The organism is Micromonospora sp. CNZ299 (assembly GCF_002754415.1).
Window position 1 is genome coordinate 4,969,126 of sequence record NZ_PEFG01000001.1, and the last position, 56,025, is coordinate 5,025,150.

Annotated in this window: 53 protein-coding genes, 1 pseudogene and 1 riboswitch (2 of these 55 cut by a window edge); of the genes and pseudogenes, 17 read left to right on the forward strand and 37 right to left on the reverse strand. The window is 72.5% G+C overall.

The genetic code is table 11. The annotated features are described in order from the left end of the window. From CLT68_RS22660 to CLT68_RS22670, 3 genes are all read right to left on the reverse strand, one after another. On the reverse strand, nt 1-458 hold the 5' end (the start) of the coding sequence (locus CLT68_RS22660; protein WP_099853823.1) for a hypothetical protein. The gene continues 790 nt to the left of window position 1, outside the view; 458 of the gene's 1,248 nt are visible here — the first part of the coding sequence; it begins with the start codon at nt 456-458; the stop codon falls past the left edge of the window. 294 nt (nt 459-752) lie between these two features. Beyond that, nucleotides 753-1,634, reverse strand: a complete 882-nt coding sequence (locus CLT68_RS22665; RefSeq protein ID WP_099853825.1) for a DUF2726 domain-containing protein — start codon at nt 1,632-1,634, stop codon at nt 753-755. A 103-nt stretch (nt 1,635-1,737) separates the two neighbouring features. Next, a complete protein-coding gene (locus tag CLT68_RS22670; protein ID WP_199177122.1) occupies nt 1,738-2,610 on the reverse strand; it encodes a phytanoyl-CoA dioxygenase family protein in 873 nt (290 codons plus the stop codon). A 180-nt stretch (nt 2,611-2,790) separates the two neighbouring features. Here CLT68_RS22670 and CLT68_RS22675 point away from each other — a divergent pair, with 180 nt between their 5' ends. From CLT68_RS22675 to CLT68_RS22685, 3 genes are read left to right on the forward strand one after another with little or no spacing between them, the layout of a single operon-like run. Beyond that, nucleotides 2,791-3,927: an Asp23/Gls24 family envelope stress response protein gene (locus tag CLT68_RS22675; RefSeq protein WP_099853827.1), complete on the forward strand. Its 1,137-nt coding sequence runs from the start codon at nt 2,791-2,793 to the stop codon at nt 3,925-3,927. Then, the gene (locus CLT68_RS22680; protein ID WP_099853829.1) at nt 3,924-4,508 is read left to right on the forward strand and encodes a hypothetical protein; all 585 of its coding nucleotides are present in this window, start codon (nt 3,924-3,926) and stop codon (nt 4,506-4,508) included. The genes CLT68_RS22675 and CLT68_RS22680 overlap by 4 nt, the downstream gene beginning before the upstream one ends. Before the next feature lie 36 nt (nt 4,509-4,544). Beyond that, entirely contained in the window at nt 4,545-5,270 is a 726-nt protein-coding gene (locus tag CLT68_RS22685) for a helical backbone metal receptor (RefSeq protein ID WP_099857492.1), read from the forward strand. 48 nt (nt 5,271-5,318) lie between these two features. Here the strand turns inward: CLT68_RS22685 and CLT68_RS22690 are convergent, their stop codons facing one another. Beyond that, nucleotides 5,319-6,278, reverse strand: a complete 960-nt coding sequence (locus CLT68_RS22690) for a TerC family protein (protein WP_099853831.1) — start codon at nt 6,276-6,278, stop codon at nt 5,319-5,321. 263 nt (nt 6,279-6,541) lie between these two features. On the opposite strand from CLT68_RS22690, the gene CLT68_RS22695 reads away from it, so the two are divergent. Next, the gene (locus CLT68_RS22695; RefSeq protein WP_088948315.1) at nt 6,542-6,934 is read left to right on the forward strand and encodes an FKBP-type peptidyl-prolyl cis-trans isomerase; all 393 of its coding nucleotides are present in this window, start codon (nt 6,542-6,544) and stop codon (nt 6,932-6,934) included. Between the two features lie 55 nt (nt 6,935-6,989). Here the strand turns inward: CLT68_RS22695 and CLT68_RS22700 are convergent, their stop codons facing one another. Then, nucleotides 6,990-7,376, reverse strand: coding sequence for an STAS domain-containing protein (locus CLT68_RS22700; RefSeq protein WP_099853833.1), 387 nt, complete (start codon nt 7,374-7,376; stop codon nt 6,990-6,992). 184 nt (nt 7,377-7,560) lie between these two features. On the opposite strand from CLT68_RS22700, the gene CLT68_RS22705 reads away from it, so the two are divergent. After that, nucleotides 7,561-8,577: an SMP-30/gluconolactonase/LRE family protein gene (locus CLT68_RS22705; RefSeq protein ID WP_099853835.1), complete on the forward strand. Its 1,017-nt coding sequence runs from the start codon at nt 7,561-7,563 to the stop codon at nt 8,575-8,577. 109 nt (nt 8,578-8,686) lie between these two features. Here the strand turns inward: CLT68_RS22705 and CLT68_RS22710 are convergent, their stop codons facing one another. Then, nucleotides 8,687-9,955, reverse strand: a complete 1,269-nt coding sequence (locus CLT68_RS22710; protein ID WP_099853837.1) for an Ig-like domain-containing protein — start codon at nt 9,953-9,955, stop codon at nt 8,687-8,689. 753 nt (nt 9,956-10,708) lie between these two features. Between CLT68_RS22710 and CLT68_RS22715 the strand changes: the two genes are divergently transcribed. Next, on the forward strand, nt 10,709-11,665 hold the full coding sequence (locus CLT68_RS22715; protein WP_088948319.1) for a sugar phosphate isomerase/epimerase family protein: 957 nt from the start codon (nt 10,709-10,711) through the stop codon (nt 11,663-11,665). A gap of 22 nt (nt 11,666-11,687) precedes the next feature. After that, a complete protein-coding gene (locus CLT68_RS22720) occupies nt 11,688-13,787 on the forward strand; it encodes a PQQ-dependent sugar dehydrogenase (protein WP_099853839.1) in 2,100 nt (699 codons plus the stop codon). Between the two features lie 118 nt (nt 13,788-13,905). Here CLT68_RS22720 and CLT68_RS22725 read toward each other — a convergent pair whose 3' ends face one another. The 4 genes from CLT68_RS22725 to pdhA all read right to left on the reverse strand — a co-directional run bounded on the left by CLT68_RS22725 (nt 13,906) and on the right by pdhA (nt 19,291). Next, on the reverse strand, nt 13,906-15,585 hold the full coding sequence (locus CLT68_RS22725) for a right-handed parallel beta-helix repeat-containing protein (RefSeq protein WP_099857494.1): 1,680 nt from the start codon (nt 15,583-15,585) through the stop codon (nt 13,906-13,908). 165 nt (nt 15,586-15,750) lie between these two features. Continuing rightward, entirely contained in the window at nt 15,751-17,115 is a 1,365-nt protein-coding gene (locus CLT68_RS22730) for a dihydrolipoamide acetyltransferase family protein (protein ID WP_099857495.1), read from the reverse strand. Further along, nucleotides 17,112-18,128, reverse strand: coding sequence for an alpha-ketoacid dehydrogenase subunit beta (locus CLT68_RS22735; protein WP_199177261.1), 1,017 nt, complete (start codon nt 18,126-18,128; stop codon nt 17,112-17,114). The genes CLT68_RS22730 and CLT68_RS22735 overlap by 4 nt, the downstream gene beginning before the upstream one ends. Next, on the reverse strand, nt 18,125-19,291 hold the full coding sequence (gene pdhA, locus CLT68_RS22740; protein WP_099853843.1) for a pyruvate dehydrogenase (acetyl-transferring) E1 component subunit alpha: 1,167 nt from the start codon (nt 19,289-19,291) through the stop codon (nt 18,125-18,127). The genes CLT68_RS22735 and pdhA overlap by 4 nt, the downstream gene beginning before the upstream one ends. A gap of 106 nt (nt 19,292-19,397) precedes the next feature. Between pdhA and CLT68_RS22745 the strand changes: the two genes are divergently transcribed. After that, nucleotides 19,398-19,904, forward strand: coding sequence for an Lrp/AsnC family transcriptional regulator (locus CLT68_RS22745; RefSeq protein WP_099853845.1), 507 nt, complete (start codon nt 19,398-19,400; stop codon nt 19,902-19,904). 7 nt (nt 19,905-19,911) lie between these two features. Here the strand turns inward: CLT68_RS22745 and CLT68_RS22750 are convergent. Continuing rightward, a pseudogene (locus tag CLT68_RS22750) lies at nt 19,912-20,931 on the reverse strand (DNA polymerase domain-containing protein); the annotation flags it as partial. Nucleotides 20,932-20,989: 58 nt separating this feature from the next. Between CLT68_RS22750 and CLT68_RS22755 the strand changes: the two are divergent. From CLT68_RS22755 to CLT68_RS22765, 3 genes are all read left to right on the forward strand, one after another. Continuing rightward, complete coding sequence (locus tag CLT68_RS22755) at nt 20,990-21,718, forward strand: histidine phosphatase family protein (RefSeq protein WP_099853847.1); 729 nt, start codon at nt 20,990-20,992, stop codon at nt 21,716-21,718. Then, nucleotides 21,702-22,571, forward strand: coding sequence for an NAD(P)H-hydrate dehydratase (locus CLT68_RS22760; protein ID WP_088948327.1), 870 nt, complete (start codon nt 21,702-21,704; stop codon nt 22,569-22,571). Before CLT68_RS22755 ends, CLT68_RS22760 begins: the two co-directional genes overlap by 17 nt. 80 nt (nt 22,572-22,651) lie before the next feature. Further along, nucleotides 22,652-23,152, forward strand: coding sequence for a hemerythrin domain-containing protein (locus tag CLT68_RS22765; RefSeq protein WP_099853849.1), 501 nt, complete (start codon nt 22,652-22,654; stop codon nt 23,150-23,152). A 58-nt stretch (nt 23,153-23,210) separates the two neighbouring features. On the opposite strand, the gene CLT68_RS22770 is transcribed toward CLT68_RS22765, so the two are convergent. Then, nucleotides 23,211-24,017, reverse strand: coding sequence for an SDR family NAD(P)-dependent oxidoreductase (locus CLT68_RS22770; protein WP_099853851.1), 807 nt, complete (start codon nt 24,015-24,017; stop codon nt 23,211-23,213). A gap of 146 nt (nt 24,018-24,163) precedes the next feature. Continuing rightward, nucleotides 24,164-24,253, forward strand: a riboswitch (ZMP/ZTP riboswitch). A 19-nt stretch (nt 24,254-24,272) separates the two neighbouring features. Between CLT68_RS22770 and CLT68_RS22775 the strand changes: the two genes are divergently transcribed. Beyond that, a complete protein-coding gene (locus CLT68_RS22775) occupies nt 24,273-25,709 on the forward strand; it encodes a glycine hydroxymethyltransferase (protein WP_099853853.1) in 1,437 nt (478 codons plus the stop codon). 129 nt (nt 25,710-25,838) lie between these two features. Here the strand turns inward: CLT68_RS22775 and CLT68_RS22780 are convergent, their stop codons facing one another. From CLT68_RS22780 to CLT68_RS22805, 6 genes are all read right to left on the reverse strand, one after another. Then, the gene (locus CLT68_RS22780; RefSeq protein WP_099853855.1) at nt 25,839-26,099 is read right to left on the reverse strand and encodes a hypothetical protein; all 261 of its coding nucleotides are present in this window, start codon (nt 26,097-26,099) and stop codon (nt 25,839-25,841) included. Nucleotides 26,100-26,166: 67 nt separating this feature from the next. Next, the gene (locus CLT68_RS22785; RefSeq protein WP_099853857.1) at nt 26,167-27,495 is read right to left on the reverse strand and encodes an aminotransferase-like domain-containing protein; all 1,329 of its coding nucleotides are present in this window, start codon (nt 27,493-27,495) and stop codon (nt 26,167-26,169) included. A 3-nt stretch (nt 27,496-27,498) separates the two neighbouring features. Beyond that, nucleotides 27,499-28,602: an alpha-hydroxy acid oxidase gene (locus CLT68_RS22790; protein ID WP_099853859.1), complete on the reverse strand. Its 1,104-nt coding sequence runs from the start codon at nt 28,600-28,602 to the stop codon at nt 27,499-27,501. Continuing rightward, a complete protein-coding gene (locus CLT68_RS22795) occupies nt 28,595-29,581 on the reverse strand; it encodes an alpha/beta hydrolase (protein WP_099853861.1) in 987 nt (328 codons plus the stop codon). The genes CLT68_RS22790 and CLT68_RS22795 overlap by 8 nt, the downstream gene beginning before the upstream one ends. Before the next feature lie 7 nt (nt 29,582-29,588). After that, complete coding sequence (locus CLT68_RS22800; protein ID WP_099853863.1) at nt 29,589-30,800, reverse strand: cytochrome P450; 1,212 nt, start codon at nt 30,798-30,800, stop codon at nt 29,589-29,591. Between the two features lie 65 nt (nt 30,801-30,865). After that, nucleotides 30,866-32,143, reverse strand: coding sequence for an SGNH/GDSL hydrolase family protein (locus CLT68_RS22805; protein ID WP_199177263.1), 1,278 nt, complete (start codon nt 32,141-32,143; stop codon nt 30,866-30,868). Between the two features lie 304 nt (nt 32,144-32,447). Here CLT68_RS22805 and CLT68_RS22810 point away from each other — a divergent pair, with 304 nt between their 5' ends. From CLT68_RS22810 to CLT68_RS22825, 4 genes are all read left to right on the forward strand, one after another. Further along, nucleotides 32,448-34,001 (forward strand): AMP-binding protein, encoded by a 1,554-nt coding sequence (locus tag CLT68_RS22810; RefSeq protein ID WP_099853867.1) that lies wholly within the window; start codon nt 32,448-32,450, stop codon nt 33,999-34,001. Continuing rightward, nucleotides 33,998-35,221 carry an MFS transporter gene (locus CLT68_RS22815; RefSeq protein WP_099853869.1) on the forward strand — a complete coding sequence of 408 codons (1,224 nt, stop codon included), beginning with the start codon at nt 33,998-34,000 and terminating at the stop codon, nt 35,219-35,221. Before CLT68_RS22810 ends, CLT68_RS22815 begins: the two co-directional genes overlap by 4 nt. A gap of 53 nt (nt 35,222-35,274) precedes the next feature. Continuing rightward, entirely contained in the window at nt 35,275-35,679 is a 405-nt protein-coding gene (locus tag CLT68_RS22820) for an MmcQ/YjbR family DNA-binding protein (RefSeq protein WP_099857499.1), read from the forward strand. A gap of 191 nt (nt 35,680-35,870) precedes the next feature. Next, nucleotides 35,871-36,545, forward strand: coding sequence for an SGNH/GDSL hydrolase family protein (locus CLT68_RS22825; protein WP_099853871.1), 675 nt, complete (start codon nt 35,871-35,873; stop codon nt 36,543-36,545). Nucleotides 36,546-36,649: 104 nt separating this feature from the next. Here the strand turns inward: CLT68_RS22825 and CLT68_RS22830 are convergent, their stop codons facing one another. The 12 genes from CLT68_RS22830 to CLT68_RS22885 form a co-directional block, all read right to left on the reverse strand. Beyond that, the gene (locus CLT68_RS22830) at nt 36,650-38,008 is read right to left on the reverse strand and encodes a hypothetical protein (RefSeq protein ID WP_199177124.1); all 1,359 of its coding nucleotides are present in this window, start codon (nt 38,006-38,008) and stop codon (nt 36,650-36,652) included. Next, on the reverse strand, nt 38,005-38,973 hold the full coding sequence (locus CLT68_RS22835) for an alpha-ketoacid dehydrogenase subunit beta (protein WP_099857501.1): 969 nt from the start codon (nt 38,971-38,973) through the stop codon (nt 38,005-38,007). Before CLT68_RS22835 ends, CLT68_RS22830 begins: the two co-directional genes overlap by 4 nt. Nucleotides 38,974-39,028: 55 nt before the next feature. After that, entirely contained in the window at nt 39,029-40,000 is a 972-nt protein-coding gene (locus tag CLT68_RS22840) for a thiamine pyrophosphate-dependent dehydrogenase E1 component subunit alpha (RefSeq protein WP_099853873.1), read from the reverse strand. Then, nucleotides 39,997-40,788: a DUF3050 domain-containing protein gene (locus CLT68_RS22845; protein ID WP_088948342.1), complete on the reverse strand. Its 792-nt coding sequence runs from the start codon at nt 40,786-40,788 to the stop codon at nt 39,997-39,999. Before CLT68_RS22845 ends, CLT68_RS22840 begins: the two co-directional genes overlap by 4 nt. Nucleotide 40,789: 1 nt before the next feature. Then, entirely contained in the window at nt 40,790-41,719 is a 930-nt protein-coding gene (locus CLT68_RS22850) for a phytanoyl-CoA dioxygenase family protein (RefSeq protein WP_099853875.1), read from the reverse strand. 53 nt (nt 41,720-41,772) lie between these two features. Beyond that, entirely contained in the window at nt 41,773-42,864 is a 1,092-nt protein-coding gene (hppD, locus tag CLT68_RS22855) for a 4-hydroxyphenylpyruvate dioxygenase (protein WP_099853877.1), read from the reverse strand. A 74-nt stretch (nt 42,865-42,938) separates the two neighbouring features. Next, the gene (locus CLT68_RS22860; RefSeq protein WP_099853879.1) at nt 42,939-44,177 is read right to left on the reverse strand and encodes a beta-ketoacyl-[acyl-carrier-protein] synthase family protein; all 1,239 of its coding nucleotides are present in this window, start codon (nt 44,175-44,177) and stop codon (nt 42,939-42,941) included. Further along, the gene (locus tag CLT68_RS22865) at nt 44,174-45,790 is read right to left on the reverse strand and encodes a class I adenylate-forming enzyme family protein (protein ID WP_099853881.1); all 1,617 of its coding nucleotides are present in this window, start codon (nt 45,788-45,790) and stop codon (nt 44,174-44,176) included. Before CLT68_RS22865 ends, CLT68_RS22860 begins: the two co-directional genes overlap by 4 nt. Next, entirely contained in the window at nt 45,787-46,278 is a 492-nt protein-coding gene (locus CLT68_RS22870; protein WP_099853883.1) for a beta-ketoacyl synthase chain length factor, read from the reverse strand. The genes CLT68_RS22865 and CLT68_RS22870 overlap by 4 nt, the downstream gene beginning before the upstream one ends. 80 nt (nt 46,279-46,358) lie before the next feature. Continuing rightward, nucleotides 46,359-47,468, reverse strand: coding sequence for a beta-ketoacyl synthase N-terminal-like domain-containing protein (locus tag CLT68_RS22875; protein ID WP_099853884.1), 1,110 nt, complete (start codon nt 47,466-47,468; stop codon nt 46,359-46,361). After that, nucleotides 47,461-47,706 (reverse strand): hypothetical protein, encoded by a 246-nt coding sequence (locus CLT68_RS22880; protein WP_088948349.1) that lies wholly within the window; start codon nt 47,704-47,706, stop codon nt 47,461-47,463. Before CLT68_RS22880 ends, CLT68_RS22875 begins: the two co-directional genes overlap by 8 nt. Next, nucleotides 47,706-47,972 carry an acyl carrier protein gene (locus CLT68_RS22885; RefSeq protein WP_088948350.1) on the reverse strand — a complete coding sequence of 89 codons (267 nt, stop codon included), beginning with the start codon at nt 47,970-47,972 and terminating at the stop codon, nt 47,706-47,708. Before CLT68_RS22885 ends, CLT68_RS22880 begins: the two co-directional genes overlap by 1 nt. 15 nt (nt 47,973-47,987) lie before the next feature. Here CLT68_RS22885 and CLT68_RS22890 point away from each other — a divergent pair, with 15 nt between their 5' ends. Continuing rightward, nucleotides 47,988-48,809: a 4'-phosphopantetheinyl transferase superfamily protein gene (locus tag CLT68_RS22890; RefSeq protein ID WP_099853885.1), complete on the forward strand. Its 822-nt coding sequence runs from the start codon at nt 47,988-47,990 to the stop codon at nt 48,807-48,809. Here CLT68_RS22890 and CLT68_RS22895 read toward each other — a convergent pair. From CLT68_RS22895 to CLT68_RS22925, 7 genes are all read right to left on the reverse strand, one after another. Continuing rightward, nucleotides 48,704-50,053, reverse strand: coding sequence for a class I adenylate-forming enzyme family protein (locus tag CLT68_RS22895; protein WP_099853887.1), 1,350 nt, complete (start codon nt 50,051-50,053; stop codon nt 48,704-48,706). The genes CLT68_RS22890 and CLT68_RS22895 overlap by 106 nt on opposite strands. Nucleotides 50,054-50,913: 860 nt before the next feature. Then, nucleotides 50,914-51,231 carry an antibiotic biosynthesis monooxygenase family protein gene (locus CLT68_RS22900; protein WP_099853889.1) on the reverse strand — a complete coding sequence of 106 codons (318 nt, stop codon included), beginning with the start codon at nt 51,229-51,231 and terminating at the stop codon, nt 50,914-50,916. Then, the gene (locus CLT68_RS22905; RefSeq protein WP_099857505.1) at nt 51,228-52,478 is read right to left on the reverse strand and encodes a beta-ketoacyl synthase N-terminal-like domain-containing protein; all 1,251 of its coding nucleotides are present in this window, start codon (nt 52,476-52,478) and stop codon (nt 51,228-51,230) included. Before CLT68_RS22905 ends, CLT68_RS22900 begins: the two co-directional genes overlap by 4 nt. A 38-nt stretch (nt 52,479-52,516) precedes the next feature. Next, nucleotides 52,517-53,791, reverse strand: a complete 1,275-nt coding sequence (locus CLT68_RS22910) for a beta-ketoacyl-[acyl-carrier-protein] synthase family protein (protein ID WP_088948354.1) — start codon at nt 53,789-53,791, stop codon at nt 52,517-52,519. Beyond that, nucleotides 53,788-54,192, reverse strand: a complete 405-nt coding sequence (locus CLT68_RS22915; RefSeq protein WP_088948355.1) for a cupin domain-containing protein — start codon at nt 54,190-54,192, stop codon at nt 53,788-53,790. The genes CLT68_RS22910 and CLT68_RS22915 overlap by 4 nt, the downstream gene beginning before the upstream one ends. Further along, nucleotides 54,185-54,940 (reverse strand): SRPBCC family protein, encoded by a 756-nt coding sequence (locus CLT68_RS22920; RefSeq protein WP_099853890.1) that lies wholly within the window; start codon nt 54,938-54,940, stop codon nt 54,185-54,187. The genes CLT68_RS22915 and CLT68_RS22920 overlap by 8 nt, the downstream gene beginning before the upstream one ends. Next, nucleotides 54,937-56,025, reverse strand: partial view of an acetyl-CoA carboxylase biotin carboxylase subunit gene (locus CLT68_RS22925; protein WP_099853892.1) — the 3' portion only. Its footprint extends 354 nt past the window's final position; only the last 1,089 of its 1,443 coding nucleotides appear in the window; the start codon falls outside the window, past its right edge — the gene reads right to left on this strand; the stop codon is at nt 54,937-54,939. Before CLT68_RS22925 ends, CLT68_RS22920 begins: the two co-directional genes overlap by 4 nt.

Here is a 56,025-nt window from a genome sequence, read left to right on the forward strand (position 1 = left end):
TTGCCCTCGGCGGCCAACCGGCGGTCCGCCTCGGCGATCTGGGCCTGCAACTGGGCGAGGTTGCGGTCCACCTCGGCCCGCGCCCGGTCCGGCACCTGCGGCAGTTTGGCCGTCACGTCCGGGCAGGCAATGGCCGTGCCGGTGCCGACCGTGCCGTCCTTACCGTCCTCACACTCGGGGACCGACTGCTGTCCGTCACCCCAGTGATTACGCACCCACCGACCGTTCTGCCAGGTGCGGCTGGTCGAACCGCCGCCCGTCGGCGCGGTCGCGCCTGGGCTCGGTTCCACGCACTGCCCAGCAGCCGGGCGCGGCTTATTTGTCCGCCGGTCCTGGGCCGACGAAATCTGGGTCACGGCGACGACTCCGCCGAAGACCACGAGCGTGCCGACAACGGCCAGCAGACGCTTGCTCCGCGCGTTGCCGGATGACCGGCTCGCCCGTGTGGACCTGCGCATCGAATTGTTCTCCTTCTCGATCCGGTAGTGGATTCCTGGCCTCGGCGGACCGACGGATGTCAGATGGCACGCCACGGCGGCGAGCACCGTGACCTACCCGGTGGTGCGTCGATGGCCGACGATGCCCTTTCCACACCGTCCCCCGGGTCCCGACGACGCGGATGGGAGATCCTGTTCATTCGCGCAGGAGTACGGGTGGGCCACGGGGAAGGTTCAACCGGCGCACAGGAAATTGCCGCGACCCGGCATCGAGCCGGCGCGGAGCGGAAAATCAGCAGGTGGAACGGGTGCCGATCAGTCGGCGCAGAGGTGGTCGAAGGCGAATCCGCCCACCAGTTCGTGGCGGCGCCCGCTCAGCGCGACGATCTGCGCGGTCAACTCGGCGCGCGGCACCAGGTCCGAGGCGACGTTCTCCCGCAGCCGTTCCCCGACGGCGACCGTGGCGAGGTCCTCGGCCAACCGGGCCGCGTCGATGCCGCAGGAGAAGCGGTGCTCGGTCACCGAGACCCGCTCGACGAGGCACGCGTCGGGGCGGACCTGCACCCAACTCCACCCCTGCGCCGGCCCGTCCACCCAGCGCACGTGCAGCCCCCGCACGATCGGGTCGGCCACCCGCCCGGCCACGTACGCCTCCACCGCCGCCGCGCGGGTCAGCGCGCCGAGGTCGTTGACCGGTCCGGTACGGCCGTCGGGCAGCCGACCGAGGATGTCCCGGAAACCCACCGGGGCCGGGTCGTCCCCGGCTGCGGTCACGCCGGCGCCTCCCGCGGCGTAGGCGCGCGCGTCGATCACGTACTCCACCAGGCGGCGGCCATGCTCGGCCGCCCGCAACGTCGGCGACCCGATCCGCAGCACCGGCAGGCCGACGGCAGCGCTCACCGCGTCCTTCAGCCGCTCGACGCGCTGCTCGGCAGAGCCGGCGGGCGCGACGGGGCCGATCTCCACGGCGGAGATCGGCCGGCCGGTGTCGGCCGCGTAGACCACGAAGTCGAAGCTGGCGCGGCTGGCCGAACTCCACTGGCTGCCGGTGACACCGGGCGGGCGGCCCTGGACCAGGTCACTGAGCCGACGCGCCGGGTAGACCTGGTGGCCGGCGCGGGTGAGCAGCGGGTCGCGCCCATCCCCGGCGGGCACCGCCCGCAGCCAGCCGCGGTCGTCGCTGCCGATGCTCGTCATCTGCCTGATCCATCCGCCGGTCGGTCGAGCCGGGCCGAGTCTAGGTGGTCGATCATGACCTGCACCTCGGCGGTGCGGCCGGTCCGGCGTACCCGGCCGATCGTTACTCGGCGGCGCCCATCACCAGGCCCTCGATGGTGTGCTTCTGCCGGATCGGCTCCAGCCGGTCCACGACCGGGCAGGGCAGGTGCTCCCGGACCATCGGCGGCAGGCTCTCCCAGTAGCCGTGGGTGACGGCCATGTCGTGGTGGGCGGCGTTTCCCGCTCCCGGGGCGTCGACGCCGAGCACCAGCACCGGGCGGGCCGACCGGGAGACGTTCGGGGTGCCGCGGTGGATGGTCAGCGCCGAGCGGGCCGAGATGTCCCCGCGCTGCGGGTACTTGCGCACCGCCCGCTGCTGGTAGCGCGGGTAGCGCTCCCGTGGCGGGAACATCTCGTGGTCGAAGTCGGCGCCGTGGTCCCACTGGGTGCCCGGGGCGATCTCGAACGGACCCATCTCCTCCACCGTGTCGACGGTGGTCAGATTGAACGCCAACGAGGTGAGGCGCCGCTGCCTGCGGGTCTCCTCCGGCATCGGGAAGTCCCGGTGCCACGGTTGCATGGCGGCGCCGGGGAAGGGAATGTCGAAGCCCAGCTCGACGATCTCGTACTCCGGGCCCAGGACCGCCTGGCAGACCGCCACCACCCAGGGCTGGGTGACCAGGTCGACGAAGCCCCGCAGCTGCTCCGGATGGATCTCCACGTACCAGCGCTGCGGGCCTCGTCCGACGGCACCGTCGGGCCGGGAGCGCGCCTCGTCGAACGCGGCGGCGACATCCTCGCCGACCTGGTCCACCCACGCCACGTCGAAGGCGCCCCGGCAGGCCGTGATGCCGTCGCGGTAGAGGTCGCCGAGCGCCTCGACCGGCACCTCGTCCGGGGCGACGGACGTGGGGTGGGCGGGCGACGTCGCTGGTTGGGCCGGGGAGACGCGCATAGGGGGCTCCTGGGGGTCGAAGCGTGCATTACAACGTTGTAGAAGCGTGTCAAGAACCAACAACCGGTGCCAGCACTCGAGGCGAACGTGTGACGCAGCTCACGTCGAAGTCGTGTTCCACGGGTGCGCGGCGGGTGTATTCAGCCGGGTCGCCGGTAGCGGACCGGCCGGGAGGTCAGCATGTCGCGACAACAGCTCGGCACCCCCGCCGGTAGCGGTCTGGCCGCTGGCCAGCGGCAGGATGACCCGCGTCGCGTCCGTCGGCCCCGACTGGCCGGTGACCCGACCATCCGCCGGCGCCCTCGCGCTGATCGCGCGGGCCGACACCACCGGCTTCCTTCGCGGCCCGTCGCCATCCGCCCGACCGTCGGCACCACACGGACCACGCGCGTCATCCGGGCCAGCAGCCCCACCACGCCTGCCGACGCGGGCCGGTATCCGACCAGTCGACGTCGTGCCGCGCCGGACCGCCGTGAGCCGAGCACCGTCACGGCGGCGGACGTCGCACGGATCGCGGCCGAAGCAGCCCGCCGGGTGCCCGGCGTGACCGGCGCCCACCCGACCGCCGTGCGTCTGGGCGGCGGGTCCGTGGGACTCGACCTGCACCTGGTCACCTCGTACGGGCACAGCGTGCCCGTCGTGGCCGAGGCGGTCCGGGTGGCGGTCTCCGAGCGGGTGGCCGCCGACACCGGCGTCGGCGTCGCCGCAGTGACCATCACGGTGGACGACCTGCTCGTCCCCGGGGTGGACAGCGCTGGGGCAGGACGGCCCGTCCGGCGGCCGGAGGCCGACATGCCGACGATCAACCGGGCCGCCACGGTGCTGCTGGCCGTCGCCCTGCTCGCCGGTGGCGTGCTGCTGGCCGTGCAGGCGCTGCTGGTCACGCTGGGTCGCCCGGCGTCGCTGCTCGCGCGCACCGGCTGGTACGACGCGCTGACCAGGACCCGTTGGCACGACCCGGAGGTTCGCGCCGTGGCCGGCGGGGCCGTACTGCTGGGCCTGGTGATCCTGGCCGCCCAGCTGCGCCGCTGGACACCGGCCCGGCTGCGGATCGACGAGCGGGACGGCTGGCACCTGCGGCGGCGGTGCCTGGAACGCCGGTTGACCGAGGCGGCGGCGACCGTGCCGGGTGTACGCCAGGCACGGGTGCGCATCCGGCGGCACGGTGACCAGTGGCGCCCCCGGGTGCGGGCCACCGGCGACCCGACCGCCCGCGCGGAGGTCGAGTTCGCGGTGCGTCAGGAGCTGCGGCAGCTCGCCTCGCATCGTGTCGGCCGGATCGAGATCCGGCTGCTGCCCCGCCGGCGGCCGGCATGACGGACGCCGCGCACCGGCTGCTGTGGACCGTCGTCGCGCTGCTGCTTGTGGTGCTCGGAGCGACAGCGCTGGGGGCCAGCCTCGGCTCGCTGCCCGGCAGCGACCCGGGTGCGCCGCTGCTCGGGGCGGGGTTGCTGGACGCGTGGCGAGTGGCCGCGCCGTGGAGCACAGTGGCCGCAGCGGTCGTCGGAGTGCTGACGGCCCTCACCGGGCAGCGCCTGTTGGACCGTGAGCTGCGTCGGCGCCGCCAGGCACTGCACGGCATGCTGAGCCACCCCGGACGCCACCCGGGACGCACCCGCCTGGCTACCGACGTGCTCGTCGACGCACTGGAGCGCGACCTGACCGGCGACCCCGGGGTGCGCCGCGCCCGGGTGGTGCTCACGGGCACACCGGGACGTCCCGACGTGTGGATCCGGGTGGATCTGGCGACCGACGCCCGGGCCGACGCCGTACGCGAGCACGTCGACGCCGCGATCCGCCGGTTCGCGACGACCGCCGGCTGCACACCTGCGCACCTCGACGTGACCGCCCGCATCGACCCCGGCCGGCGCGGACCGGGGTTGCCACGACGGGCATGATCGGTGCCGGGACCGGTGGCGGACGGAGGTGCGCGGGTGCGGGTGGTGTCGTTGGTGCCGTCACTGACCGAGGCGGTGGCGGTGACAGTGCCGGGAGTTCTGGTCGGGGCCACGGACTGGTGCAGCCGCCCGGCCGGGCTCGACGTCGCGCGGGTCGGCGGCAGCAAGTACCCGGACCTGGACCGGGTGCGCGCCCTGCGGCCGGATCTGGTGCTGCTGAACGTGGAGGAGAACCGCCGCGAGGACGCGGAAGCGCTGCGGGCGGCCGGCGTGCCGGTGCGGGTCACCTATCCGCGTACGGTCGCGGGCGCTCTGACCGAGCTGGGCGAGCTGCTCGCCGAGCTGGGGGCGCCGACGGAGCCGGCCTGGCTGCGCGACGCCCGGCGGGCGTGGGCCGAGCCGCCCCGGCTGGCCCCGCCCCGCCGGGCGGTGGTGCCGGTGTGGCGTCGGCCATGGGTGGTGCTCGGCGGCGACACGTTCGCCGGTGACGTGCTGCGTCGGCTCGGCGTGGTCAACACCTACGACGAGCATCCCGAGCGCTATCCCCGTCCCACGCTTGCCGAGCTGCGCGAGCGGGAGCCCGAGCTGGTGGTGCTGCCCGACGAGCCGTACCGGTTCACGGCCGACGACGGGCCCGAGGCGTTCCCCGGCGTACCGTGCGCACTGCTCTCCGGTCGGCACCTCACCTGGTACGGCCCCTCGCTGGCCGAGGCGCCCGCCCTGCTGGCCGAGCAGCTGACCCGCCCGGTCGTGGCCGGCTGACCCGACGCGGCCGGCGGCTCAACCGCCGGTTCCGGGCGACCGGGCGGCTCAGCGGCCGTTTCCGGGACGCCGCGCGGCCGGGATGCTGGCGCCGATGGAGACCGCCAGGGTCAGCACCACCACCGCGAGGGTCAACCAGACCGGCAGTTTGCCCACCGGCGTCTCGGCGAGGATGAGCTTCAGCCCCGCGAAGGCCAGCAGCAGCGCGAGCCCGTACCGCAGGTAGCCGAAGTGTCGCAGCAGACCGGCGAGGCAGAAGTAGAGGCTGCGCAGACCCAGGACGGCGAACGCGGTGGCCGTCCAGACCAGGAACGTGTTGGTGGTGATGGCGAGGATCGCCGCCACCGAGTCGATGGCGAACACCACGTCGGTGGCCTCGATGGCGACGAGGGCCACCAGCAGCAGCGTCGCCACCCGCCGGCCGGCGACCCGGGCGGTGAACCGGTCGCCGTGGTAGCGGGCGTCGGTGGGCACCAGGCGACGGAACAACCGGATTACGACGTTGCGGTCCGGGTCGACGTCCGGCTTTCCGCGTACGGCCAGCCGCCAACCGGTCCAGATCAGGAAGGCGCCCAGCACGAACCCGGCCCAGGCGAGCCGGTCCAGCAGCTCGGCGCCGGCGAAGATGAACAGCAGGCGGAAGACGAGCGCCCCCACGACGCCCCAGAACAGCACCTTGTGCTGGTAGCCGGGTGGCACCTGGAAGTAGCCGAAGAGCAGGGCGAAGACGAAGACGTTGTCCACCGAGAGCGCCTTCTCCAACAGGTAACCGGAGAAGTAGGCGATGGCCGGTTCGCCGCCGAGGCCCCACCACACGACCAACCCGAACAGCAGGCCCGCGCCGATCCAGACGGCGCTCCACAGGATTGCCTCGCGCAGCTCGATGACGTGGTTGTCCCGGTGCAGGAGCACGTCCACGGCGAGCATCACGGCGATCACCGCGCTGACCGCCGCCCAGGCCCACAGCGGGACCGTGACCGTCGCCTCAGCCACCGACGCCCTCCGCATCGACCACGGTGCACCGCCCGCACCCCGCCGGCCGGCCGCTCCCGAGCCTAGGCGAACGGCCGGCCCGACGTCGGCGGTCGGGCGAAGTCCGGGGCCTCTGGTCGTACCGTCGAGGGGTTCGTCGTGGCCGTCGGCCCTGCCACCGGCGGCGCGGCGCGGCGGGCGATCGAGCAGGTGGCGGGTCCGCCGCACATCGGTGAGGGGCGATCCGGCAGGATCGACGGTGACCGGACACATCACCCAACACGGCAGGAGATCCCCGCATGAACCAGGCAGCAGGCGCCCGATCGGGCAAGCCCGAGGTGGGTCCGATCGAGGGTGCACCGCCGGCCGACCTCGTGATCGAGGACATCACCGTGGGCGACGGCCCGCAGGCCGAGGCAGGCCAGCTGGTCAGCGTGCACTACGTCGGGGTGTCGCACTCCACCGGCGGCGAGTTCGACTCGTCGTGGAACCGGGGTGAGGCGTTCGAGTTCCCGCTCGGCGGCGGTCAGGTCATCGCAGGTTGGGACCGGGGCGTCGTGGGCATGCGTGTCGGCGGCCGCCGCCGCCTGACCATCCCGCCGCACCTCGGGTACGGCGACCGGGGCGCGGCCGGCGTCATCGCGCCGGGCGAGACGCTGATCTTCATCGTCGACCTGCTCGGCGTGCGCTGACCGATTGTCCGGGGGTCGCCGGCGCACGCCGGCGGCCCCCGCGCCGCGCCTCGGGTCAGGCGACCAGCTGCAGGTGCGCGGTCGCGGGAAGCGGACGGCGCGCCGCCTCGACCACCCGGGCCGGCTCCAGGATCGGCATCACGCGGTGCAGACCGGTTGCGCGCAGCACCCGCGCCACCACCGGGCTCGGGTCGACCAGGACCAGCTCGCCGCCGCGAGCCCGCACGCGCAGATGCGCGGCGAGCAGGGTGCGGATGCCGGCGGCGGAGAGCAGCCGCAGCTCGGACAGGTCCAACTGGAGCACCGGACGAGGCGGCGCGGACCACAGCGCGGAACGGAACGCGGCGACCGTGGCGATGTCGACCTCGCCGGCCACCCGCATGAGGACCATCCGGTCACCCACGCTGACCTGCACGTCGAGCCGGTCGCTGTGCTCTTCCATGCCCTGAAATCTAGCCCCCACCCCCGACAGTTTCGCCCCTCCGCGGAGTGATTCCGGGTACGCCCAGGGTCATACCCCGAGGTGCTGCCCCTCCCCCTCAGGGTGGAGCCCGGGGCCCGACCGTCGGCACGCCGCGCGAGCGGCACAACGGGGACGGCCGACACCGGCGGTGGAGAATAGGCGGATGCTGATCCCCCGGCCCCGGCCGCCCCGGCTGATCCGTCCCGTCCGCGAGCCGGCAACCGTCCCTCCGGCACTGACCGGGGCGTGGGCTCCCACCGACCGCCGGCTCGACCAGGCCGAGGTGCTGCCCCTCCCCGACGGCGCCGTCGGGCCGGAGGACGTGCTCATCGACCGCACCGGGCGGGTGATCAGCGGCGACGAGGAGGGTCGACTCTGGTGGTGGCCGGTCGACGCGCCGGCCGGCACCCGACCCCGGCTGCTGGCCGAGACCGGTGGCCGACCGCTCGGCATCGAGCTGGACCCGTCCGGTGAGGCCCTGGTGGTCTGCGACGCGTACCGGGGGTTGCTGCGGGTCACGCCCGACGGCACGGTACGCGAACTGACCGGGGCGACACCTCCGGTGCACCTGGCCAACAACGCGACGGTGGGCCGCGACGGCACCATCTACTTCACCGACAGCTCCGACCGGTTTCCGGTGTCGCACTGGAAACGGGACCTGCTGGAGCACCGCCCCAACGGCCGGGTGCTGGCCTACCACCCGGGCAGCGGTCGCACCGAAGTGGTGGCCGACGGGTTGTACTTCCCCAACGGGATCGCGCTGACCCCGGACGAGTCGGCCCTGATGCTGGTGGAGACCAGCACCCACCGTCTGCTGCGCGTGGAGTTGGGCGGCGGTGTCCGGGTCCTGGCCGACCTGCCCGCGTACCCGGACAATCTCGCCGCGGTGGGCGACGGGACGTACTGGATCGCGCTGCCCAGCCCACGGGTGCCGATCGCCGAACGGTTGCTGCCGCATCCGCGACTGCGCCAGATCGCCGCGCTGCTGCCCGACGCGATGCAGCCACAGCCGCGCCGCTACGGGCTGGTCGCGCTGGTCGACGGCGACGGCGGGGTCCGCCGGACGCTGCACGGCCCGAACGGGCACTACCGGATGATCACCGGGGTACGCCAGCACGGCGACCACCTGTGGCTGGGCAGCCTGATCGGGACCGGGGTGGCCCGCGTACCCCTGGGGTGATCGCTCCCACGCCCCTTGTCGGTGCGGCCCTTGCCTCGACGACGTCAAGGCGACGAGGGGGCCGGCCCGCCGCGGTGGCGGGCCGGCCCCGAAGGCTGGCGGCGGTGGCTCAGCGACCGCTGACCGAGGGTGCCGGGGCGGGCGACCCGCCGGCCACCGCTCCCGGGTGCGCCGGGGCGACCGGCGCGGGCTTGAGCCCGGGCGGCACCGGCAGGGCGCTGCCCCGGACGAACTCGTCCCAGCTCACGTTCCACGCGGTCCAGCCGTTGCCGGGCTGCAACTCCACCTCGGTGCCCTTGACGGTCACCAGGTCACCGACCTGGGTCACCCCCATCAACCAGTCGGCCGCGGCGGCGGAGACGTTGGCGCAGCCGTGCGAGACGTTGGTGTTGCCCTGGTCCCCCTCCGACCACGGGGCGGAGTGGAGGAACTCGCCACCCCAGGTGTAGCGCTGCGCGTCGTCGACGTCGACCACGTACCCGCCGTTGGGCTCACCCCGGGTGTCGAAGGTGGTCCGTTCGTGCTTCTCCATGATCACCATCTTGCCGCTGGAACTCGGGGTGCTCGGCTTACCCAGGCTGACCGGGATCCGGCGGACCTGCTTGCCGTCGCGCATCACCGTCATCTGCTTCGTGGCGTTGTCGATCTCCAGTGAGACCTGGCGTCCGATCTTGGAGGTCGCGGTTCGTTCGGAGTCGCCGACCCGGTCCTTCCCGATCGGCAGACCCTCCAGGCCGGCCCGGACGCTGATCGTGGTCCCCGGCTTCCAGAAATCGGGTGCCCGGTAATAGACCTGACTTCCGTCCTCGAGCCACGACCAGGTGCCCGGCTGCGGGGGATTGGTCTTCACGAACAACCGCCGCTGAACATCCGCTCTGGCCTCTTTCGGAATTCCCGGGTCGAACGCGACGGTTACCGGCATCGCCGTGCCGTACGTCCGATTGCCGACGAAATAGAGGGTGCTGGTGATCTGCGGTTTGCTGGATTTCGCCATCGTGGTGAACGTGGTGGTGCGAGTGGTGGTGGCACCGGAGTCGCCAGCGGCTGTCACCTCGGCGGTGTAGGTCCGTCGCGGTTGCAGCGGCGCGCTCGGCACCCAGCCCGAGCCATCCTCGCGCGGCTCGGCGTTGACCTGCTTGCCCTTGTCGTCGGTGAGGCGTACGCCAGTGACCCGGCCGCCCTTGACCACGGTGCCCACCTCGGCGCTGACCGGCACGTCGCGGGTCTTGTCCCCCGGTGTCACGGCGAGCTCGGGCGGGGCGGCGTGCCCCTTGGCCGAACCGGTCGCCGACTCCCGGTTGGCGGTGCACCCACCCAGGACGAGTGGTGCGGCTGCGATGGTTACCGCCAACATCGTCAATCGCCGCCTAGACGTCATGTTCAGTCCCCCCGTATTTGACTTCCCTCTGTCACATTCTCGCTTCTTCGACAGGGGCGTCCACGGCATTCGCAAATAATTGGAGGTGCATTTATCGACGCAATTTCCGCCAATGTTCCGCTTGGCGGATGAGGCGTTCAAGCGACCCGTGTCACGCTGTTTGCTCTGCTTGAGCGACCGCCACACCGGCTGTCCGGATGAGGGCGTCTGACCCGGCCCGGTCCCGCCTGGGCCCGCCTGGGCGGAAGCGGCGCGAACGAGGCATGCGAGGGTCGCACCGGGATGATCGACTCGGTTTCATGGAAGTCGGGGTATCGGGGCGTCACGGACACCGCGACTTCCATGAACGCGAGTGGATCACGGACCCGGGGGCGCGACCCAGCGCGACCCGCGCGACCCGGCGCGGCCGGCGCGACCCGGCGCGGAAGTAGGAGGTCGCGGCAGGCGGCGCACCTCGGGGGCGGACTTTTGTCAGTTGGAGCGAAACTTCTGCCGATCACGACGAAGCTTTGCCTTCGTCCGGAGGCAAGGGTAGGGTCACGATCCAGATAGAGGGTTGCCCATTCGTCGATCAGCTCGCCGCCGCCCTGCCGGGTCGCCGCGTTCCGCCCCCGAGGGGTCCGGGCCGCACCCGAGCACCGTCCCTCACCGTCCAGCCGGAGCCAGCCTCCGGCCGGTTCGGCGCGTCCGGGCGACGGCAGCCAGGTCGACTGCCGTAGACGGCATGCCAGCCGTCAGGAAGGGACCACCACCATGGATCAACAGATCAACCAACCGGAGCCGACAGCGGTGTCCGAGCCGGTCAGCCGCCGTGCGGTTCTGCGCGCCGCGACCGTTTCCGCCGCTGCCGTCGGCGCTGCCGGTATGTTCGCCGCTCCGGCCGCCGCCGCGCCCGCCGCACAGTCCCACGGACGGCGCCGGGTGCCGGTGGACCGGATCAGCATCCAGCTCTACACGCTGCGCGATCAACTCGCCGCCGACCTGCCCGGCACCCTGGACGCGCTGCGCCGGATCGGCTACCGGCGGGTGGAGCACGCCGGTTTCGTCGGACGCACCGCCGCGCAGTTCCGGGCGGCGCTCGACGAGGCCGGGCTGCGCGCCACCTCCGGGCACACCGGCATCCCGCAGCCGTTCGACGCCGCCACCTGGGAACAAGCCCTCGCCGACGCGAACGTCGTGGGGTGCAAGAAGATCGTCCACCCGTACTTCGGTCGGGACGCGAGCGGCCAGGCGATCCGGGACCCCAACGTCTACCGGGCCCTGGCGCGCGACCTGAACAAGGCCGGCCGGATGGCCGAACGTGCCGGGCTCGACTTCGGCTACCACAACCACCAACTGGAGTTCGTGCCGTTGACCGACGGCTCGACCGGGTTCGACATCCTCACCGGGCAGACCGATCCCCGACTGGTCCACTTCGAGCTCGACCTCTACTGGACCTGGCGGGGCGCGCACGACCCGGTCGACGTGATCCGGGCCAACCGCGGCCGGATCCGTCAGGTGCACGTCAAGGACCTCGACGTCGAGGGCGGTTTCGCCGACCTCGGCGACGGCCTCATCGACTTCGGTCGGATCTTCGCCCACGAGCGCGAGGCCGGCATCGAGGAGTACATCGTGGAGCGCGACGACGCAGGCACCCCGCCACGCTCCCCCGCCGACGCCCTGGACACCGCCCGGGTCGGCTTCGACTATCTCGCTTCACTCCGGTACTGAAAGCACCTCGGGGGACCACTTGATGAACAGGACCGCATTCGCGTCCGCCCTGCTGCTGGTGACGGCCGGCCTGGTCGTACCACCGTCAGCCGCGGCCGCCGCGCCGGCCGCACCGCCGGACAGCAGCTTCCAGAAAGTGACACTGAACGACTTCCCGGGCGAGCCGATGAGCCTCGCCGTCCTGCCCGACCTGCGGGTGCTGCACACCTCCCGCACCGGCGAGGTCCGCATCCACGACCCGCGCACCGGGCTGAACACCCTCGCCGCCGACATCCCCGTGTACGAGCACGACGAGGAGGGGCTGCAGGGGGTCGCCATCGACCCGAACTTCGCCCAGAACAAGTGGGTCTACCTCTACTACTCGCCGCCGATGAACACACCGGTTGACGACCCGGCGACGCCCGACGTCAACGAGGGGGACGCGCCGGAGGTCGGCACGGAAGCGGACTGGCAGCGGTTCAAGGGCGCACTGCGGCTGTCCCGGTTCAAGCTGGACGGAATGAAGCTGAACCTCACCAGCGAGCAGCAGATCATCGACGTGCCCACCGACCGGGGCATCTGCTGCCACGTCGGCGGCCAGATCGACTTCGACAGCCTGGGCAACCTGTACCTGTCGACCGGTGACGACACCAACCCGTTCGCCTCCGACGGCTACATCCCGATCGACGAGCGGGCCGACCGTAACCCGGCGTACGACGCCCAGCGCACCTCGGCCAACACCAACGACCTACGCGGCAAGCTGCTGCGTATCAAGGTGAAGGCCGGTGGTGGTTACACGGTGCCGGCCGGCAACCTGTTCAAGCCGGGCACGGCGAAGACCCGCCCGGAGATCTACGCGATGGGGCTTCGCAACGCGTTCCGGTTCGCCGTCGACCGGCGTACCAACGACGTGTACCTGGGCGACTACTCCCCCGACGCCTCCAACCCGAACCCGGAGCGCGGGCCGGCCGGGCACGGCCGCTGGATGCGGATCGACAAGCCGGCGAACTACGGCTGGCCGTACTGCGTCACGCCGACGATCGCCTACCGCGACTACGACTTCGCCACCGGTCAGTCCGGCGCCAAGTTCAACTGCAAGCGCCCGGTCAACGACTCACCCCACAACACGGGCAAGCGGATCCTGCCGCCGGTGGAGCAGCCGGAGGTCTGGTATCCCTCCGCCGCCTCCGGGGAGTTCCCGCAGTTGGGTTCCGGCGGCATCGGCCCGATGGGCGGCCCGGCGTACGACTACGACGGGACCAGCACGTCGCGTACCCGCTGGCCGGCCTACTACGACGGGGTGCCGCTGTTCTACGAGTGGACCCGCGACTACATCAAGGAGTTCCGCCTCGACGAGGACGGTGACGTCACCGACATCCGGCCGGTGGTGCCATCGCTGGTCGTGGACAACCCGATGGACATGGAGTTCGGCCCGGACGGCGCGCTCTACGTGCTGGAGTACGGCGACGGCTACTTCGCCGAGAACCCGGACGCCCAGCTGTCCCGGATCGACTTCGTCCGGGGCAACCGGACGCCGATCCCGAAGATCAGTGGCACCCCGACGGTGGGGCAGGCCCCGCTGACCGTCGCGTTCTCCAGCGCCGGCACCACCGACCCGGACGGTGACAGGCTCAGCTACGCGTGGGACTTCAACGCGGACGGCTCGGTGGACAGCACCGACCCCAACCCGACGTGGACGTTCCAGGAGAACGGCTCGTACACCCCGACGGTGAAGGTGACCGACCGCACCGGACGCTCCGCCTCGGCGACCCTGCCGCTGGTGGTCGGGCCGACCGCGCCGATCATCGAGTTCGTCACCCCGGTGGCCGGGCAGCCGTTCCAGTTCGGACAGACCGTCGCGTACGAGGTGAAGGTCACCGATGACCTGCCGGTGGACTGCTCCCGGGTGAAGGTCACCTACGTGCTCGGGCACGACGAGCACGGGCACCCGCTCTCCACGGCGACCGGGTGCTCCGGGACGATTCCCACCTTCGTGGACGGTGGGCACAGTGGTGCGGACAACCTGACCGCGGTGTTCGTCGCCGAGTACACCGACGCGCCGACTGAGCCGGGTGTGCCGCCGCAGTCGGCCTCGGCCACTGTCGTGCTGGACCCGGACCCGGTGGCGGGTCTGGCCGGCTGATCACCTCACGATGACAGCGGCGGCGACCGGAGTGATCCGGTCGCCGCCGCTCCTCGTTCCACCACCGACCGCCGGTCGAGGGCCGTTGCCCGGCTGACCGCCGCCGCCGGGTGGTCGCTCAGGTCCAGTCGCTGTCGACGTGGTTGTCCCGCCAGCGTCCGCCCACCGGCGGGGTGTCGAGCTGCATCCCCTCGTCGGCGTTGCCGGCGAGGTCATTGTCCTCGACCCGGCTGCCCACGCAACTGCCCCGATCGGTGATCCACAGCCCGTGCGTCTGGGTCTGGTGGTCGTGGTTGTCCCAGATCCGGTTGCCGCGGATGGTGGCCGAGTCGAACGGCGCGTCGATGGTGATGCCGGCCCGCCGCTTCGGCGCGGCAGCCAGTTCGTATCCACATCCCGGCGGCGGGATGTCCCCGCTCCACGCGCTGAACGCGTCCGGGCGGACCGGAGCGAGGGTGAGTTCGTCGCCGGTGTTGCCGGCGACCATGGCGACGGACCGTCCGACCCGCAGCATCTTGCCCCGGTGCCCGTCGTGCGGCCAGTTGGCCGACCGGTCCACCACGGACCGCTCGCCGTAGCGCACGGCATCACCCGTCCCGCCGGTGCCTTCGGCGTACTGTCGCCCGTTGTTGCGGATCCGGTTGTTGAGCACCACCGCGTCGGTCATCTGGTGGTCGACCCGGACCGCGTCCAACCCGTTGCCCCAGATCTCGTTGCTCTCGATCACCACGTCCCGGATCGCGCCCTGGTAGCCGCGCCTGAGGTTGCGCGTGTGATAGCCGTGCTGGCCGTTGCCGCTGATCCGGTTGCCCCGGACGGTGTACGGGCCGGGGGTGTTGCCGATGCTGACCCCGTCGCGCAGGTTGCCGTCGATGACGCAGTCGGTGAGCAGCCCGCCCCGGCCGGCCACCGACGAGGTGCCCTGCGACGATACGTCGAAGCCGGTCTCCAGGTTGCCGGTCATCGTGCAGGCCGAGACGATCAGACCGTCGGCGCCCCAGTCGGAGATGCCGAACCGGTTGCCCTGACTGTGGCAGCCGATGATGCGGTAGCCGCGTGGCGGCTCCCAGTAGTCCTTCTGCAGCTCCAGGAAGATCCCGTTGGTGCCGTTGGCCAGGGCGGTGCAGTTGGCGATGGTCAGCCGCTCCACCGGGCCCCACCCGCCGATGCCGATCCCGATGCCGGCGCCGCCGATCTGCTCGCCGTTGTCGAGGCGACCACAGCCGACCACCACCACGCCGTCGATCAGGGAGTCCTGGAGGAAGTCGCAGCCCAACCCGGTGGCGGCGGTGTGGTGGATGTAGAGGTTGCGGAACACGCCCCGCACCATGTACTGGATACCGAGGCCCTTGGCCAGGTAGTTGTACTCGGCCATCGCGACCCCGGAGCCGTCGATCTGGAAGTCGGAGAAGGTGCAGTCGGCGATGTGCCGGTCCCGGTCGGCGCCGTGCTGCACTGTGGTCCAGAAGGCCAGCGGCGTCGGATCGGCCCGGTTGCCCTCGTTGCTGAGCATGAACCGGGTCGCCGCCGGGCCGGCCCCGATCAAGGAGACACCGCTGCGCCACACCGTCCCCGCGTCCCGGATCGAGTAGATGCCCGGCGGGCAGTAGATGACGCGGGCCCGCCCGTCCGAGGCGTAACCGGCGCCGAGACGTTCCACGAGGGCGGCCAGCGCAGGCTGGTCATTGGTCGCGCCGTCACCGGTCAGCCCGTATTCCAGCGCGTCGCAGTAGAGGGGCGCGCCCGCCGAGGCGGGTCGTCGTACCCGGACCGAGTTCAGTAGCAGCTCGTTCGCCACGGCCACAGGTGGCTCCCTTCGACGCGTACGGTGCGTTCCGGCGGGGCCGACTTCCCGGTGAAACGGCCGGGAAACCCCCGGCCCGACGACGCACGCCGGGCAACCCCGGACATGGGCCGGCCCCGGCGCCGCACGGGCGGCGCCGGGGCCGGGAGGTGTACGCCGTCAGACGGCGGCGATCAGCAACGCCGGGCGCTCCACGCAGTCGGCGACGTGGCGCAGGAAGCCACCGGCCACCCCGCCGTCGCAGACCCGGTGGTCGAAGGTGAGGCTGAGCTGGGTCACCTTGCGCACGGCGAGTTGCCCGTCGACCACCCATGGCTTGTCCACGATCCGCCCGACGCCGAGCAGTGCGGCCTCGGGGTGGTTGATGATCGGCGTGGAGCCGTCGACGCCGAACACCCCGTAGTTGTTCAGCGTGAACGTGCCTCCGGTCAGCCGGGCCGGCGGCAGGCTGCCGGCTCGCGCGGCGGCGGTGGTCGCCGCCAGTTCGGCGGCCAACTCGGCGGTGGTGAGCCGCTGGGCGTCGCGCAGCACCGGCACCAGCAGACCCCGGTCGGTCTGCGCGGCGATGCCGAGATGCACGCCTGCGGACTGGACGATCCGCTGCGCCTCGGTGTCGACCCGGGCGTTGAGCTGCGGGAACCGGCGTAGTCCGCTGAGGCAGATCCGGGCCAGCAGGGCCAGGATGCTCACCGGCGCGTCGGGAGTCGCCGCGTTGATCGCCGCGCGGGTCTCCAGCAACCCGGTGGCGTCCACGTCCACCCAGATGGTCACCTCGGGGATCTCCCGCCGGCTGCGGGAGAGCTTGTCGGCGATGACCTTGCGTACGCCGGTGAGCGGGATGATGACGTCGCCGTCCCCGGCCGGGGCCAGCGCGACGTGCGGGTCGGGCACGGCGGCGAGCCGGGCTGCGGGCACGGCCAGCGCCGCCTCCACGTCGGCGCGGCGGATCACCCCGCCCGGTCCGGTGCCCCGCACAGTGGCGAGGTCGAGGCCCTGCTCGCGGGCCAGCCGCCGCACGATCGGTGAGATGACCAGGGCAGTCGCCGCGGCTGCGGCGGGATGACCGCCCGCGGTCGGACCGGTGTCGCCAGCCACGTCGGACCCGCGAGCGGGACCGGCAGTGACCGGTTCGGGAGCCAGCGACAGGCGGGGTCGACGCCGACGCCGGGTGGCACCGCCGTGCCCGGTGCCGTAGCCGATCAGCACGTTGCCGGAGCCGGCCCGCTCCTCCTCGCGGTAGGTGGCGTGCCCGGCCGGCTCGTCGCCGCCGTCCAGGGGCGCGATGGTGATCAGCGGCTGGCCGACCGGGCGTACCTCACCGGCCGCGCCGTGCAGGGTGACGACCCGGCCGGCGTACGGGCAGGGCACGTCCACGACCGCCTTGGCGGTCTCCACCTCGACCACGCTCTGGTCGACGGTGACGATGTCGCCCACGGCGACCCGCCACTCGACGATCTCGGCCTCGCTCAGCCCCTCGCCCAGGTCGGGCAGGAGGAAGACCTGCGTGCGCTCGACGGTGGTCATGCCGCGCTGCCCTGCGCCGCCCAGCGCGGGTCCGGCTGGTCGTCCCACTGCAACCGGGCCACCGCGTCGAGCACCCGGTCCACGCCGGGCAGGTGGGTGTGCTCCAGCATCGGCGCCGGGTACGGGATGTCCAGCCCGGCGACCCGCAGCACCGGGGCGTGCAGCGCGTGGAAGCACCGCTCCTGCACCCGGGCCGCGATCTCCGCGCCGACACCCGCGAAGCCCTGCGCCTCCTGGATCACCACGCACCGGCCGGTCCGTCGGACCGAGGCGGCGATGGTCTCGTCGTCGAACGGCACGATGGTGCGGACGTCGACGACCTCCAGGTCCCAGCCCTCCTCGCGGGCAGCCTCGGCGGCCTCCAGCGCGACCGGCACCGCCGGCCCGTACGCCACCAGGGTCGCGTCGCGTCCCGGCCGGCGCACGACGGCCCGCCCGAACGGCTCGGTCCGGGTCGGCAGGGCCGCCTCAGCGCTGCCGAAGTAGAGCTTCTTGGGCTCCATGAAGACCACCGGGTCGGGGTCGTCGATCGCCTCGCGCAGCAGCGAGTATGCGTCCTCGACGGTGGCCGGGGTGACCACCTTCAGCCCGGGGGTGTGCGCGTAGTACGCCTCGGACGAGTCGCAGTGGTGCTCGACCCCGCCGATGCCGCCGGCGTACGGCACCCGGATGACGATGGGCACGCTGAGCTTGCCCCGGGTGCGGTTGCGCAGCTTCGCCACGTGCGAGGCGATCTGCTCGAACGCCGGGTACGCGAACGCGTCGAACTGCATCTCGACGACCGGCCGCAGCCCGGACATGGCCAGGCCCACCGCGAAACCGACGATGCCGGCCTCGGCGAGCGGGGTGTCGAAGCACCGTTTCTCGCCGAAGCGGGCCTGGAGGCCGTCGGTGATCCGGAAGACGCCACCGAGTTGACCGACGTCCTCACCGAAGACGACGACCCGGTCGTCGGCGGCGAGGGCGTCGGCGAGCGCCGTGTTGAGCGCCTTCGCCATGGTGGTGGCCATCAGGCGTCACCCTCCTCGTCGCGAGCGGCGGCCAGCTCGGCGCGGAGCTGCTCGCGCTGTTCGATCAGCTGCGGGGTGGGTTCGGCGTAGACGTGGTCGAAGAGGCTCATCGGGTCCACGGTGGGCTGCTCGTTCATCCGGGTCCGCAGGTCCGCCGCGTACGCCTCGGCCTGTTCGGCGACCTCGGCAACCACCGCGTCGTCGAGCACACCGCGGGCGCGCAGGTAGGTCTCCAGGCGGGCGACCGGGTCCCGGTCACGCCAGGCGTCGACCTCGGCGCCGTCGCGGTAGCGGCTGGCGTCGTCGGCGTTGGTGTGCGCCTCCATCCGGTAGGTGTGCGCCTCGACGAGGAACGGCCCGTTGCCGGCGCGGGCGTGCGCGACCGCGCGGGTGAGCACAGCGAGCACGGCGACCGGGTCGTTGCCGTCGACCTGCTCGCTGGGTACGCCGTAGCCGACGCCCTTGTAGGCCAGCGACGGCGCGGCGGTCTGCCGGGACAGCGGGACGCTGATCGCGTACCGGTTGTTCTGCACGAAGAAGACCACCGGCGCCTTGAACACGGCCGCGAAGTTGATCCCCTCGTGGAAGTCACCCTCGCTGGTCGCGCCGTCACCGATGAACGCCAGCGCCACCGTGTCGCGCCCCTGGTACGCCTCGCCGTGCGCGAGGCCGGCGGCGTGCACGCACTGGGTGGCGAGTGGGGTGCACTGCGGTGCGGTGTGCACCTCGGTCGGGTCGTAGCCGCAGTGCCAGTCGCCGCGCAGCAGGGTGAGCACCTCGACCGGGTCGATGCCCCGGGCAACCAGCGCCATCGACTCGCGGTAGGTGGGGAAGACCCAGTCGGTGTCGCGGACCGCGAGAACCGCGCCGACCTGGCACGCCTCCTGGCCCCGCGAGGACGGGTAGACGGCCAACCGGCCCTGCTTGGTCAGGGCGGTCGCCTGGGTGTCGAAGCGGCGGCCGAGCACCATCCGGCGGTACAGCTCGCGCAGCACCTCGACGGGCGGCTCCGGATAGTCGGTGCGGGCCGGCAGCGGCGTGCCGGTCGGGTCGAGCAGGCGGACGGGTTCGGTGTTCGGCAGCAGCGGGCGCGCCGGGTCGGGCGGGGTGGCCGCCCGACGGGTGCGCGGGGATGCCCTGCGGACCGCCTGGGGAGTGGTCGTCACGGCGGAACCTCCTGGGACGTGTGGTGAGCCTATGCTTCCGCCTGTTGGATGATTGACTCAAGATCCACGCAGAAGGCGGGACGGTTGGCATGGGGAGGGACCGACAGTGAGCCAGGAGACCGCAGACGGCGCGGGCCCGGCGGCGGGATCGGGACGATCGGCCCGAGCCCTGGACGACGTGGACCGGCGGATCCTCGACGAGCTGGTCCGGGACGGTCGGACGTCGGTGCGCACCCTCGCCGAGCGGATCCACATCTCCCGCACCAACGCGTACGCGCGGGTGGAGCGGCTGCTGCGCGACGGGGTGATCACCGGCTTCCGGGCCCAGGTGGCACCCGAGGCTGCCGGGCTGGGCACCTCGGCGTACGTCGCGTTGACGATCGAGCAGAACACCTGGCGGGAGGTGTCGGCCGAGCTGGCCCGGGTCCGCTACATCGAGCACGCCGCGCTGCTCGGTGGCGACCACGACGTGCTCGCGCTGGTCCGCGCGCCGGACAACGCCGCACTGCGGGATGTGGTGCTGGGCCGGGTGCAGAGCATCCCGGGGGTGTTGTCCACCCGCACCTGGTTGGTGTTCGAGGAGTTCGACGGGGCCGGCAGCCCTTGGGCCTGAGCGCTCAGCGCTCCGGTGGGGCCTCCAGCCCGTCCCGGTCGGCCAGCTCCAGCAACGGCTCCAGCGAGTGCCGGTCGCCGTCCAGGCCGGCGTGCGGGTCGCCACGCTCGGCGAAGCGGGCCGGCATGCTGAGCACGTCGAAGTCCTCCGGGCGGGCGTCGTCCAGCTCCGCCCACTCCAGCGGCGCCGACACCAGGGCCTGCGGTGTCGGCCGGATCGAGTACGCCGACGTCACCGTGTGGTCGCGGGCCATCTGGTTGTAGTCGATGAAGACCGGCCGGTCGCGTTGGTCGCGCCACCAGGTGGTGGTGACCAGCTCCGGCAACCGGCGTTGCATCTCCCGACCCAGGGCGAGCACCGCCCGGCGACACTCACCGAAGCTCCACCGCGGCTCGATCGACAGGTAGACGTGCAGGCCCCGCCCACCGGTGGTCTTCGGGTAGCCGGTCATCCCCAGCTCGGCGAGGAACGCGTTGACCTCGCGGGCCACCGGCACCACCTGCTCGAAGCCGACGCCGGGCATCGGGTCGAGGTCGATGCGCAGCTGGTCGGGGCGTTCCACGTCCGAGGCGCTGACCGGCCACGGGTGGAAGCGCAACGTGCCCAGGTTGGCCGCCCAGATCACCACGGCCAGCTCGCTCGGGGCGATCTCGTCGGCGGTACGGCCACTGGGGAAGGTGATGTGCGCGGTGCGTACCCACTCGGGCGCGCCCGCCGGCAGTCGTTTCTGGTAGAACGCGTCGCCCCGGTTGGTCTGCCGGGTGGCGATCGTCGCGCCCTCGAAGACGCCACGCGGCCAGCGCTCCAGCATCGTCGGCCGGTCCCGCAGGGCACGCAGGATGCCGTCACCGACCGCCAGGAAGTAGTGGACCACGTCCAGCTTGGTCAGGCCCCGCTCCGGGAAGTAGGGCTTGTCGGGGCTGGAGACGCGGACCAGCCGCGCCCCCACCTGGATCTCCTCGGCCGCCGTCGCCACGCCACCGAGGGTACGACCTGCCCACACTCCGGACGCCCACCGAGCGGACATCGGCATGGCGGATCACCGGACACGGTTACCGTCGGTGGCGCCCGGGTAGGGGTGCCGCATGGCGGAACTGGCAACCCTCTGGATCGTCCGACACGGCGAGAGCACCGCGAACGTCGCGGCGACGCACGCCGAGGCGTCGGGCGCGGAGCTGATCGACCTGACCCACCGCGACGCCGACGTGCCGCTCTCCGCGACCGGCGAGGACCAGGCCCGGGCGACCGGCCGTTGGCTGGCCGAGCTGCCGGACGCGAAGCGCCCGGACGTGGCGGTGGTGTCGCCGTACCTGCGCGCCGTGCAGACCTCCCGACTGGCGCTGGCCGGCACCGACATTCCCGTCCACCGCGACGAGCGGCTGCGCGACCGGGAGCTGGGCATCCTCGACGGGCTGACCGGGCACGGGGTGCGGCGGCGGCACCCGGACGAGGCCGACCGTCGGGAGCGGTTGGGCAAGTTCTACTACCGGCCGCCGGGCGGCGAGTCCTGGACGGACGTGGCGTTGCGGCTGCGGACGCTGCTGGGCGACCTGCGCCGTGACCACGAGGGTAGCCGGGTGCTGCTCTTCGGCCACGACGCGCTGGTCTTCCTGCTTCGCTATCTGGTGGAGGGGTTGACCGAGGATGAGCTGATGGCGCTCACCCGCCAGGAGGTGATCGCCAACTGTTCGATCACCGAGTGGTCGGCCGACGAGGGCCGACTGGCGCTCACCGCCTTCAACCGTGTCGAGCACCTGCGGCAGCAGGGCGCCCGGCCAACCAGGGAGGACGAGATCCATGCCGAGCCGGTCTGAGGTGAAGGTGATCACGCCGGGGCTGCTGCGGGACTGGGCACTGCCGGTGCCGGCCGGGGGCAAGGAGAGCCGCGGCACCGTGCTGGTCGTCGGCGGCTCCCGTTTCACCCCCGGAGCGGTGCTCCTCGCCGGGGTGGCCGCGTTGCGCGCCGGGGCCGGGGTGCTCCAGCTCGCCGCCGCCGAGTCCACCGCCGCCACGCTGAGCATCGAGGTGCCCGAGGCGCTGGTGGTCGGCTTGCCCGAGACCGCCGACGGCGCGGTCGCCGCCGACCGGGACGGCCAGCTCGGCGAGCTGGTCGCGCAGGCCGACGTCGTGGCCCTCGGCCCCGGGCTGAAGGCGATCGACGAGACCAACCGCCTGCTGAGCCTGGTCCTGGACGCGGCCCGGCCGCAGACGTCACTGGTGCTCGACGCGTACGCGCTCGGTGCCCTCAGCCACGCACCGGACCTGCTGGTCGGCTCGGGCCGGCCCGTGGTGCTCACGCCCAACGTCACCGAGGCCGGGCACCTGCTCGGGCGGGACCCGGGTGACGACCTGGACGCCGAGGCGGCCGAGCTGGCCGTCCGCTACGAGGCGGTCGTCTCGTTGTACGGGCACGTGGCCGCCCCCGACGGGCGGGGCTGGCGGGAGGAGAGCGGCGACGCCGGGCTGGGCACCTCCGGCAGCGGGGACGTGCTCGCCGGGTTGCTGGCGGGGCTGCTGTCCCGGGGAGCCGACCCGGCTCAGGCCGCCTGCTGGGGCTCGTTCGCGCACGCGGTGAGCGGTCAGCGGCTGATCCCCCGGTACGGCCGGATCGGCTTTCTGGCTCGGGAGTTGCTCGACGAGATCCCCCGCACCCTGGCGATGGTCTGAGGCGGTTTCACCTGTTTTCCGCGTTCGGCGTGGGGGTACCGGAACCCCACCAGCCGAGACTTTTCAGGGAGGTCATACCGGTGTCGACCGATGCCATCGTCCTGCTCAAAGAGGACCACAAGGAGATGCGCCGCCTGTTCAAGGCCTTCCAGGATGCCGAGGAGGGGCCTGCGAGCAAGCGGCAGAAGCTGGTCGGGCAGATCATCGAGGCCCTGACCGTGCACACCTACCTCGAGAACGAGGTGATGTACCCGGAGGTCCGCCGGCTGCTGCCCGACCTGGAGGACGACATCCTCGAGTCGTACGAGGAGCACCACGTGGCCGACGTGCTCTGCGCCGAGCTGGCCGCCATGGACGCGGACCACGAGCACTTCAACGCCAAGACGACGGTGCTGATCGAGAACGTGACGCACCACGTCGAGGAGGAGGAAGAAGAGTGGTTCCCCAAGGTCCGCGAGGCCCTGGGTCGTAAGCAGTTGCAGGAGATCGGCGAGAAGATGATCGCGCTGCGGGCGGACGCCCCTCGTACGCCCAGTGACCCGAAGGCGATCAAGAAGGCGATCGACGCGGTGACCGCCTGAAGCGCCTGCTCACACCGAAGGGCCCGGCACGATGCCGGGCCCTTCGTCGTGCACCGGGTCAGTCGCCCGAACCCGGCTCGGCCATCCGGCGGTGCTGCTCGGACTTGAGCTTGTCCGGGATGATCTTGCCGGCAGCGGTCTGCACCTTGTTCATCAGCGAACCCGCGGTGACCGTCTGATCGCCCTTCATCAGCGCCTCGAAGCCCTGCGCGGCGACCTTCGCCGGGTCGTCCTTGGAGCCCGAGCCGACCCGGGTGTCCTCCATGTCGGCCCGATCGAAGAACTGGGTGTCGGTCGGCCCGGGCATCAGCGAGGTCACCGTGACACCGGTGTCCTTCAACTCGTTGCGCAGCGCCTCGGCGAAGGACTGCACGAACGACTTCGAGGCGTTGTACACCGCCTGGAAGGGCCCCGGCATGGTCGAGGCGATCGACGAGGTGAAGAGCACCCGGCCGGCGCCCCGCTCGACCATGCCGGGCAGCAACCGCTTCGCCAGGTGCACCGTCGAGCGGACGTTGAGGTCGACGATCTCCAACTCGTCGCGCAGGTCGGTACCGCCGACGAAGGCGCCGCCAGCGCCCCGGCCGGCGTTGAGCGCCAGGGCGTCCACCGGGCGGCCGGTGGCGGCGATCGTGGACGCCAACTCCTCCACGCCCTGCTCACGGGCCAGGTCGACACGGACGGGCTGGACCTCCGGGCCTCCGTCGCGGCGCAGCTTCTCGGCCGCCGACGAGATGCCGTCGTCTTCGGCGACCACGATGAGGTCGAAACCGTGCTCGGCGAACTGCACCGCCAGTTCGTACCCGATTCCGCTGGACGCCCCGGTCACCACGGCGAGCGGCCGGTCGGTGGACGGTGTGGTCATGATGGGTGACTCCTCTCGTGCGGGTGGCGGTCGTACCGGCAGGGGTGACCGCTCCCTACCGTGTGCCCCGACGTCGGCCGCCCAACCCTTCCGACGCGCGGCGTGCGGAGGTCGCCCGGGACGGCCCCGGCCGGCCCGGTAGGATCGGACCGGGCCGTTACTGGCGCGTGGGGATGGACAACCATCGGGGAGCGGCCCCGTCATGAGGACGTTTGCCGAGCGCCTGGGCCTTCCCGCACGTCTGTTGGAGGTCGCATGTCGCGCAACGCCGAGTCCACCGCATTCCGTAGTGCCCTTGAGGTGATCCGGGCTGTCGAGCCGCGGGTGGCCGACGCCATCGGCGCCGAACTGACCGACCAGCGGGAGTCGCTCAAGCTCATCGCCAGCGAGAACTACGCCTCCCCGGCGACCCTGCTGGCCATGGGCAACTGGTTCAGCGACAAGTACGCCGAGGGCACCGTCGGCCGCCGCTTCTACGCCGGCTGCCAGAACGTCGACACGGTCGAGGCGCTCGCCGCCGAGCACGCCCGGGAGCTGTTCGGCGCCGCGCACGCGTACGTGCAGCCGCACTCGGGCATCGACGCCAACCTGGTGGCTTTCTGGGCCGTGCTGGCCGACCGGGTGGAGTCCCCCGCCCTGAAGAAGGCGCAGGTCCGCCACGTCAACGACCTCACCGAGGCCGACTGGTTCACGCTTCGCCGTGAGCTGGGCAACCAGCGGATGCTCGGCATGTCGCTGGACGCGGGCGGCCACCTCACCCACGGGTTCCGGCCGAACATCTCCGGCAAGATGTTCGACCAGCGCAGCTACGGCACCGACCCGGCGACCGGTCTGATCGACTACGACCGGGTGGCCGAGGCGGCCCGCGAGTTCAAGCCGCTGATCCTGGTCGGCGGCTACTCGGCGTACCCGCGGAAGGTGAACTTCCGGATCCTGCGGGAGATCGCCGACTCGGTCGGCGCGACCTTCATGGTCGACATGGCGCACTTCGCCGGTCTGGTCGCCGGCAAGGTCTTCACCGGCGACTTCGACCCGGTGCCGCACGCCCACATCGTCACGACCACCACCCACAAGTCGCTGCGCGGCCCGCGCGGCGGCATGGTGCTCTGCCAGCCGGAGCTGGCCGACCAGGTGGACCGGGGCTGCCCGATGGTGCTCGGCGGCCCGCTGCCGCACGTGATGGCAGCCAAGGCGGTCGCCCTCGCGGAGGCCCGCCGGCCCGACTTCGCCGACTACGCCCAGCGGATCGTGGACAACGCGCAGGCGCTCGCCGAGGGGCTGCTGCGGCGGGGCGCGAAGCTGGTCACCGGCGGCACCGACAACCACCTGGTGCTGATCGACGTGTCCGGCTACGGGCTCACCGGCCGGCAGGCCGAGCAGGCTCTCCTGGACTCGGGCATCGTCACCAACCGCAACTCGGTCCCGCAGGACCCGAACGGCGCCTGGTACACGTCCGGCATCCGGGTCGGCACGCCCGCCCTGACCACCCGGGGGCTCGGCACCGCCGAGATGGACCAGACCGCGGAGCTGATGCACACCGTGCTGACGCAGACCACCGCTGGCGCCAACGCCGACGGCACCCCGTCGAAGGCGAAGTACACCCTCGACCCCGCTCTGGCCGACAAGGTCGCCCGCCAGGCCACCGACCTGCTGGCCCCGCACCCCCTCTACCCGGCGATCGACCTGACCTGACCGGCCCCAGCCCCGGCCGCGTCGATCATGGAGTTGTGGTGCCCGGAACGGGCGGATGCACGGCGTTCGTCCACCACCACAACTCCATGATCGACGACGCGGGTGGGGTTCGGGGGCGTCGCAGGGGGGTTAGTTCATGGGGCGCTTCAGGTGGTAGCGGTGGACCTCGGTGCTTCCCTGGACGTTGTTCACGTCCTCGGCGGCGGAGATTAGCTCCCATCCCTCCCGGCCGGCGCGGTTGAGGTGCGCGATGGCGGTGTCACCGAAGGCCGTGATGTCCTTACGGGACCCGTCCGGCGCGTACCAGACGAACGAGACATGGAAATTGCGGCCCTGTCCCTGATAGCGGCGGACGAGCAGGGCGTACTCCCAGGCAACCATGCGGCTTATTATGACCGTCCACCCAGGACGATGGCACGCGGGTCGTCGCGCATTGCCATCCGATGAACGCGCTGTGTCAACCCGCCCGACGGGCCACCTCGTCGGTGATCAGGGTGGCCAGGCGGTCCAGCCCGACGTCGATCTGTTGTGGCGTCACCGCGCTGACCGACAGCCGCAGCGCGCACACCGGCGCGGTGTCGTCGTAGAAGTGCGCCATCGGCGTCCACAGCACCCCGTAGTCGCGGGCCGAGCGGTCCAGCAGCGCGTCGTCGACCGGAAACGGCACTGTCACCACCACGAAGAACCCGCCGGCCGGCACCGTCCAGCGCACCGCCGCCGGGCCGCCCGCCCGGCCCGGGAACCGCCGGCGCAGCCCGGTCACCAGGTGGCGCAGATTCCGGGTGTACGCGGAACGCTCCCGGGTGTTCGCCGCCACCAGGCTGCACCCGTTCTCCAGCAGCCGGCCGCCGATCACCGCCTGCGCGATCGGTGACGTGTTCACCGTGACCATGCTCTTGATCATGGCGAGCTGGTCCGCGAGCGGGCCGACCCGGCCATCCGCCCCGGCCACCCGCTGGTCGGCGACCACGTAACCGACCCGCGCCCCGGGCAGCACTGTCTTCGCGAACGAGCCGAGGTAGACGACCCGACGCCCGGTGTCCAGCGCCTTGAGGGTGGGCGGGCGGGGCCCGTCGGCGGAGTGGAACAGCCCGTACGGGTTGTCCTCCAGCAGCAGCAGGTCCTCCTCGGCAGCCAGCGCGAGCAACCGCCGCCGGTCCTCCGTCGAGATGCTGACCCCGGACGGGTTGGCGAAGTCCGGCATCACGTAACAGGCACGCGGCCGAAGCCCCGCCGCCCGGGCCCGCCGCACCTGGGCCGACAGGTCGGCCACGTCCACCCCGGACGGTCCACCGGCCACCGGCCACACCGGCAGGTCGACCAACCGGGCCGCCCCGGTCAGCCCGACGTAGGTCGGGGCGACCGCGAGCAGCACATCCTCCGGTCCGGCGCGCAACGCCCGCAGCACCAGGAACATCGCCTCCTGGCAGCCGACGGTCACCACGACGGCCTCCGGGTCGACGGTGATCCCCTCGTCGACCGCGAGGTTGCGGGCGATCAGGTGGTGCACGATGCCCTTGGTCCGGCCGTACTGCAGCAGCAGCCGCCGGGCCTGCTCGGACGAGTGACCGAGGTCGTCGGTAAGGTGCCGGTGGAACGTGTCCAGGTGCCGGTGCACCGCCGCGAGGTCGAAGAACTCCTCGTACGGCCGGCCGGCGGCGAGGGACACCGCCGCCGGGTAGCGCTCGGACACCTCGTTGAGGAAGTTCATCGAGGTCAGCGCTGGATCGCCCAGCGCGGGGTGCAGGTCGGCGACGGCCAGGTCGACCGGCTCGGTGGCAGTCACCGCTCAGCCCGCATCGAGCGTCCGCAGCGCGGCGGCCGCCGCGGGGTCGGCGCAGCCGGCCAGGGTGAGCGCGTCGGTCAGCTCGGCGGCGAGCAGCGTCAGCGCGTCCCGCGCGCCGCGTTCGCCACCGGCGGCCAGCGCCCAGAGCAACGGCCGGCCGACCAGCACCCCGGCGGCGCCCAACGCGAGCGCCCGCAGCACGTCGGTGCCGCTGCGGATGCCGCTGTCCAGCAGCACCTGACAGTCGCCGCCGACCGCGTCGACGACCTCCGGCAACATGGTGACACTGGCCGGCGCCCCGTCGAGTTGCCGGCCGCCATGGTTCGACACGACCATCGCGTCCGCGCCCACCCGGACCGCCTCGACCGCGTCGCGGGGGTCCAGCACTCCCTTGACCACCAGCGGCAGGTCGACCTGCTCGCGTAGCCAGGCCAGGTCCGCCCAGCGCAATGCCGGCGCGAACGAGGAGGCGGTGTGCGCGGCGAGCGCGGACACCCCGGGGGCACCGGTGTGCGCCAGGGCGTCGCGCCCGTCGGGCAGGTTCGCGGCCACCACGTCGTCCGGCAGCCGGAAGGCGTTGCGCAGATCCCGGGGACGCCGGCCGAGCACCGGGACGTCCACGGTGACCACCAGTGCCCGGCAACCGGCCGCGACGACCCGGGCCAGCAGGTCACGGACGAGGGTCCGGTCGCGCAGCCAGTAGAGCTGGAACCACACGTCCGCGCCGACAGCGGTGACCTGTTCGAGAGGTGTGCTGCCCAGCGTGCTCGCCAGGTACGGGATCCCGGCCGCGCCGGCCGCCGAGGCGAGGCCCAGCTCCCCGTCCGGGTGCACCAGGCGCTGGTACGCCATCGGCGCCACCCCGACCGGCATGGCATACGGGCGACCGAGCAGCCGGGCGCCGAGGTCGACGGTGTCCACCCCGCGCAGCATCCGGGGCAGGACGGCGACCCGGTCCAACGCGCGACGGTTGGCCGACACTGTCACCTCGGACGCGCTACCGCAGTCGACGTAGTCCCACACGTCCTCCGGCAGCACCGTGCGGGCCCGCTCGGCGTAGTCGGTGAGCGACACGGCCGGCAGGTCGGTCAGCACCGGCTCAACCACCGCACACCGCCGTGCCCGTCGGGTCGTCCGCCGGCTCGTCGCGCCCTGGCGGCAGACCGAATCGTTCCCGCAGGAACGCCGCCGCGTCGGCCTGCGCCCGCCGGCCGTCGGTGAAGACGCCCGGCATGGCGAAGAAGCCGTGGATCATCCCCGGGTAGTGCCGCACCCGGGTGGGCACGCCGGCGGCCGCGAGTCGCTCGGCGTACCGCTGCCCCTGCGCGCACAGCGGGTCCAGCTCGGCGGTGACCACCAGCGCCGGGGGCAGGCCGGTCAGGTCGTCGGCGAGCAGCGGCGACGCGAGGGGGTCCCGGGCGTGCGCCTCGTCGGCCAGGTAGTGCGTCCGGTACCAGGCCACCGATCGGCTGTTGAACAGCGTCGGGTCGTCGTCGGCCGGGTCGGGCGGCTCGCCGCTCTGGTCGGTGTTCGGATAGACCAGCAGCTGCGCGGCGAGCGTGGGCCCGTGCGCGCGGCTGAGCAGGGTGACCGCGGCGGCCAGGTTCCCGCCGGCGCTGTCCCCGCCCACCGCCAGCCGGTCCGGGTCGACGCCCAGCCGGTCGGCGTGGCCGGCGACCCAGCTGGCGGCCGCGTGACAGTCGTGCACCGCCGCCGGGAAGGGATGTTCCGGGGCGAGCCGGTAGCCGACGGTGATCACCTGACAGGGCACGGCGTTGGCCAGTCGCCGGCAGATGCCGTCGGCGGTGTCGATGCTCCCGAGCGTCCACCCGCCGCCGAAGAAGTACAGCAGGGTGGGCAGCGGGCCCGACCCGGCCGGTCGGTAAACCCGCAGTGGCAGCTCGCCGGCCGGGCCGAGCATCCGCTCGTCGCGTACCTCTGCCACCGGCTCGACCGCGCCGGAGCCGGCGCGGATCGCGGCCAGGTCCGCGGCGCGCGCCTCGGTCAGCGTCTGCGTGTACAGCGGCGGGGTGCCGGTCGCGGCGCGGGCCGCCCGGTACGCCGCCACCTCCGGGTGCGGGGCCATGTCGCTCCTATCCGCCGGTGCTGACGAGCAGCTTGTCGATGCCGCGCAGGAACAGGCTGCCGCTGTACGTCGGCGTCTCGGTGACCGTCAGCCCGGGGAACCGGGCGAACAGGCGGGGCAGCGCGAGGCGGCCCTCCAGCCGGGACACCGCCGCGCCGAGACAGAAGTGCAGACCCACCCCGAAGGCCAACGACGGCGGGCCGGGTCGGGTCGGGTCGAAGACGTCCGGGTCCGGGAACCGTGCCGGGTCCCGGTTGGCCGCCCCGATGATGATCAGCACGTTGTCGTCCCGGGCGACCGGCACATCACCCAGCACCATGTCGGCCGGCGCGGCACGGGCCAGGAAGTGCACGGGGCTCTCCAACCGCAACACCTCGTCGACGCAGCCCGCGGTCAGCTTGTCGTCGGTAGGCATCGCCGCGACCGTCTCCGGATGGGCCAGCAGCAACGGCATCCCGTTGCTGAACATGTAGACGGTGGTGACGAAGCTGGCGTTGAACAGCACGATCAGATTGCTGACCAGCTCCTCCTCGGTCAGCTCCACCTCACCCGAGTCGAGGGCCTCCACCAGCCCACTCAGCAGGTCGTCCCCGGGCACCCTGCGGCGGTGCGCCAGCAGCTCCCGGTAGAAGACCCGCAGCTCCTCGGCCGCGGTGTTGGCGGCAGCCAGACGTTCCGGGGTCTTCCCGGCGACGTCCAGGAACTCGTCGATCCATTCCACCCGCTCGCGATACCACGCCAACTCCGCCACCGGGATGCCGATGAACTCGGCCATCACCAGCGCCGGGACCGGGTACGCGAAGTCCGCCACGAAGTCCACCACGGCGTTTCCGGCGTCGGCCATCCGGTCCAGCAGCTCGTCGACCACCCGCAGGATCACCGGTTCCAGCGCGCCCAACCGGCGCGGGGTGAAGGTGCGGGAGAACACGTGCCGCATCCGCGTGTGGTCGGGCGGGTTCACGAACATCATCGACGTCTGGAAGGTGCGCAGGATCTCCTGCTCCTGCCAGCCCGGCGGCGGATGTTTGGTCCACTCCGGATCGCGCAGCAACCCGTCGACGAGGTCGTAGCCGACCGCCACCGCCGCCACCGTGCGGTGCTCGGCCCGGGCCGGGACCGCGCTGACCGGCCCGAGCTTGTGCAGGCCGGCGTACCACGGATACGGGTTCTGTCGGCCCTGCTCGCTGTACAGGCCGGTGAGCAACTCCTGCGCCGTCACGACGCGCTCCTCCCCAGGATGTCGGTGCCCGGGGCGGCGAGGATCACCCGCCGCCCCGGCCGGTGTCACAACCCGAGCAGCCGCAGCGGCACGGCGTTCGCCAGCGCCTGGTTGCCGGCGTCGTTCGGGTGGATGTGGTCACCCGAGTCGTACGCGGGCAGCAGCTGACTGGGCCGCGCCGGGTCGCGCAGCACCCGGTCGAAGTCGAGCAGCCCGTCGAACTCGCGGCTGCCGCGCAGATACGTGTTCACCGCCTGCCGGGTGGCTTCCTTCTGCGGAGTCCACACGCCGGGCGCGCCGTGCCCCTCGTACGGGGTCAGCGTGGCCACCAGGCTGGTCAGCCCCCGCTGCTGGAGCTGCTGATTGATCTGCCGCAGAGTGGCGATGATCGCCTCGGGTGAGTCGTTGGACATCCAGATGTCGTTGATGCCCAGGTGGGTGACGACAGTCCGCACGCCGGTCTGGGGAAAGACGTCCTCGTTGAGCCGGGCCGCCGCGTTCGGGCCGAGCTGGTAGTAGCCGGGGTAGTTGCCGTCGCCCGGCTCGGTCCCCTCGTGGTTGAGTCGGTTGCCGGCCAGGCTGAGGTTGAGCACGCCCGGGGTGCGCGGGTCCGGCCGGTCGGCGAGCAGCCGGTCGGAGAGCAGGTCGGGCCAGCGTCGATTGGCGTTGACGGTGCTGCCGTTGCCGTCACCGATGGAGTCACTGAGCACCACCACCGCGCCCGGGGTGGCCCTGCGCTGCACGTCGATCCCGGAGAGGAAGAACCAGCAGCAGGTGGGACGGGTGGTGAACCCGGTGCCCTCGGCGGCACCGGTCAGGTCGCCGGCGCCGATGAAGTTGGCCTGCTGCGACTGCCCGTGGAAGGTGGTCGGGCCGGTCGGCGTCGGGAAGTGCACTGTGACCACCAGGTCGCTGTCGTCCGCGACCGGGAACGTCAGCGGGTCGCTGAGCAGCTCCGCGCCCCGGTTCATGGTCGCCGAGGCGTTGCCGGTGAAGGTCAGCGGGCGCACCGAGGCCGGATCGATGTCGGAGAGGTCGTCGGCGGTGGCGGTGTTGGGTCGGGCGACGGTGGCCCGACCGACCGCTACCGCCTGCTCGCCGTAGAGGTTGCTCAGGCGGACCCGCAGCGCCGGACCGCCCACCGAGACGTGCACGACCATCCGTACGCTCTGGTCGTTCAGACCGGTGTTGGTCAGCCCGACCGAGTTGCCCCGGGTGACCGCGGTGGCCCAGGTGCCCGCCCACTCGGAGCGGTCCGGTCGGCCGGCGGCGGTCCCGGACGGACCGGCGCTGGCGACGACCGCGGGTGTGCCTGTGACCAGCAGCGCGGCCGCGGCGGCGATGACGTGCCATCTCTTCGGGGTCGACATTGAACCTCCATCGTGTGGCAGCCCAGGGCCGTCCGCTGACGGCGCCCGCCTGGACGATGGTCCAGAAACCTAGCCGCCGCCGCTGACGGGCGTCAATCAACCTGATCGACGCGATCAAATGTCCGGCGGGCCTGTCGGATCGCCCCGTCGGCACGGTTCCGACCAACCGTTACCGGCCTAGGCTCGCAGGCGGCGGGCTCACCGGAGCGCGCGCCACCGTCGCGTCGCCACCGGGCGCTGCCCGGGGACCGCCGCTTTCTCGGATGGGGGCAGTCGGATGACTGACGGACCTGGGCACACCTACGTGGACCGAGTGCTGGATCTCTTCGCCGGCTTCGGTGACCGGGAGGCGCTGGTCGGCGGGGACCGCCGGCTCACCTACACCGAGGCCGCCGCGTTGGTGCGGACGATGGCCGCGACGCTGACCCGGCACGGCGTACGCCCCGGTGCGGCGGTGCTGGTGACGGTGGCGAACGCGGTCGAGGGCCCGTTGCTCCAGCTCGCGCTGCATCTCATCGGCTGCCGGACCATGTGGGTCGCCCCGGTGACCGCGCGCCGGGAGGTCGACGAGTTCATCCGCCTGGCCCGCCCGGACGCCCTCGTCTACGACGCCCGGGACCCGGCCGGTCTCGGCCCGGACCTGGCCGCCGCGCTGCCCGGCACACCGGTGTGCTGTCTCGGCCCGGGAGGCGCCGGCCCGGACCTCACCGCCGACGCCGACGCGGCGGAACTGCCGGCGACCGTGCCGGCACCCGAGTCGTTCCTGCAGACCAGCGGCACCACCGGCAGCCCCAAGCTGGTGCACCACCGGGAGAGCTTCTACGCGCAGATCCTCACCCTGGCCGCCGACTTCCGCGGCGCCGGGTTCCCGCTGCTGCGGCACCTGTCGCACTCACCGATGTGGTTGGCCAGCGGGCAGATCACCACCCTGTTCAACCTGTTCACCGGCGGGGTGCTGTTCCTGCGCGACGACTGGGACCCGGTGGCCTTCGTGGACACCGTGCAGCGGGAGCGGATCAACTCCACCTTCGTCACCCCGCCGATGCTCTACGAGGTGCTGGACCACCCGGCGCTGGTCGGCGCGGACTTCAGCGCCATGTTCATGTTCAACGTGGGAGCGGGACCCGCCGCGCCCGCCCGGCTGCGCCAGGCCATCGCACGGTTCGGCCCGGTGCTGCGCATCGTGTACGGCCTCAGCGAAGCCGTGGTGATCACCGCGCTGCCGGGGTTGACCGATGACCCGGAGCACCCGGAGCGGCTGCGGTCCTGCGGTCGACCCTACGGCGACGTGCGGATCGAGATCCGCGACGACGACGGCACGGTGCTGCCGCCAGGGCGTGACGGCGAGGTGTGGGTGCAGACCCGACTGAGCTTCGCCGGCTACCACGGCCAACCCGAGCTGACCGCGCAGACGCTGGTCGACGGTTGGGTGCGTACCCGCGACATCGGGCACCTCGACGACGACGGTTACCTCTACCTGGTCGACCGCGCGCACGACATGATCGTCACGCACCGGCGGAACTGGGCGATCTTCTGCCGCCCCATCGAGGACGTGCTGGCCGGGCACCCCCAGGTGCGGGCCGCCGCCGTGATCGGCGTACCGGACGACACCGTCGGCGAGGTCCCGTACGCGTACGTCGTGGCCGCCCCGGACGCCACGGTCACCGGCGCGGAGCTGATCGACCTGGTGACCGCGGAGCTCAACGAGATGTGGGCGCCGGCCGCTGTGGAGTTCGTCGACCGGTTGCCGGTGAACCGGTCGGTCAAGGTGGACAAACGGGCGCTGCGCGAGCGGTACGCGGCGCGTCGGGCGGCGGCGGTCGGGGCGTGACCCCCCGCCGGCAACTGGTCGTCCTGGTCGGCGCGGACCTGATCTCCAACCTGGGCACCCGCATCTCGGTGGTGACCATCCCGTGGCTGGTGCTGGTCACCACCGGCAGCCCGACCAAGATGGGCCTGGTCGCGTTCGCCGAGACCCTGCCGTACCTACTGTCCAGCGCGCTGGGCACACCCTGGGCGGACCGGATCGGCCTGCGCCGCACGTCCATCCTCTGTGACGCCGGCAGCGCGGTGGCCATGGTGGTCGTCGCGCTGACCCCGTGGTTGGGTTTCGGTTCGCTGGTGGCGCTGGTGGCGCTGGCCGGCGCGCTGCGCGGCATCGGGGACCGGGTGAAGCACGTGATGTTCCGGCCGGTCGCCGAGGCCGCCGGGGTGCCGCTGATCCGGCTGACCTCGGCGTACGACGGGCTGAGCCGGGTGGTGACCCTCTTCGGCGCCGCCGTGGGCGGCGTGCTGATCGCCGCGTTCGGGGTGACCGAGGCGATCCTCATCGACGCGGCCAGCTTCGGTGTCTGCGCGCTGCTGATCGGTGTCCTGGTCCGGCCACCGGCCGCGCCGGCGAAGCCCGCCGAGCCGGAGAGCTATCTGCGCGCGCTGCGTGCAGGATTCGGCTACCTGGGCCGGGACCGGCCGCTGCTCAGCATGCTGCTGGTCATCTCGGCGCTGAACATGGTGGCCAACGCCAGCGTGGCCGTCTACATCCCGGTCTGGGTCGCCCGGGAGCTGCACGGCCCCAGCGGGCTCGGTCTGGTGCTGGCGGCGTTCTCGGCGGGCGCGCTGCTGGGCAACGTGGTCTTCACCGCGCTCGGGCCGAGGCTGCCCCGCCGGCTGACGTTCCTGGTCGGGGCGCTGATCGCCGGCACGCCGCGGCTGGTCGCACTGGCGATCAGTGACGAGCTGCCGGTCGTGCTCGTGGTGACCTTCCTGTCCGGCATCGGCATAGCGGCGGTCAACCCGCTGCTCGGGGTGGCGCTCTACGAGCGGGTGCCTGCGGAGTTGCAGACCCGGGTGATCGGCATCGCCGGTTCGCTGGCCTTCGTCGGTCTGCCGGTCGGCGCGCTGCTCGGCGGCTGGTCGGTGGACGCGCTGGGTCTCACCCCGGCGCTGCTGACCATGGCGGCGGCGTGCCTGCTGGTCAGCGCGTACCCGCTGCTGACCCGGCCGTCCGAGCCGAGGACACCGACGCGGCCCACCCCTGCCGTCGCGCCCTGACAGTTGGGCTCGCACGAGCACACTGCGGCCCGCTGAGCGCGTACCGTGTGGACATGCCGAGCTGGGAGGACGTCCGCCGGATCGCGCTCGCTCTGCCGGAGACCACCGAGCGTCCGTCGTACGACGGGTTGCCGGCCTGGCGGGTCCGGGACAAGCCGTTCGTCTGGGAGCGACCGCTGCGCCGCGCGGACCTCGACGCCCTCGGTGACGCCGCTCCCGACGGCCCGCTGCTCGGCGTACGGGTGGCCGACCTCGGCGTCAAGGAAGCCCTGCTCGCCGACGACCCGTCGGTCTACCTCACCACCCCGCACTTCGACGGGTACCCGGCGGTGCTGGTCCGGCTCGACCGGATCAACCTGTCCGAGCTGACCGAGGTGGTCACCGAGGCGTGGTATGCCCGCGCCCCGAAACGCCTCGCCGCCGCCCACCGCGCCGATCAGGAGCCCACGAACGCCTAGACCGCGTCAGCGGGTGGCCGGGGCGGCGTGTTCGCTGCGGCAGCGGGGGCAGCGCAGGCGCGCTACGGCGGCCGCCGCGCCGGCGACGCCAACCCGACAGCGCCGCGAGGTGCTCAGCGAGCGTTGGGTTGATGGCAGGGCGGTGTCGGGCGGGCCTGGCCGGGCGGGCGGTGGTCGGCTAGCGTGCCGGAATGGCATCGACGTTGGCCGAATCGACTGATCCGTACTGCCTGCGATCCGGCGAGGCCGCCGAGCTGCTTCGCGGGCACCCGTGGCGGCGATTCGTGGCACTGGGCGACAGCGTGGTCGAGGGCAGCTGCGAGCCGACGCCCGGCTACTCGGACGTGCAGTGGGCCGACCGGATCGCCAGCGAACTGGACGCCGCCCGCCCGGGTCTGGCGTACCTGAATCTTGGCCGCAGCGGCCTGCGCGCGCACCAGGTGCGAGCCGAGCAGCTCGCGCCGGCGCTGGCCTTCGCACCCGACCTGGCGCTGGTGGTCTGCGGCGGCAACGATGCCTTCCGCCCGGCGTACGACGCGGACGCGGTCGACGCGGAGCTGACCGCGATGATCATTGCGCTGCGGGACGTCGGCGCGGACGTGGTCACCGTGGGGATGTTCGACGTCTCGTACAGCCCGGCGGTCCCGGAGGCCCTGCGCCCCGGCCTGCGGGAGCGGATGCGCCGCCTGTCCGCGCGCACCGCGCGGCTCGCCGAGCGCCTGGGCACCGTCCACGTGCACCTGACCGATCATCCGCTGACGGCCGACCCGACCCTCTACAGCACCGACGGCCGACACGGCAGCGCCCGCAGCGACGCCATAGCAACGGCCGAAACCCTCCGCGCCCTCTCCCCCCACCGCCCCTGACCGACCCTGCGGCCCCGGTCCGCACCCGGTGATCAAGAGGTTTCGGTCACGACACGCCAGGTCCGGTGACGCAAACCTCTTGATCACCGGGGCGATCGCGCGGGTCAGTCCTTCAGGAGGACTCCGGTCATCAGGACGCCGTGGGCCAGGTTGAGGACTCCGTCGCAGCCGGGGTAGCCGACCCTCGCCAGGCCGCCGGAGGCGTGCCGGCCGAACAGGTACGGAGCCAGCGAGTACGGCACCTCTGCCGTCACCGTCTCGCCCGTCTCGATCTGCACGAAGTCCATCGACACCCGGTCGGTCGGCAGGTACTCCTGAAGGATCGCGCCGCCCTGGTCGACGGCGGCCCGTACCCCGTCGGCCCAGTCCGTCGGGCTCAACTCCGGGCCGAGCAGCACGCCGTGCCCTGCGGAACCGTCGGCCGGCTTCGCCACTAGCTTCGCCTGGTCGGCGATCGCCCGGTCGAGCACCGCGGCGGTCAGCGGCACCGTGTACGGCACGTGCCGACGGATCAGCGTCTGGTCGTCGGCGGGTAGCCCGTCCACGTCCTCCCACAGCCACGCGAAGGTGGTCTTGTTGCCGAGCAGCCAGGCCGCCGCCGAGACGAACATCGGCAGCGTGCCCGCCGCGAGGGCACCGGCCACCGCGTCCAGGCCGGCGGTCGGGGTGACCCGGTTGGGCACGAACAGCCGGAACAGCGCGTCGACCGGCGCGCCGTCGACCACCAGGCGACTGTCGGCGTCCAGGGTGGCGGTGGAGACAGGGGCGATGACCAGGTCGATGCCGAAGTCCCGGGCCCGTACGGCCAGTGGGTCGAGGATCCGGATGAACGTCTGCGGGTCGTCCAGACCGGGGTAGTCGGAGTCGAAGTCCATCAGCAGCGCCACCCGGGCGCCGTCGGGCAACCGCAGTTCCTCGCGGATCGCCACGAACCGTTGGTCGAGCAGTGACGGTGCGGCCCGCGCCGGCAGGTCGTCCAGGATGCCCTGGTCCTGGTAGAGCCGTGCGAACCGCTGGATCACGGTGTCGGCGTCGAAGCCGCCACCGAGGCTGCTGTCGATGTTGTACTCGACGAACTTCGGCACCCCCGCCGAGAAGATCACGTCCGGCCGGTACGCGGCCAGTAGCGCCTCGCTCAGCGGCTCCGACTCGTCCAGCAGGCGGGTCTCCCCCGCCGGTACGTCGAGCAGCCGGCGCAGCTCACCGGCGGTGCCCGCCCGACGACGGCAGGCGTCGAGGATCAGCTGGGCGAGCCGGTCGCAGACCTCGTTCAGCTGCCGCCAGGCGTCGGCGGTCAGGACCGGGGGGCGGGCCAGCCGCCACTGCTTGTTGTAGGTGGCCCGGCCGTGGAAGACCTGCTCCCAGGCCGCCGCCCCACTGGTCACCATGGCTCGTCGGGCCGGCTCCGGCAGGTCGGTCCAGGCTCGGTCGGCCGCCGGCCACGTGTAGTTGGGGTCGATCATGATCCGTCCTTCATGGTCAGGTGGATGGCGGTGGCGAGCTGGTCCCGGGACGGTTGCACGGCCCGGTCCAACGCCGGCGCGAACGGCAGCACCGCCCCGTCCGGGCGGGTGACCCGGCGGGGAGGGGCGAGCAGTCGGACGCGCTCCACCACCGAGGCGATGATCTCGGCGGCCATGCCGCAGGAGCGGTTGGCGTCGTCGACCACCACGAGCCGCCCGGTGCGCGCCACCGACTCGGTGAGGCCGTCGATGTCGAACGGGTACAGCGTGCGCGGGTCGAACACCTCCACCGAGACCTGGTCGGCCAGCTCCTCGGCCACCGCGAGCGCGTCGTGCACCAGGTGCCCGACCGCGACCACTGTGACGTCGTCGCCGAAGCGGTGGATCCGGCCCCGGCCCAGCGGCACCGGGGTCAGGTCCTCGACGTCCTCCCGCAGGTCCATGGCGCCAGCCGGGGCGAACACCACCACCGGGTCGTCGTGGCGGATCGCGGTGACCAGCAGCCCGTACGCGTCGGCCGGGGTGGCCGGCACGACGGTGACCACGCCGACGTGGGCGAAGAGACTGTACGGCTGGTCGGAGTGCTGCCCGGCCCAGCCCGTGCGCGAGCCGGAGCCGGGGACCAGGTAGGTGACCGGGACGGCGCACTGCCCACCGGTCATCAGCGGGAACTTGTGGGCGTGGTTGACGATCTGCTCGAAGACCAGGAACAGCAGCGACGGGATCTGGAACTCGATCACCGGCCGCAACCCGGCCAGCGCCGCGCCGGTGGCGAAGCTGGTGAACGCCTGCTCGGACAGCGGGGTGTCGCGTACCCGCTCGGTCCCGAAGCGCTTGGCCAGGCCGGTGGTCACCATCGACGCCCCGACCTGGACGTCCTCGCCGAGCAGGAACACCGCCTCGTCCCGGGTCAGCTCGTCGGCGAGTGCCCGGGTCAGCGCCCGGCGGTACGACAGTCGGGGCACCTCAGCCACCTCCGGTGCATGCGGTCATTCAGCCACCTCCGGTGCATGCGGTCATTCAGCCACCTCCGGTGCGGGCGGTCATGCCGCTGGCGTACAGGTAGGCCAGGGCGTCGGCCGGGTCGGGTTGCGGGCTGGCCAGGGCGAAACGCACGGCCGCGTCGAGGGTTTCCTCGACCTCGGCGTCCACTGCGGCACGGTCGACGTCGGAGAGGCGCTCACCCTGGATACGCACCGGGTCGCGGGCCCGACCCCGGGTCACCTCGTCGGGCGGGCGGTAGTCGAGGCGTACCGCGTGCTCGAAGGTGTGGTGGACGTCGAAGCGGTAGGTACGGGCCTCGATCAGCTCGGGACCGCCGCCGGCGCGCATCCGGTCGACGGCGGCGGCCGCGGCGACGCGTACCGTCTCGGGGTCCTGGCCGTCGACCTGGACGGCCGGGACGCCGAACGCGGCGGCCCGGCCGGTGATGCTGCCGGCCACCGCGCCGGCGACCGGCATGGTGGTGGCGTAGCCGTTGTTCTCGCAGACGAACAGCACCGGCACCCGCCAGAGCGCGGCCAGGTTGAACGCCTCCAGCAGCATCCCTTCGTTGACCGCGCCGTCGCCGAAGAAGCTCACCCCGACGGTGTCGCGCCCCCGACGGCGGTGGGCCCAGACCGCACCCGTGATGATCGCCCCGGAGGCCCCCACGATGGCGTTGGCGCCGAGCACGCCGAGGCTGAGGTCGGCGGCGTGCATCGAGCCGCCCCGCCCGGCGTTGAGGCCGGTGACCCGACCGCACAGCTCGGCGAGCATCCGGGCCGGGTCCGCGCCCCGGGCCAGGACGTGCCCGTGTCCGCGATGGGTGCCGGCGATCACGTCGTCGGCACCCAGGGCGGCGCAGACGCCGGCGGCGATCCCCTCCTGACCGAGGTACGGGTGGATGCCGCCGACGATCTGCCCGCCGTGGACCAGCTCCACCGCCCGTTCCTCGAACCGGCGGATCAGCCGGACCGTGCGGTAGAGCCGGACCGGGTCGGCGTCGGTCACGCCGGTCCCTTGATGGCGGCGAGGATGTCGTCCCACAGTCGGGCCCGGGCGGTGAGGGCGGTGTTGACCGTGTCGGCGCACTCCTGCCACTTGGTGTCGTCGTCGCCGCACAGGTCGGCGAGCATCTGCATGGCCATCGGGGTGTGCTGTTCGCCGTCGACCTCGATGTGCCGCTCCAGGTAGTCGACGAACGTGTGCAGCCGGTTGCTGCGCTCGTTGACCGAGACGACCTGCGTGAACATGTCCGGGATGAGGTCCTCACGACCGAACGCGAAGGCCGCCGCCTGGCAGTGCACCGGTGTCGACTCGATGATCCGCCAGGTGGTGGCGGCGAACCTCGCCGACGCCGCCGGCACCCCGGCCTCGGTGAGCGCGTCGGTCACCGGCCGGCCGGCGCGCAGCAGGTCGACGAGCGCGTTCACGGCGGTGGTGTCCGCGCCGGCCTCGACCATGCCCTGCACGTACAGCTCGAAGTGGCTGATGTAGCCGCCACCCAGCTCGTCGCTCTCCTCGACCATGACGATGTCGTTGATGAGGCGGCGGCTGCCGGTCGGGCCGGTCGGGATCCACGGCACTGTGACGCAGGTCAGCTGCCGTTGCAACGACTTCAGCAGGGACATGAAGTCCCAGACCGCGAAGACGTGGTGCTGCATGAAGGTGACCAGCGCCTCGTGGGTGTCCAGGTTGGCGTAGAGCGGGTGCTTGACCACCACGTCACGCCGGTCGGTCACCGCCTTTTCCAGCCGTTCGATGCCCGGGTGGGTCCTACCCCAGTCGTAGCGTGACATGTCAGCCTCCCTGTTGGGCGCGGTGGCGCCAGATGACCGGGCAGTAGTCGGGATCCGCGTAGTCGGGCCGCCCCTCGTGGGTGCGGCGGACCAGCACGTCGTGGTTGTACGCGGCGAGCGTGCCGTCGGAGAGCGGATACTCCCGCCAGGCGTTGTCGCCGTCCTGCAGGTGCAGCGAGATCGCCTGTCGGGGGCGACCGCTGACGTTGGGGCCGCTGCCGTGATAGGTGCGGCAGTGGTGGAAGCTCACGTGGCCCTTGGGGATCACCATGGGGATCTTGCGGATGTCCGCGCCGTTGTACGCGGCGTTCTCGGCCAGCATCTCCTCCAGCTGGCTGCGGTCCCGGTCGGCGAAGTGCCGCACCACTGTGTCGTCGGCGCCGATCTCCTTCCACCGGTGCGAGCCGTCGACCATGGTGATGGTGCCCATCTCCTCCCCACAGTCGTGGAACGGGATGAACGCGGTGAGCATCTTCTCCGACGACGAGGACGCCCAGTAGTGCTTGTCGAAGTGCCAGGGCACGATGTTGCTCGGCTCGCCGGAGATCGGCGGCTTGTAGATCAGCGTGGACTGGAAGACCCGGATCTCGTCGGCCTGGGCGAGCCGGGCCGCCACCGCCCCGACCAGCGGCTTGCGCAGGATCGCGCCCAACCCGTTGTGCTCGTGGTGGACGTAGTCGTTGTGCCGTTGCACCGGCCCCGACGACGGCTCCCAGTAGGCCAGCTTCGGGGGCCGCACCGGCAACCGCCGGTCCCGCTCACCGTCGTAGTAGCGCTGCGCGGCGGCGGCGAGGGCGTCCACCTCGTCGTCGGTGAACACCTTCTTCGACAGGTACCAGCCGTGCTCGGCGTAGTGCCGCACGTCGTCGTCGGACGGCAGCAGGGCCTGCTCCTCGGCGGTCAGCGTGGGTTCGAACCCGGTAGCGGTCACTGTGCCTCTGGTTCGCGACTGCGGGGCTCGCAAACCCGGCTCACTCCTCGCGCTCATGCCCCCACCCCCTGTGGTGTGGCCGCCACCGCGGCCAACTCCCGTTCCTTGGCCTCGTAGAGCGCCTTGATGTTGCCGCTGCCGAAGCCCCGCGCGCCGCGCCGCTCGATCAGCTCCAAAAAGAGCGTGCGGCGTACGTGCATCGACTCGGCGAAGATCTGCAACAGCTGGCCGTCGTGGTCGGAGTCGACCAGCACGCCCAGCTCACGCAGCCGGTCCAGTGGGGCGTCCACCCGACCGACCCGCGCCTCCAGGGAGTCGTAATAGCTGCCGGGTGTGCCGGCGAAGCGCACCCCGCGCCGGCCCAACGCCTCGACCGCGGTGAGGATGTCGTCGGTGCGCAGCCCCAGGTGCTGCACTCCCCCGCCGGCGTGCTGGTCCAGGAACGCGTCGATCTGCCCCGGCCGCCGGGCCCGGTCCGGTTCCAGCAGCACCACGGTGACCCGCCCGGACGGGCTCTGCACCACCTTGGAGTTCATCCCCTGCCCGTCGACCTCGATGTGTTCCTCGAAGATCTCCGCGAAGTCGAACAACTTCTCGAAGTGCCGGACCGTCTCGTCGAGCTGACCGGGCGGCACGCAGACCGCCAGGTGGTCGATCTCGGCGAGCACCGGCGGATGACCCTCCCCACCGGACGGTGCCGGTGTGATGACGCCGGGCAGGAACTCGGCCCGGTCGCCGCGGCGCTGCACCAGCCGGTGCCGCACGTCGGCGAAGCCGTCCACCTCGGCGGTCACCACCTCGGCGTCCGCACCGGTGACGATGGTCGGTGGCGTCACCCCGGTCGCGCCGCGGCCCACCAGCTCGGCGTACGCGGACGCGAGGTCGTCGACCTCGACCGCGACGACGGCGATGCCGTCACCGTGGCGCTGGACGTACCTCGCCGCCGGATGCTCGGCGCTGAGCCCCGAGGTGAGCAGCAGTCGGATGTCGCCGTGGCAGAGCAGCAGCGAGCGCTGCCCTTCCAGCCCGGTCTCCGGGCCACCCTGGCCACAGATCTCGAAGCCGACGGCGGTGCTGAAGTAGAAGGCCGCCTGTCGGGCGTCCCCCACGTAGAGTTCGATGTGGTCGATACCACGGATGTCCATGTCCCCTGAAACCCCTCCCACACGCTTCCCCCCGTGTTGCCGTCCGGGCGCGCCCGCCCGGGATGCCGCGTCGATCACCTCCTCGGCCCGGCGACGCGCGCGAGCAGCAGGCTCACGTTCTGACCGCCGAACCCGAACGAGTTGGTGACCGCGTACTCCGGGTCGGACTTGCGGGACGCGCCACGGATGTGGTCCGCCGGGCAGGCCGGGTCCGGGTCGTCGAGGTGGTACGTCGGTGGCAGCAGCCCCCGACCGAGCGCCAGCGCGGTGACCGCCGCCTCCAGGACCCCGGAGGCGCCGAGCAGGTGCCCGGTGAGCGCCTTGGTGGAGCTGACCGGCACACCGCCGACGCCGAACACGTCGGCGAGGGCGGTGGTCTCCGCGATGTCACCGAGCTTCGTCGCGGTGCCGTGCGCGTTGACGTAGCCGACCGCCGCCGCCGGCACACCGGAGCTGCGCAGCGCGCGCCGTATACACGCGGCCGCGCCGGCACCGTCCGGGCGCGGTGCGGTCGGGTGGTACGCGTCAGTGGTCGCGCCGTGGCCGGCCACTTCGGCGTACGCGGTGACGCCGCGCGCCGCTGCGTGCTCGGCGCGTTCCAGCACCAGCAGCGCGGCGCCCTCGGCCAGCACGAACCCGCTGCGGGAGGTGTCGAACGGCCGGCTCGCCCGGGCCGGGTCGTCGCCTGCTCTGGCCAGGGCGCGCGCGTTGCCGAAGGTGTCGGCGAAGGTCGGGAACAGCGGTGCCTCGCTGGCCCCGCAGAGCACCACGTCGACCTCTCCGGTGGCGATCAGCCGGACCCCGTCGGCGACCGCCTGGGCACCGGAGGCGCAGGCGGTGCCGACCGACGAGCTGTAGCCGCGGATGCCGTGCGCGATGGCGATCCGCGCCGCCGGCATGTTCGGCAGGATCCCGGTGAGCAGGTACGGGCTGACCGCCGCCCGACCCCGGGCCGCCCGGGCCAGCACCTGCGACTCCAGGGTCGCCATGCCACCGACACCGCCGACGATCACTCCGATCCGGTCGGGGTCGACGTCGCGGCCGACCTCGATGCCGGCGTCGGCGAGCGCGTCGGCGGCGGCGAGGAGTGCGAGCACCACGATCCGGTCCAGCACCCGGGTCTCCGGCCCGGACGCGACGGTGCGCGGGTCGATGTCGGGCAGCAGGCCGGCGACGTCCAACGACTCCCTGACCGGGTGCCCCTCGGGCGGGCGGGTCAGCCCGGAACGGCCGGTGGTCACCGCCTCGAAGGTCTCCTCGACGCCCCGCCCGACCGGGGTGAACAGACCCATCCCCGTGATCAGGGCGGTCATGACGCCGCCTCGGTTAGGTAGCGCTCGCGCAGGACCACCTTGCGGACCTTGCCGGTCACCGTGACCGGGATGTCCGCGGAGCGCACCGGCACGACCCGGCGCAGCGTGCCGCCGACGTCCGCGCCCAGTGCGGCGCGGACCCGTTCGGTGCGGTCCTCGGCCTCGTCGGCGCCGGCGGCCAACTCCAGCAGCACGTCGGTGACCACACCGTCGGCCTCGGCGACGATCACCACAGTGCAGTCGGTGACGTCCGGGCAGCCGGCCAGGATGTGCTCCTCGGACAACGCGGTGAACAGGCGTCGCCCGTCACCGGCGTCGACCGAGTCCACCGCCCGGTCCAGGTGGTAGTAGCGCCCCTCGGCGTCGGTGCGGACCAGGTCGCCGGTGAGGTACCAGCCGCGCTGACGGAACCGGTACGTGGTGACCGAGTCGTTCCAGTAGCCACGGAACAGCGACGGCGAGTCGACGCCCAGGAAACCCACCTCGCCGGTCGGCACCGGTTCGCCGTCGGCGTTGAGCACCGCGACCCTGGTGAACTGGTACGGGCGGCCGATACAGCGGCCGTACCGGTCGGTGTCGGCGCGGTGGGTGATGTGGAACATCGAGTGCCCCATCTCGCTGGAGCCCAGCCCGTCGATGAAGACCGAGCCCGGCACCCGCACCACGCCCTCGCGGGTGACCGTGTCCCGGGAGCCGACCGCGACCAGCCGCCGGATGTGCGGCTCGTGCGAGCAGTCGCCGGTGTTGAACCACAGCCGCACCGAGTCCAGGTCGTACCCGGACAGGTCGAAGCGGGCCAGCTCGGCCCAGGTGACCGAGAAGCCGAACACGCCGTCGGGGTGCCAGCGTTGGATCGCGTCGAGCACCCGCTCACCGTCCTGTTCGGACAGCAGCAGCATCTGCGCGGAGTTGCCCAGCGCCTGGTTGACCATCAGCACGGTGGCGGTGTGCGGGGCGGGCAGCGCGTTGAGGATCCGGGTGGTGCCCTGCGCCTGGGGCATGGTGAGCAGGTGCCGGGTCGCGGCGAAGAGGCTGGCGTGCGAGTGCAGCACCGCCTTGGGCACCCCGGTCGTGCCGGAGGTGTGGGTGATCACGATCGGGTCGTCCTGGTGGTGCCGGTAGTGCGCCGGGGCGGCGGACGGGTCACCCGTACCGGCCTGCGCGGGGGTGCCGAGCAGGGGTACGCCCAGATCGTGCCCGGCCAGCAGCGCGGTGTGCGCGTCGTCGGCGAGCACACCGACGCCCCGCAGCCGACGGATGTACTCCGCGGCGATCTCCGGACGGAGCTTGCCGTTCATCAGCGCCGGAATCGCCCCGAGGCGGGCCAGCGCCAGGAAACTGAGCACCATGTCGGCGGCGGCGGTGGCCCAGACGGCGACCGGGTCGCGGGGACGTACCCCACGCTCGTGCAGCCAGGCCGCACGAGCGGCGACGCGCTCGTCGAGCCGACCCAGCGTGAGCGGCTCCTCGGCCGGGTGCCCGTCGACGGCCGTGTCGAAGGTCAACCCGGGGCCGTCCGGGTCGGCGCCGTGTGCAAGCACCCGGGCCAGGACGTTACCCGCGCCCACCTCGGTGTCGGCGGCCAACGCGCCCCGCAGTCCTCGTGTCCTCATGGTCGTCCTTCTCCCCCCAGCAGCACCGCGACCGCCTCGGTCGACGCGTCGGGCGCCTGTTCGATCAGGATCAGCAACACCTCGTCGGCGTCGCCGTCGTACCGCAGCAGGTCCGCCTCGGCGGTGCCGTCGGCGTACGGGTCACCGGTCGGGCTCAGGCAGACCACCGGGCCGCGCAGGCCCCAGCGGGCCGCGAGGTGCCCGGCGACGCTGTTGGGCACCGACTGGAAGAAGAACAGTGGGCCGATCCGCCCGCCGGCCTCCACAGCCGCCCGTACGTGCTCCGCGCTGGTGCGATCGCCACTGGCGCTGACCAGCACGATCGCGGTCCGCCTCCCCGGGGGCACGCCGGCAACCCCGTACCCGCGCCCCAGACACCGCTCCGCCACCGCCACCACCACCGGTGCGAACTGCGAGGACACGAACCCGGGGACGCCCGGCGCCGGCCCGTCGTCGCCCGCCTCGGGCCACCGCGCCTGCGCCAACACCCTCGTCCCCCGCTCCGCCGACCCCGCAACGACGGGTGCCGTCTCGGGTTCGTCGGGGCGGACGGTGGACGACCGCCCGGTCATGGCGCGCCGACCAGGAGGGCGGTGTTCGCGCCGCCGAACGCCGCGTTGAGGGTCAACGCGTGCGTGGTGGTCGTCCGGCGGGGGTGGTCCGTGATGACGTCCAGGGGGCACGCCTCGTCCGGGGCCAGCCAGCCGGCGTTGACCGGCAGTTCGCCCTGCCGCAGCGCGAGCGCGGTGACCACCAGTTCGAGCAACCCGGACGCCTCCAGCGCGTGCCCGTGCACCGACTTGGTGGAGCTGACCGGGACCTGCGTGGCGTGCGCGCCGAGAGCCCGGCGCAGGGCTGCCGCCTCGGCGGCGTCGCTCTGTGGGGTGCCGGTGGCGTTGGCGTTGACGTAACCGACGGCCTGCGGCGGCAGCCCGGCCCGGCGCAGCGCGGCGTCGACCGCACGGGCCAGGCCGGCGCCGGCCGGGTCCGGCTGGCACGGATGGAACGCGTCCCCGGCCCGCCCCCAGCCCACCACGGTGGCCAGTGGCTCGACGCCCCGCCGCAGCCCGGCGCTGGATTCCAGCACCACCGCGGCCACGCCGTCGCCGAGCAGCAGCCCGCGTCGGTGGGCGCTGAACGGGCGGACCGCCCCGTCGACCGCGAGGGCCCGACCGGCGTCGAACAACGCGAACTGGTCCGGCTCCACCAGGTACGCGGCGGCGACCACCACCCGGTCGACGTCACCCCGGGCGATCAGGGTCGCCGCGTCGGCCACCGCTGTGCTCGCCGACACGCAGGCGCTGGTGTAGACCCGGGTGTGCCCCGAGAGCCCACACGCCGCGGCGAGCTGGTCGGCGAGCGCACCCGGGGTGGGGCCCGCTCCCGGTGCCGGTCCGCCGTGCACGGCGAGCAGCAGAGCGCACTGCTCGCGCTGCGCACCGGCCAGGCCGGCCGCGCGGCACGCCGCCTCGATCGCGGCGGCCAACTCGTCGCCGAGCGAACCGACCTCGGGCAGGGTTGCCGCCACGGTGACCCGGCGGGCGGCGGTGTCGAAGCGGCGTACCGCGCCGAACGCCGGCACCCCGGCCAGCACGCCGGCGAGCTGCGCCTCGGCGCCCCGACCAAGGGCACTGACCGCGTGTACGCCGGTGAGCTGGGTGACGCGCGGCTCAGCCATCTGCGGGGGTGGTCAGCGACGCCCGGAACACCGCCAGGGCGTCGTCGACGGTGCGGATGCCGGCCAGTTCGTCGTCGGTGAGGTCGAGCTGGCGGTCGAAGCGTTGCTCGACGAGGTGCACCAGCCAGGCCAGCTCCATCGAGCCGATCCGGTCGGGCACCTCGGCGGCCGGTTTCGTGGTGAGTTCGGCGAGCATCGTCAGCAGGTCAGCTCGCCCCAGGTCGGGCTGACCGTCCATCAGGCTTTGTCGCTCGTCGCCTCGGTGACCCGATTGGCGACCATGGTGGTGAACTCGCCGACCGTCATCAGGGCCAACTGCTCCGACTCGTCGTCGGCGAACGTCACGCCGTACCGGTCCTCGACCCGGACGGACAGGTCGGCCAGGGCGAGCGACTCCAGGTCGACGCCGGCGGGGCCGAGCGTGGTGTCGTCGTCGAGCCCCTCGACGTCGTAGTTCATGTCGGCGAGCTGCTCGACGACGAAGGCGCGGACCTCGGCTCTCATGGATACCCTCTCTGCGTGGGTCAGCTGACGGCGTCCGGTCGGGACACCGCCTACGTGTGGGTCGGTCGGGATACCGGCGGTCAGCCGGATCCGGCCGTTGAGCTGCTGTGCCAGGCGGGACGCCTGCTGCTGGACCGCCCGAGGGCCGAGCTGGTGCTGACGCACGGCCCGGGTGGGCGGCCGCTCGTCCGGGCCAGCGATGGCCCGGCCGGGTCGGTCGGGTTGCCGGTCAGCGTCAGCCGCACCGCCGGGCTGGTGGTGGTCGCCGCCCGCCGTGCCGGCGCGATCGGCGTGGACGTGGAGCGGGTGCGGCCGCTGCCCGCGCTCGCGCTGGCCCGCCGCTGGTTCCCGCCCGCCGAGCTGACCTGGTTGGCCGATCGGCCCGAGGCTGGCCGGGCGGTGGACTTCCTGCGGCTGTGGACCGCGAAGGAGGCGGTCGGCAAGGCGCTCGGGCAGGGCCTGCGCGGCGGCGGACTGCGCCGGGAGATGCCACCCCCGGGGCTGCCGTGGCGACCGGTGCCCGGTGCCGAGGCCCTGTGGGTCGGCCACCCGGAGTTGGGCGGCGACCTCGTCCTGGCGGTCGCGGTGCACGCCACCGGGCAGGTCGACGTCGAGGTGGTGCAGCGGCCCGGTCACGGTGCCGTCAAGGTGGTGCAGCGGACCGGTCAGGGTGCCGTCGAGGTGGTGCAGCGGCCCGGTCAGGGTGCCGTCGAGGTGGTGCAGCGGCCCGGTCACGGGGTGGCCGCCGTGCGCAGCGCGTCGGTCGAGCGGACCAGCTTGCCGGTGGTGGTGCGGGGCAACTGGTCGAGCAGGTGCAGCGCCCGGGGCCGCTTGTAGCCGGCCAACCGCTCGGTGAGGAGCTTGTCCAGCGTCTCCTCCGACAGCGGGCCGTCGGGTTGGACGTACGCGGTGATGCCGTCGTCCCACACGACCACCGCCGCGGTGACCCCGGGCAGCTCGGCGACTGTCGCCTCCACCTCGGTCAGGTCGACCTTCATCCCACCCACGGAGACCTGCGAGTCGAGTCGGCCGCGCACGGTGACCAGGCCGGTGGCGGGGTCGACGGTGCCGGCGTCGCGGGTGTGCAGCCAGCCGCCGGCCCAGCGGGTCGGGTCGTTCAACCCCACGTACGGCGACGCCGGGCAGGACACCCACAGCTCGCCGTCGGTCTCGCGGACCTCGATGCCGGGCGCCGGGACGATCGACGGTCGGTGCGATCCGTGCAGGTCGGTGCCGATCACACCGACCTCGGTCATCCCGTACATGTTGCCCAGCGGCACGCCGTACCGGTCGGTGAACGCCTGGGCGACCGCGGCCGGCACCAGCTCGCCGCCGGTGGTCATCCGCTTGAGCTGCGGCAGCGGACCGGTGGGTCGGGTGGAGGCGAGCAGTCCGATGTGGAACGGCACGCCCAGCACGGTGGCGGGCGTCGCGTCGGCGCTGATCGCGGCCAGCACGGCGTCGCCGCTGAGCCGCTCCGGTGGCACCAGCTCGACCCCGGTGTGCAGGCCGTAGAGCAGGCCGCCGACCAGGCCGAGCACGTGCACCATCGAGGGCAGCAGGATGATCCGTTCGCCGGGCAGTGCCACCCCGTCGATCCGGGTGTAGCGGTGCACCTCGGCAACCAGGTCGGCGGCAGTGCGGCCGATCACCTTGGACGGTCCGGTGGATCCGGAGCTGAGTTGGATCACGGCGTGGCCACTGACCGCCGGGCCGTCGGCGTACCGGGAGACGCCCTCGGTGACGTCGACGAAGATCCGAAGCGCTCCGCCGCCGCTGCGGACCGGAGCGACGACGACCTGCGGGGTGAGTCGGACCAGCGCGCGGTCCACCTCGTGGTCGGTCAGTCGGTGGTCGAGCAGGATCGCCTGCGCCCCGGCGCGCCAGGTCGCCAGGAGGTTCACCACGTACGCCAGTGACGGCGGCAACCGCAGCGCGGCAGCGCCACCGGGGCGCAGTCCGGCCGCTACGAGACGGTCCTGCGCGGCGGTGACCAGCCGGTGCAGGGTGGCGCGGTCGATCGGCTCGGGCAAACGGAGACAAATGTCTGTCGGGCGGCCGGCGAACAGGACTTCGTCCACCCATCCTGGGTCGGTCGCCGTAGGATCTTCTGTCGTCACTACCGTTCACCGCCCAGCATGAAATAGGGCAAATATGCCCATGACGTACGCTTGTCGGGGTGCTGCGGGGAACCATACGACGCCCCGCGCGGCCATTGCTAGATGCAAATGGCTGGATCAAAAGAGGCGGCCAGCCGGATTGCCGACAGCCCGTTTGACGGGCAGGATCAGGCGCGTGCCTTGGCAGATCGTCACCGTGGGATGACCCCTCGTACAACCGTCGTGCGGCCCCATCCGGACGGCCGATGGTGCCACCGGGTGAGCCCGACGAGGGTTGCGAGTCGCCACGCTGGTGGCTGCGCGGCCGCTGTGGGCGATCTCGGCGATGAGGGTACGGGCCGGCAGGCCGGTAGCGGATCTCGGCAGGCGCGACGGCGTCGGCGTGGGCCAGGGCGCGCCCGGGGGCGGCGAGATCGCCGACGCCGGGGCAGGCGCGGGCGGCGTCGATGAGGTGCAGGGCGCTGACGGAGCGGGCCAGTCGCCCGGCGGCAGGACCGAACGCGGTGCGGTGCGGGTCGTCGATGCCCGTACGCCGGCCACGAGCCCCACGGTGGGCGGGGACATGGCACGAGTCTGCCGCTCTTGCCGGCGACTACCGCCGCACACGCCGCCTCACCCGCGACAGCTGACAATCCTGGACAGTTTCCGTTACCCCGTAACGGAAACTGTCCAAGATCTACCCTGCCAGCTCTCCGTCACGCAGCTACCGACGTCGTCGACACGGTCAGATCATCGGACGCACCAACGCCTCCGCTCATCGAACCGTCCAGATACGCCGGCTGGCACAGGTGAACGCGACCATCTCGGCGGCCCGCGAGCCGTCAGGCGAGCGCCGGCGTCTGCGCGTGGATGTGGAACCGCAGCGAGCGGGCGTCGGTGAAGCACTCCCGCATCGGACGCACCAGGTCCCGGTGTTCCGGGCTGCGTTCCCAGCTCTCGAAGTCGGCCAGACTCGCCCACTCGCTGGTGATCAACCACTGCTCCGGGTCGGTCGACGAGCGGCACACCTGGTCGACCAGGTGCCCGCGCACGCCGCCGGCCACCAGATGCCGCACCTGCTCGTACGCGGCGAGGAACTCCTCGGTGCGCGGCACCGGCACCCGCACCAGAAAGACCACCCGGGCCCGCTGCTCACTCATGACGCCTCTCCCCTCATCGGCGCGGCCCCCCGCAGGACCAGCGCGCTGTTGAACCCGTCGAAGCCCCGCGCGCACACCAGCGCGAGCCTGCTGCGCGGCCGGCGGTGCTCCCGCAGGAAGTCCAGCTCGCATCCGTCGGCCACCTCGTCCGGGCCCGCCGACGCCGGCAGCGTGTCGTGCGCGAAGGCGAGCAGCGCGGTCGCCACGTCCAACGCCGAACCTCCCTGGTACGCCCGCCCGGTCAGCGACTTCTGGGTGGTCACCGGAGGCGGCCGGTCGGCGAACACCGCCCGCAGCGCCTCGGCCTCGCTGCGGTCGTAGCGGGGCACACCGAGCGCGTCGGGCAGCACCACGTCGACCCCGGCCGCCGCGACGCCCGCCCGGTCCAGGGCCAGCCGCATCGCCCGCGCGTACTGCGCCGGATCGCCGGCACTGTCCGCCGTGGTGTGCGCGGCGTCGTGGGTGGAGCCCCAACCGCTCACCTCGCCGTAGACCCGGGCTCCCCGTGCCAGCGCGTGCCCCAACTCCTCCACCACGAACACCGCTCCCCCCTCCGCCGGCAGGTAGCCGCTGGCCGTGGCGTCGAACGGCCGGTACGCCCGCTCCGGGTCGGCGACGTCGCTGAGCAGCCCGGAGCGCAACTGGCAGGCCAGCGCGTACGGGCTCAGCGGGCACTCGGTGGCCCCGGCGATCACCACCGGAGTGCCCCGGCGCACTGCGCGGGCCGCGTGCGCGAGGCTGTCCAGCCCGCCGGCCGCCTCCGCGACCAGCACCCCGCTCGGGCCCTTGAACTGGTGGTGGATGGAGAGCTGCCCGACACTCGCCGCGTAGAACCAGGCGATCGACTGGTATGCCCCGACTGTCCGCGACGACCCGCCCCACAACCGTTGCAGCTCCCGCTGGCCGAACAGGTTGCCCCCCGACGAGCTGGCCAGGGTCACCGCGTAGCCGTACGGGTCGGGGGCCCGCTCGGGCAGCCCGGCGTCGGCCAACGCCAGCCGGGTGGCGGCGAAGCCGAGGTGCGTCCACCGGTCGGTCTGCACCAGCTGTCGGCTGTCCGCGTAGGAGTCGGCGGTGAAGCCGGGCACCTCCCCGCCGAATCGGGTCGGGTAGCCGGACGGGTCGAACAGCGTGATCGGCCCGGTCCGGCGGGTGCCGGCCAGCACCGTACGCCAGTGGGCGTCCACGCCGATGCCGCTGGGCGCCACCACACCGATGCCGGTCACCACCGCGCGGGCGGTGCTCACGCCGTCGCGGTGTGGGGCGCCACGGTGCTGCGCGGTGCTCACGCCGCCACCGTTCCGGGCAGGCGGCGGAACACCATCGCCGACTGGAAGCCGCCGAACCCGCTGCCCACCGAGAGGGCCACGTCCACCGGGACCTCCCGCGCCTCGTTCGGCACGTAGTCCAGGTCGCACTCCGGGTCCCTGGTGCTCCAGTTCGCCGTCGGGGGCACCACGCCGAACTCGATGGCCAACGCGCACGCGGCCATCTCGATCGACCCGATCGCGCCGAGCGAGTGCCCGACCATCGACTTGATCGAGCTGATCGGCACGCGGTACGCGGCCTGGCCCAGCGCCCGCTTGAACGCGGCCGTCTCGTGCCGGTCGTTCTGCCGGGTGCCCGAGCCGTGCGCGCTGATGTAGGAGACCTGCTCGGGCAGGATGCGGCCCTGCTTGAGCGCGTCGGTCACGGCGAGGCCCATTTCCAGCCCGTCGGGGCGTAGCCCGGTCATGTGGAAGCCGTTGCTGCGGCTGGAGTAGCCGGACACCTCGCAGTAGATGTGCGCCCCCCGCCGCAGCGCGTGCCCGGCCTCCTCCAGCACCAGCACCGCCCCACCCTCGGCCAGCACGAACCCGTGCCGGTCGGCGTCGAACGGGCGGGAGGCGTGCGCCGGGTCGTCGTTGTCCGGGCTGGTCGCCTTGATCGCGTCGAACGAGGCGACGGTGACCGGCGAGATCGGCGAGTCGGCAGCCCCGGCCAGCATCACGTCCGCCTCACCGTCCACGATCATCTGGTGGGCGTAGCCGATCGCGTCGATGCCGGAGGTGCACCCTGTCGACACGACCTGCGCCGGGCCGTGCAGCCCGTACCGGCAGGCCACGTCGGCGGCGAGGCTGCTGGGCACCAACGCCTGATAGAGGTACGGGCCGCCGCGCGCCGCGTCGACCAACCAGCGGCTGCCGTGCTCGCTCACCGTGACGTACTCCTGTTCCAGCGCCATCGTCCCGCCCACGGCGGTGCCCAGCACCACCCCCGCCCGGTTCCGCTCGGCGTCGGTCAGCACCAACTGGGCGTCGGCGACCGCCTCCGCGGCGCAGGCCAGCGCGAACTGCACGTACCGGTCGGCCCGGCGTCGCTCCGCCTCGGTGAGCCCCGCCGCGACCGGGTCGAAGTCGCACTCCGCCGCGATCTGGGACCGGAACGGCGACGGGTCGAAGAAGCTGATCCGCCGGGTGGCGGTCCGCCCCTCGGTGATGGTCTTCCAGAAGCGGTCCCGGCTCGCGCCGCCCGGAGCGACCACCCCGACGCCGGTCACCACAGTGCGACGACCGGTCATGACCCGCCCCGCTGCTCGACCAACTCGGTGTCGACGTGCCCCAGCTCGGGGCGGGGGGCGAGCGGGCCCAGGTGGAAGACCACCTCGGCCGGTTCGACGCCGGTGTTGCGCAGTCGGTGCCGCACGTTCACCGGGACGAACAATCCCTCCCCGGCGGCCAGGAGCGTCGGCTGGTCGTCCAGGTCGACGGTGATCGCGCCACGCACCACGTACAGGAACTCCTCGCTGTACGGGTGGTAGTGCTCGGCGATCCGCTCCCCCGGCGCGAGCGCGGCCACCCCGAGGAAGCCCGAGGTGCTGCCGACGGTGCGGGGGCCGAGCAGCACCCGCAGCTCACCGCCGCGCCGCCGGTCGGCGGGTACGTCCCGAGCGGCGATCGGCCGGGTGCTCAGGTCACTCATCGTCGGCCTCCGTCGTCTCGTCGGTGGCCGCCGGGCGACCCTGGTCGGCGCGCTGCCGGGCGATCCGCTCCACCCGGTCCTTGATCACTGCGAGTTGGATGACGCTGTTGGTGTTGATCCGCTCGGTCATCCCGGCGTTGTCGACAGGTGCGGTCGGCTTCATCGCGAAGTCCTGCGTCCAGGTCATCCGGGTGCCGCCGGCCTCCTCGGTGTAGCGCCAGTGGATGCGCATGTACTCGAACGGCCCGGTCTCCACCCGGTGTGCCCGCACCTGGCGGCTCACCGGGTCCGCGGTGCGCTCACTGACCCAGCTCCACGACACCCCGAACTCGTCGGGGTACATGGTGAGCCGGAACCGCACCGTGTGCCCGTCGCGGTGCAGGATCTCCACCACCGCGTACTCGGTGAACAGCTCCGTCCAGTTCGCCACGTCGTTGGTGACCTCCCAGACCAGCGCGAGTGGCGCGTCGAGGACCACGCTGTTCTCGGTGTGCCCGGGTGGGTCGGCGCGGCGGGTGACCAGGTCGGCCACCGCCGGAATGCTGAGCTGCCCGGCCTGCTCGGGAATGGTCACCTGCCACCGGTCGGCGACGACCGCGGAGAGTTCCAGCAGGGCGAGGGAGTCCATGCCCAGCTCCTCCAGCGACGCGGCGGGCGCCCGGGCCGCGGCGTCGGCGTCCAGCCCGCAGTGCGCCACCAGGATGTCGGTGATCTCGGCGGTCATCGGGCGACCATGGGTGACGGTCATCGGGTCCTCCTGTGGGTTGCGTCGGGCTTTGCGGCGGGCGCGGGGCGCGGGGCGGGGGTGGCCGTCGGCCGTTGCGCGGGCGCAGCACCGGGCACGCCGAGCAGACGGTCGACCAGGCCTGTGGTGTAGCGGCCCTTGCGGAATGCGGCGTCGTCGAGCACACGCCGGACGAACGGGATGGTGGTGTGCACGCCCGGCCCCGCGATGTCGAACTCGTCGAGGGCGCGCTCCAGCCGGTTGAGGGCCAGCTCCCGGTCGGGCGCCCAGACGATCACCTTCGCCAGCAGCGAGTCGTACCAGGGGCCGACCAGGTAGCCCGCGCTGGCGTGGGTGTCCACCCGGGTGAACGGGCCACCGGGTGGGGTGAAACGCTCCAAGCGGCCGGGAGTGGGAGCGAAACCGCGCTCGGGGTCCTCGGTGTTGACCCGGCACTCCACAGCGACACCGTGCAGGCGGATCTCCTCCTGCCGCCAGCGCAGCGGCACCCCGGCGGCGATGTGCAGCTGCTCGTGCACCAGGTCGATCCCGGTGACCATCTCGGTGACCGGATGCTCCACCTGGATCCGGCAGTTGATCTCCAGGAAGTGGAACCGTTCCTCGGCGTCGACCAGGAACTCCAACGTGCCGGCGCCGACGAAGCCGACCGCGAGGGCACCCCGCAGCGCCGTCTCGGCGATGGCGTCGAGAACGGCGGCGGGCAGTGCCGGGGCGGGTGCCTCCTCCACCAGCTTCTGGTGCCGGCGTTGCACCGAGCAGTCCCGGGTGCCCAGGTGCACGCCGTTGCCGTGGGAGTCGCAGAGCACCTGCACCTCGACGTGCCGCGCTTCGGTGAGGTACCGCTCGACGTACACCCGGTCGTCGCCGAAGGCGGCCTGGGCGGCGGCCCGGGTCCGGGTGTAGGCCCGACGCAGCTCGCCCGGGGTGTGCACCACCGTCATCCCCCGGCCACCACCCCCGGCGGCGGCCTTCACGATCACCGGGTAACCGACCGCCTCGGCCACCTCGGCCGCGGCTGCGGCGTTCGGCACCGGCGCGATGCTGCCCGGCGACAGGGGCAGACCGGCGCGGCTCATCAGTGCCCGCGC

What these genes read in the sequence shown, in the direction of transcription:
- CLT68_RS22665 (WP_099853825.1), bottom strand. Translation starts at nt 1,634, where the DNA reads ATGACGAGCATCGGCAGCGACGACCGCGGCTGGCTGCGGGCGGTGCCC.
- CLT68_RS22670 (WP_199177122.1), bottom strand. Translation starts at nt 2,610, where the DNA reads ATGCGCGTCTCCCCGGCCCAACCAGCGACGTCGCCCGCCCACCCCACG.
- CLT68_RS22675 (WP_099853827.1), top strand. Translation starts at nt 2,791, where the DNA reads ATGTCGCGACAACAGCTCGGCACCCCCGCCGGTAGCGGTCTGGCCGCT.
- CLT68_RS22680 (WP_099853829.1), top strand. Translation starts at nt 3,924, where the DNA reads ATGACGGACGCCGCGCACCGGCTGCTGTGGACCGTCGTCGCGCTGCTG.
- CLT68_RS22690 (WP_099853831.1), bottom strand. Translation starts at nt 6,278, where the DNA reads ATGCGGAGGGCGTCGGTGGCTGAGGCGACGGTCACGGTCCCGCTGTGG.
- CLT68_RS22695 (WP_088948315.1), top strand. Translation starts at nt 6,542, where the DNA reads ATGAACCAGGCAGCAGGCGCCCGATCGGGCAAGCCCGAGGTGGGTCCG.
- CLT68_RS22700 (WP_099853833.1), bottom strand. Translation starts at nt 7,376, where the DNA reads ATGGAAGAGCACAGCGACCGGCTCGACGTGCAGGTCAGCGTGGGTGAC.
- CLT68_RS22705 (WP_099853835.1), top strand. Translation starts at nt 7,561, where the DNA reads ATGCTGATCCCCCGGCCCCGGCCGCCCCGGCTGATCCGTCCCGTCCGC.
- CLT68_RS22710 (WP_099853837.1), bottom strand. Translation starts at nt 9,955, where the DNA reads ATGACGTCTAGGCGGCGATTGACGATGTTGGCGGTAACCATCGCAGCC.
- CLT68_RS22715 (WP_088948319.1), top strand. Translation starts at nt 10,709, where the DNA reads ATGGATCAACAGATCAACCAACCGGAGCCGACAGCGGTGTCCGAGCCG.
- CLT68_RS22720 (WP_099853839.1), top strand. Translation starts at nt 11,688, where the DNA reads ATGAACAGGACCGCATTCGCGTCCGCCCTGCTGCTGGTGACGGCCGGC.
- CLT68_RS22730 (WP_099857495.1), bottom strand. Translation starts at nt 17,115, where the DNA reads ATGACCACCGTCGAGCGCACGCAGGTCTTCCTCCTGCCCGACCTGGGC.
- CLT68_RS22755 (WP_099853847.1), top strand. Translation starts at nt 20,990, where the DNA reads ATGGCGGAACTGGCAACCCTCTGGATCGTCCGACACGGCGAGAGCACC.
- CLT68_RS22760 (WP_088948327.1), top strand. Translation starts at nt 21,702, where the DNA reads ATGCCGAGCCGGTCTGAGGTGAAGGTGATCACGCCGGGGCTGCTGCGG.
- CLT68_RS22770 (WP_099853851.1), bottom strand. Translation starts at nt 24,017, where the DNA reads ATGACCACACCGTCCACCGACCGGCCGCTCGCCGTGGTGACCGGGGCG.
- CLT68_RS22775 (WP_099853853.1), top strand. Translation starts at nt 24,273, where the DNA reads ATGTCGCGCAACGCCGAGTCCACCGCATTCCGTAGTGCCCTTGAGGTG.
- CLT68_RS22795 (WP_099853861.1), bottom strand. Translation starts at nt 29,581, where the DNA reads ATGGCCCCGCACCCGGAGGTGGCGGCGTACCGGGCGGCCCGCGCCGCG.
- CLT68_RS22810 (WP_099853867.1), top strand. Translation starts at nt 32,448, where the DNA reads ATGACTGACGGACCTGGGCACACCTACGTGGACCGAGTGCTGGATCTC.
- CLT68_RS22820 (WP_099857499.1), top strand. Translation starts at nt 35,275, where the DNA reads ATGCCGAGCTGGGAGGACGTCCGCCGGATCGCGCTCGCTCTGCCGGAG.
- CLT68_RS22825 (WP_099853871.1), top strand. Translation starts at nt 35,871, where the DNA reads ATGGCATCGACGTTGGCCGAATCGACTGATCCGTACTGCCTGCGATCC.
- CLT68_RS22830 (WP_199177124.1), bottom strand. Translation starts at nt 38,008, where the DNA reads ATGATCGACCCCAACTACACGTGGCCGGCGGCCGACCGAGCCTGGACC.
- CLT68_RS22845 (WP_088948342.1), bottom strand. Translation starts at nt 40,788, where the DNA reads ATGTCACGCTACGACTGGGGTAGGACCCACCCGGGCATCGAACGGCTG.
- hppD (WP_099853877.1), bottom strand. Translation starts at nt 42,864, where the DNA reads ATGGACATCCGTGGTATCGACCACATCGAACTCTACGTGGGGGACGCC.
- CLT68_RS22860 (WP_099853879.1), bottom strand. Translation starts at nt 44,177, where the DNA reads ATGACCGCCCTGATCACGGGGATGGGTCTGTTCACCCCGGTCGGGCGG.
- CLT68_RS22865 (WP_099853881.1), bottom strand. Translation starts at nt 45,790, where the DNA reads ATGAGGACACGAGGACTGCGGGGCGCGTTGGCCGCCGACACCGAGGTG.
- CLT68_RS22875 (WP_099853884.1), bottom strand. Translation starts at nt 47,468, where the DNA reads ATGGCTGAGCCGCGCGTCACCCAGCTCACCGGCGTACACGCGGTCAGT.
- CLT68_RS22880 (WP_088948349.1), bottom strand. Translation starts at nt 47,706, where the DNA reads ATGGACGGTCAGCCCGACCTGGGGCGAGCTGACCTGCTGACGATGCTC.
- CLT68_RS22885 (WP_088948350.1), bottom strand. Translation starts at nt 47,972, where the DNA reads ATGAGAGCCGAGGTCCGCGCCTTCGTCGTCGAGCAGCTCGCCGACATG.
- CLT68_RS22900 (WP_099853889.1), bottom strand. Translation starts at nt 51,231, where the DNA reads ATGAGTGAGCAGCGGGCCCGGGTGGTCTTTCTGGTGCGGGTGCCGGTG.
- CLT68_RS22910 (WP_088948354.1), bottom strand. Translation starts at nt 53,791, where the DNA reads ATGACCGGTCGTCGCACTGTGGTGACCGGCGTCGGGGTGGTCGCTCCG.
- CLT68_RS22915 (WP_088948355.1), bottom strand. Translation starts at nt 54,192, where the DNA reads ATGAGTGACCTGAGCACCCGGCCGATCGCCGCTCGGGACGTACCCGCC.
- CLT68_RS22920 (WP_099853890.1), bottom strand. Translation starts at nt 54,940, where the DNA reads ATGACCGTCACCCATGGTCGCCCGATGACCGCCGAGATCACCGACATC.